Raw genomic sequence first — 51,326 nt, 5'->3', positions numbered from 1 at the left:
CTCATAATGAGTTGAACTTGCTCTAATGCCGAATGTTACTAAACCCGACACAGAGCAGGTCCCACACGTTTGTCTGCCTGATTGTTAAAGAGCGCCTCGGTGGGGTAGGACCCCGTCGAGAGAGGCGCCATTCTACAGAGCGGCCCCTCACTGTCAATTACTTTTTGAAGATTTTCTTCACCGGCGGAGCCCCCGAGGGGAGCCCGCCCGCAGCCACGCCCTTGCAGGCCCGGCCCAGACCCGATTCAGACCACCCGCACCCGGGCGATCTTCTTCTTGCCGGCCTGCACCACCCGGGTTTCACCCCGAGCCAATGTCATATCCGGCGCCGCCGGGGCGCCATCCACATAGACCACGCCTCGGCCCAACATATCCTTGGCCGCCTTGCCGCTCTGCGCTAGCCCTGCTTCGCGCAGCAGGTCCAATAGCCGCAGCCCGCCATCCTCCCCCGCATGCACCTCCACTTCCGGCAAGTTCTCAGGTATTACGCCCAAAGCAATCTGATTTCCTGCAGATGATGGCGCTGCGATGGCCGCGCCGCCATCATGGAAACGACTTATCAGTTCGGCAGCCAGCAGTCTTTTGGCATCCCTGATGTCAAAGACATTCTTAGCCTCTTCTTCCAAGAACGCAGCTCCGACAAGATGACCATCCTTGAAGCGCCGCCCGTCCGACATAAGGGAGCAGGCCCTACGGTAATCAAACTCGGTCCCGTGACCATGCGTCTCGCGGCTAAAGCAGCGCTCTCGCATACCCTCAATTTCGCTCATCGGCAGAAAACTCAAGAGCTCGAAGTACCGCCAAATCAAGCCATCCTGCAAGCCAATGATTTTCCTATACATTTCCCCGGGAGCATCGGTGACACCAATATAGTTACCCAGGGACTTGGACATCTTCTGGACGCCGTCCAGCCCCTCCAGGATAGGCACCGTGATGCACACCTGGGGCGCCTGCCCGTAATGCTTCTGCAGCGTACGCCCCATCAGGAGGTTGAACTTCTGGTCGGTGCCGCCAAACTCCACATCTGCCTGCAGCGCTACGGAGTCATAGCCCTGGATCAGGGGGTACAGGAACTCGTGGATGGCGATGGGCTGATTGGCCTTGTAGCGCTTGTCGAAGTCATCCCGCTCCAGCATGCGCGCCACTGTGTACTGGCCGGCCAGCTTGATCATTTCGGCCACGCCCAGCACGTCCATCCACTCCGAATTGAAGCGGACTTCGGTCTTGTCCGGGTCGAGGATCTTGAAGACCTGCTCTTTATAGGTCTCGGCATTGGCCTTCACGTCCTCCCGGGTGAGGGGCGGCCGGGTTGCGCTCTTGCCGCTGGGGTCGCCGATCATGCCGGTAAAGTCGCCGATCAGGAACACTACCTGATGGCCCATATCCTGGAACTGGCGCAGCTTGTTGATCAGTACCGTATGGCCGAAATGCAGGTCCGGGGCCGTGGGGTCGAAACCCGCCTTGATTCGCAGGGGGCGCCCCTCCTGCAGCTTGCGCCGCAAATCCTCTTCAAGGATGATCTCGTCTGTCCCGCGGCGAATCTCTGCGAGCGTCTGCTCAAGCGTCTGCTCAGGAAGCTCCTGACTGGCCATGCCAACCCCTGGGTGTGAAGAAAGGGGCGCTATTGTAGCACTTGAATGATCTGGCGAAAGGCGGTTATCTTCTGATCTACAGATTCCACGTTCCTCGACTTTTCCGGGGGTTACGTCCATTAATTAAGAATTCACTGCACATGAAACTGATATTGGCCCGCCTCACCCAGTTCGCGCGCTGCTTCCCCAAAGGCCATCTGATGGCCTGTGCGGCGCTGTTCGGCCTGCTGAGCGCCGCCGTCATCCTGCCCACATCTGGCGCCACGCCGGATGAGAAGCCTGCGGTACGCGCCCTGACATTGCCCGCCCCCAAAGCCCGGCCGGCCTCCGAACAGGCGACCGAAGCCCTTGCGGCAGCAGAACAAACACCCGATTTCCACTGGCGCGAAATTACCGTGTCTCCCGGCGACACCCTCTCACGTCTGCTGCAGGCGGAGGGCGTCAGCGCGGGCCAGGTACACCGGCTGGTCACTGCCGACAAACGGCTGGCCGCACTGACCAACATCCGCCCGGGCGATGTCATGCGCGTGGCGCTCGACGATGCGCAGCAACTCGTGGCGCTGGAACATCGCATCAGCCGGGTTGAATCACTGCACGCCGAATACAGTGACGAAAGCTGGACCGTGCGCGAAGAAAAACGGGATTACGAGCGTCAGGTGCGCTATGCCCAGGCCACTATCAGCGACTCTCTTTTCCTGTCCGCGCAACGCGCCGGCATGACCGACAACCTGATCATGCAGCTGGTGAACATCTTTGCCTGGGACGTGGATTTCGTGCTCGATATTCGCCAGGGCGACAGCCTGGAAGTGCTTTATGAAGAGCTGTATCTGGATGGTGAGCAGGTCGGCACCGGCAACATCCTGATGGCCAATTTCAATAATCGTGATCGTCGGTTGACCGCTTTCCGTTACGAAACACAGGAAGGCAATATCGAATTCCTGGACATTGCCGGCAACTCCTTGCGTCGCGAATTTATCCGCACGCCGGTGGAGTTCGCTCGCATCAGTTCGCGCTTCAATCCCAATCGCCGGCATCCGGTTCTCAATACTATTCGCGCCCATCGCGGCGTGGATTACGCGGCGCCCACAGGCACACCCATCCGCGCCACGGGCGACGGCCGGGTCGAGTTCGCTGGCGTGCGCGGCGGCTACGGCAACGTTGTTGTGATTCGCCACGGCCAGCAGTACAGCACCTTGTACGCGCACATGAATTCATTCGCGCGCGGCATTCGCGCCGGCGTGCGGGTGCGTCAGGGCCAGACCATCGGCACGGTGGGCATGACAGGCCTGGCCACCGGCCCGCACCTGCATTACGAATTTCTGGTCAATGGCACCCACCGTGATCCTCTGACGGTGCAACTGCCGAAAGCCCGTGGCGTCGCAGACGAAGAGCGCCGGGACTTTCTCGTGTATGCCAACCGGCTGCGCAACCAGATGGCCCTGCACGCCGAGGCATTTACTCTTGCCCAGAATTTCTGATGCAGACACCTCGCACAATGAAGGTCTGTTTATTGGTCTGATATCCGGCACCAGCGCCGATGCCATTGATGCGGCGCTGGTGCGCGTCACAGCGCAAGGCTGCCAGATGATCGCGCAGCACACGCCCCCGTATGATGACGCCCTGCACGATGCCGTGGTTGCGCTATGCAATCCGGGCGCTGACGAGATAACCCGACTCGGCGCGCTTGATCAACGGCTCGGCCATGACTTCGCCAATGCTGCACTGGCACTGATCGAGCAGGCCGGTTTCTCGCCGGAGGACATCACTGCCATCGGCAGCCACGGGCAGACCGTGCGGCATATGCCTGAACTCGCCTGCACCCTGCAAATCGGCAATGCCGATGTGATTGCCACCCGCACCGGTATTACCACGATCAGCGATTTTCGCAGCCGTGACATGGCACTGGGCGGACAAGGCGCACCGCTGGTGCCGCGCTTTCATCAGGCGTGCCTGTCACGCCCCGGCATGCGTCGGGCTGTTCTGAATCTGGGTGGCATTGCCAACGTGACACTGCTTGAAGGGGAAACACTGATCGGCGGCTTTGATACCGGACCCGCCAGCGTGCTGATGGATTACTGGTGCCGCAAACACACCGGTGAGCGCTTTGACCGCGATGGCGCCTGGGCGCAACGCGGCCAGGTCATCCCGGCGCTGCTGGATCATTGCCTGCGGACGCCCTATCTGGCGTTGCCGGCCCCGAAAAGCACCGGGCGCGAGCTGTTCAACGGCCCCTGGCTGGAAGCGCAGCTGACCCAGTGTCCGGCTGCTGCGGACGCCGCACCGGAGGACGTTCAGGCAACGCTCTTGCAGTTCACCGCACGCACCATCGCTGACGCCCTGCAATCCTTTGCGCCCAGCGAGCTGCTGGTTTGCGGCGGCGGCGCCGCCAACGGCCACCTGATGACGGCGCTGGGGATCGAGCTCCCCGGCGCCAACGTGTCAACCACCTCCGATCACGGCGTGCCCGCTGACATGGTCGAAGCCTGCGCCTTTGCCTGGCTGGCGTGGGCGCATCTCAATGGCGTGCCCGGCAATGCACCGCAGGTCACCGGCGCGTCCCGCGATGCCGTGCTGGGCGCCCTGTACCCGGCGTAACCGGATTTCATCCGACAAGCGTGATCAGGCACCCCCGTGAGGCACGATCAGTATCTTGCCGTGCCGTTCGCCCTGCGCCGCTGCCGCCACCGCTGCCTGAATATCCTCAATGCCATACGTCGCATGAATCGGCGCATGCAGTGTGCCGGACGACATCAGCCGGGTCAGATCACTGAACAACGCCATCTGCTCCGGCTGACTGGTGGTACGAAACCAGTGCGCCAGCCAGAAGCCGGTGAGCCTGATCTGATTGAAGATCAGGGCCATGGACGACAATTGGCAAGGCTCACCACTCATTCGTCCGTAGTTCACCAGCGTTGCGCCGGGCGCCAGGCAGGACGCCAGGCGATCTGTGGCCGCACCGGCCACCGCATCAATGCCCAATCGCACCTCGCCCTTGCCGATCAGGTCACGGACGCGCTTGCGCAGGTCCGGCCCATCCACCAGCACCACATCACCGCCCTGCTGGCGCACCCCTTCCACTGCGGATTCGCGGCGCACCACGTTGATCGTGCGGAAGCCGCGCACCTTGGCCAGCTGGATCAGGTAACTGCCAACCCCGGAGTTGGCCGCATTCTGTATTACCCAATCGCCGGCATGCAGGTCCACGAAATCGGTCAACAACAGCGACGCGGTGGGTGGATTGACGGTAATCATCGCCAGCTGTTTCGGATCCACATCGTTGGGTAGCGGGATCAGCGCCTTGGCCTCGGCCACCATGTGCGTGGTCCAGGTGCCGCTGCCAACGGGCAACAACACCACCTGCCCGATCGCCGGGTGCCGCACATCCGGCCCCAGCTCGATCACCCGACCCACGCCTTCGTTGCCGCCCACGGCGGGCAGCGGCGGCAACATGCCGTAGTCGCCAGTCAGGGTCAGCACATCAGACGGATTGATCGGCGCCGCCAGCACTTCCAGCAATACCTCACCGGCGCCGAGCTGTGGCCGCTCAAAGACCACCGGATGAATCACGTCCTGGGGGACAGGCCCGCGTATGTCATATTGTGCCTTGATCAGTTTCATTGCAGCGTCCTCGCTGTCGGAGACTTAGGGCGTTATCACAATCTTACCGCTGGAACGGCGCTCAAACAGCGCACGAAACGCCTCGCCGGCCTGTTCCATGGGATAAACGTGATCCGGTGCCGTTTTAAGCTTGCCTTCCTGCGTCCAGGCCACCAGTTGCTCAATCACGGGCGGCACCACGGCAGGATTGCCCATGACCTCACCCCCCCAGTTGACGCCGATGATCGAACAGCGTTTCAGCAGTGGCAGATTGAGCGGGATGGTGGCGATGCCGGTGACAAAACCCACCACCAGAAAACGCCCGCCCGGGGCCATCAGACGCAATGCCGGTTCTGCGGTATCGCCACTCACCGGGTCATAGACCACATCCACACCACCCGGCGCTGCCGCCTTCACCGCCTTGCGCCAGTTTTCGTCGGTGTAGTCCACCGCCACATCCGCGCCGGCATCCAGGCAAAGCTGACGCTTTTCTTCGGTGGAAGCACAGGCAATCACTTTGGCGCCCATGGCTTTTGCCAACTCTATCGCCGTGGAACCTGTAGTGCCGGAAGCCCCCAGCACCAGCACGGTTTCACCGGCCTGCAGCCTGCCGCACTCACGCAGACCGTAAAGCCCGGTTGCGTAAGCGATGAAATAATTTGCCGCATCCAGCAGCGGCACGTCTTTCGGCAGCGGGAAACAGGACATTGCTGGCAGCGTCACTTTCTCTGACATACCGCCCAACAACGCAAAACCCGCCACATGATCACCGACCTTGAGATGGGTGACGCCTTCGCCGGTCTGCTCGACCACACCGGAAATGGCGCTGCCCGGCACAAACGGCAGCGGCGGCTTGATCTGATACTCTCCCTTGACCAGCAAACCATCAAAATAGCCGACGCCAACGCCGGCCATTTTCAACATGATCTCGCCTTTCCCCGGAGCTCGCTCCGGCACCTCGGACACTTTCAGGGCAGACGGATCACCAAATGCTTCAACTTGTAGCGCGCGCATCAAAATAACCTCTTGGTTTTATAAAAAAGAAAATCAGGGCCTGTTACGGCCAAACTGGTCGTGGCTCGATACCCACTGATCCGACACGATCGCCGCGCTCAGGGACAGTTCACCACATAACACAACACCGGCGATGATCTCCGCCAGCCGGTACACCTTGCCACTCCCGTAGCAGTCCATCATTGCCAGGCATTCGCGCTGTGTCGGCAGGCCGGTGCCGCCACCATACGTCGCCACAATCAACGAGGGTATCGTGATCGAGAAATAGTAATCGCCGTTATCCTTGAGCTCGCCGTACACCATGCCGGCCGAGGATTCCGCCACGTTGGCCACATCCTGACCGCAGGCGATAAACACCGCGGTGATGCCGTTGGCAAAGTGCGAGCCATTATTGACGGAGCCCGACAACATAGCGCCCATATTGCTCAACTGCCGCTGCCGGTGCAGGGCCTCTGCTGTGGTGTGCATGATGTCGCGAATCATGGCAGCGGGCAGCGTCACTTCAGCCACCACACGCTTGCCGCGCGAGTGCAGATTATTGACGTGGGAATGCTTCTTGTCGGTGTCGAAATTGGCCGCCAGCGAAAAGTGTTCCAGCCCCGGCGGCTTCTGCGCCAGTATCCACTGGCAGGCATGGTGCGCCGCCTTGCTGACCATGTTCTGGCCCGCAGCATCGCCGGTGGTGAAATTGAACCGCAACCAACGCATCTTGCCCTGGGCGTATTGCTCTATGTCGCGCAGCTTGCCCACCGATGTTGTCGTTTCAGCCTCGCTGCGGATGGCATCAAAATTCGCGGTCACCCAGAGACCAAAATCCCGCGCATGGCGGGCATTTTCAAAGACGAAGATGGGCGCACGCTGCATGGCGTCATCAATTACCGTGGTGGTGATGCCACCGGCTTCCCGCGCCAGGCGCATGCCGCGGTTATAGCTGGCGACCAGCGTGCCCTCGGTGGTCGCCATGGGCACGAAGACCTCGCCCTGGACATGCTCGCCATTGAGCAACATCGGCCCGGCAAACCCCACAGGCACCTGGGCGACGCCAGCGAACTGTTCGATGTTGCCCGGCAGCAGCGCCGGATCAACAGAGTAATGCCCGAGATGTTCCAACGAGACACCGGCACGTTGCTCGACAAATTGACGGCGAGCCGCCGCCATATTGGCGGTGTAATCATTGTTTTTATCACGGGGTAATCGGGAATCCGTCATGGGCCTGCCTCAGGGTAGCGATAGCGCAGCCATAGGGTGGCCCAGCGGACGTTGGGGAGCAAGTCAGGGCCTGACAGAAAGCGTCAGACAGAAAAGGAAGACCCGCAACCGCAGGTGGAGGTGGCATTCGGATTCTGGACAACAAACCGAGAACCCATCAGGCCCTGATCGTAATCCACTTCTGACCCGGCCAGATACTGGATGCTCATGGCATCCACCAGCAAGGCCACGTCACCATTATCGACAATGGTGTCGTCCTCACGGGTATCTTCATCAAAGGTAAAGCCGTAAGAGAACCCGGAGCAGCCACCGCCGGTGATATACACCCGCAATTTCAGCGCCTGATTGCCCTCTTCCTCACGGAGCGCGCGCACCTTGGCGGCGGCGCGATCCGTCAGTGAAATACTTGTCTGTGTTGCATCAATGGAGTCAGTCATGTCCCGCACAGCGTTGTGGTAAGCCGCCATAGAGTCCAATACCCGACCATTATAGTCAAGTATTGGGCTGCTCGGCCGATGTGCTGGCCCCTGGCCGGCTGGTCTCGGCGCTTGCCGGCTTGCCCGCATCCGGCGCGGGCAGGTTCTTGCGCTCGCCCTGACGCACCAGCTTGCCGTTCACCTGAGCCCCGACCACCATTTCGATGAGGTTGTAGTAGACATTGCCTTCGATGACCGCCTTTTCGGCCAGCTCGAGCTGTTCCGTGGCGTGCACATCCCCTTCGACACGCCCGTTGATGACGATGCGCGGCACCCGGACCTCGCCCTTGACCACGCCGTTCTCGCCGATCACGAGACGTCCGCCCTGACCGGTGACACTGATATTGCCTTCCACGCGGCCCTGGACATGCAGCCCGCCGGAGAAACTGATATCGCCCTTGATCTCAGCCGTCGGTGCCACGAGGGTGTGGTTCCGGTAATCTTCACGTACTTTCTTGTCCCGCCCGAGCACTATGCTTCTCCTATAACTGCCAGCCAAATTGACGCTCCGTCCGCTGCCCACCACGACCCGAGGTCGCGGCTTCCACGGTGATGTTGCGCGGCAACACACCATCAGGCAGTTCCAGGCGGCCGGAAAGCTCCTGGAAATAGCGGAAGCGGAAGCTTGTTGTACTGTCATCCTGACTGATCAGGTCATTGCCGGACACGGTGATCCGGTTGCCGTCCTGCTGTCCGTCCAGGGTCATGGAAACCTCCCCGGCAACAAAGTTGCGGTTATCGCCCACCTGAGTCAACACCAGTCTGTAACTGAAGACCCCGGCGCGGTCGGTCGCCGCCACATCGAAACGCTCAATGCGCAAACCCTGCTCCACATCGCCCGGTGACATCACGTTCTTGTAGAACGCTACCGCCTCTTCCATCTCGGCGATCTGGTCGCGCAGGCCGCGCAACTCCTGGCGCACCTGCTCCTGCGCCTGATGACTGACTTCATTGCCGGTGCGATGCAGCGCCAGCTCACCCCGGGCCTCACGCAACTGCCCCTCAAGCTGGCTGACGCGATGCTTGAGGCGCTGCTGATCCAGGTTGGTCGCCCAGCCCTCACTGCCGCCGCTGGAATACCCGGCAACAAACGCCAACACCAGTCCCAGTGCCGTGCCCATTGCCAGCAGCGTGCGCAGCCATGCTCGCCGCCGCAGATCCACCGGCATGAGCGTCAGTTCACTGCTTTTCTTCTTTCGTCTCATGGGCATGTCATGGCAGCAATGCCGCTCCTTCAAGGCCGGCTCGCTCGGGTAGCCCGAGCATGATGTTCATATTCTGCACTGCCTGGCCGGACGCGCCTTTGACCAGGTTATCAATCACTGACAACACCACCACAGTATTTCTGCCCTGTGGCCGGTGCAGCGCGATACGACAGTGGTTGGCGCCTTTGACAAACCGGGTTTCCGGGTGGCTGCCCAACGGCATCACATCCACAAACGGCTCGTCGGCGAAGCGCTCCTCATACAGCGCCTGCATGTCCTCCAGCGACAGGCTGGTATCCCGCAACTGCCCGTAGAGCGTCGCATGGATGCCCCGGATCATGGGCACCAGGTGGGGCACAAAAGTGACCGAGACAGGATCGGCGGCCATATCCGAGAGGCCCTGCTCGATCTCCGGCAAATGCCGGTGCCCGGCGGCGCCATAGGCCTTGAAGCTCTCGGACGCCTCCGCCAGCAGCATCGGCACCTTGGCCTGACGCCCGGCGCCACTGACGCCGGAGCCCGCGCTGGCAATCAGGGGGCTGTTTTCTACCAGATTGTTTTCCAGCAGCGGCAGAAAACCCAGCTGAATGGCCGTGGGGTAGCACCCCGGGCACGCCACCAGCTGTGCCGAGGCGATGGCCTCCCGATTCCGCTCCGGCAGACCATAGACCGCCTGGGCCAGCAGTTCCGGGCAGCTGTGTGTCTCGCCGTACCACTGGGACCACAATTGCGCGTCCCGCAGCCGGAAGTCCGCCGACAGGTCCACCACCCGGACACCGGCTGCCATCAGCTCCGGCATCATGCGCATGGCGACATTATGTGGCGTCGCAAAGAACACCAGATCGAGCTGCGCCAGTTGCTTCACATCCGGGACGCTGAACGCCAGATCAAGGTGACCCCGCAGGCTGGGAAACATGTCATCAACCCGGGTGCCTTCCTCGCTACGCGAGGTAATGGCGGCGATCTCCACCTGCGGATGGTTAACCAGCAGGCGCAGCAGCTCGACGCCCGTGTAACCGGTGCCGCCGACAATGCCGACCCGAAAGGCCTTGGCTGGTGCGCTCATGAAATTCTCCGGGAACAGGGTAAAGACAAGGACAGAAAGGCTGCATGATAGGAAGCCCCGGACCGTCCGGCAACAGGCACGCCTCTCAGCTGTGTTGTCGCCCGCATTTCATCGTCACTGTTTCCCCGCTCTGCCACTGTTATCATGCGCCCTCGGACTGAATGCCACACAGGAATACATCATGCTCTGGGTCAAAGCCTTTCATATCATCGCCGTGGTCACCTGGTTCGCCGCGCTGTTCTATCTGCCGCGCCTGTTCGTCTACCACGCCATGGCCGAGGACGCCGTCAGCCGTGAACGCTTCAAGATCATGGAGCGCAAGCTGTACCGGGGCATCATGACGCCTTCAATGATCGCCACCCTGGTGCTGGGCTTCTGGCTCGTGTATCTCAATCCGGCGTGGATGAAGGGCGGCTGGATGCACGCCAAGCTGCTGCTGGTATTCCTGCTGGTGGGCTACCACCACGTCTGCCTGGCCTACATGAAAAAGTTTGCCGCCGACGCCAACACCCGCAGCCATGTGTTCTATCGCTGGTTCAACGAAGTGCCGGTGGTGCTGCTTATTGCGATTGTGGTGCTGGTCGTCGTGAAACCCTTCTGAGGCCGTTGCCATGAAACCCAACGTGCTCGTGATTGCCGGCCATGACCCTTCGGGCGGCGCCGGCATTCATGCCGATATCGAAGCCATCCACAGCCTGGGGGGCTTCGCGGCTACCCTGATCACCGGCCTGACGGTACAGAACAGCAGCAATGTGCAGGGCTTCGAGCTGGTCTCCGAGCAGCTGCTGCAGCGCCAGGCCGAGGCGCTGCTGGCCGACATGCGCTTTGATGCCGTAAAGATCGGCATGACCGGCAGCCCCGGCATCATTCATTTTATTGCCGACCTGCTGGACCGCCTGCCGGGTGTGCCGGTGGTGCTGGACCCGGTACTGGCTGCCGAAGCTGGTGGTCGCCTGGCCGCGGATTCCGTGCCCGATGCCATGCTGCGGGAACTGCTTCCCCGGGCCACGCTGGCGACGCCGAATTTGCCAGAGGCGCAGAAGCTGGCAGGCAATGAGGATCTGGCCACCTGCGGCACAGCCCTGTGCAACGCCGGTTGCCCAGCGGTGCTGATTACCGGCACCCATGACGATACGCCGCAAGTGCGCAACCATCTTTACACCGCTACGGGCGCGCAGCAGTGGGCCTGGCCACGCCTGCCAGGCAGCTACCACGGCTCCGGCTGCACGCTGGCCTCGGCCTGCGCCGCACTGCTGGCCGCCGGGCAGCCACTGGAACAGGCCGTCGAGCAGGCCCAGGCTTATGTGCATCAGGCCCTGCGCCATGCCTGGCAGGCCGGCCAGGGACAACTGATTCCGGACCGTCGTCGACATGACTGATGCCATGACGGGTGCCATCTCCAGCCTCAGCGCCGCGCAGTCCGCCATTCGCGGCCTGTACGGCATCACTGACCCGCTGCTGACGCCCGGTGATGCATTGTTGGACGCCTGCTCTGTCGCGCTGGCCGCCGGCCTGCGCCTGCTGCAGTATCGCAACAAGACCGCCGATGCCCACACACGGCTGCAACAGGCACAGGCGCTGCAGCGCTTGTGTGCGCAGCATGGCGCCACATTACTGATCAATGATGACCCGGCACTGGCCGCCCGGTGCGGTGCAGCCGGCGTGCACATCGGCCAGCAGGACGGCGCCGTCGCTGCTGCCAGAGCACAACTCGGGCCCGAGGCCATTATCGGTGTCACCTGCCACGGCGATCTGGCACTGGCACAGAAGGCGGTGGCCGATGGCGCAGACTATGTGGCCTTCGGGCGCTTTTTCGCATCACGCACCAAACCGGATGCCCGGAGTGCTGACGTCCAGGTGCTGAATCAGGCGCGCCAATCCCTGCCCGTACCCGTGGTGGCCATTGGCGGGGTGAATCCGGATAATGCGACGCTATTGATTGATGCCGGGGCACATGCCGTGGCGGCAATCCACGCATTGTTTGGCGCTCGTGACATCACGGCAGCCGTGCAGCAGTTCAACCGGCTTTTTCCGCAATAAGCACCTCTGGCGTGTCCGGCGTATACACGCCCCGCCCCTGAAATTCTGGAGTTCTGATAATGAGTCGCAAGCATTCCGAGCAGCTGTTCAACGATGCCCGCCACTACATCCCGGGCGGGGTCAACTCGCCGGTACGCGCCTTCAATGGCGTCGGCGGCACACCGGTGTTCTTTCACCGGGCGGAAGGCGCTTACGTCTACGACGAGGACGACAATCGCTATATCGACTACATCGGCTCCTGGGGCCCCATGATCCTGGGCCACTGCGATGCCGACGTGCGGGAAAAAGTACACGCGGCCATCGACGGCGGCATGAGCTTCGGCGCCCCCACCGCCATCGAAGTGGCGATGGCAAAAAAGGTCTGCGAACTGGTCCCGTCCATGGAGCAGGTGCGCATGGTCAGCTCCGGCACGGAAGCCACCATGAGCGCCATCCGCCTTGCCCGGGGCTTCACCGGGCGCGACCTGATCGTCAAATTCGAAGGCTGCTATCACGGGCATGTGGATAGCCTGCTGGTCAAAGCCGGCTCCGGCGCACTGACCCTCGGCGTACCCAGCTCACCGGGCATTCCCAAGGCGGTGACTGGAGATACGCTGACGCTGACCTACAACGACATCGCCAGCGTTGAAGCCTGCTTCGCCGAACACGGCGAGCGTATCGCCTGCGTCATCGTTGAACCGGTGGCCGGCAACATGAACTGCGTCCCCCCGGTCAAAGGCTTTCTGGAAGGCCTGCGCAAATGCTGCGACGACTACAACAGCGTGCTGATTTTCGATGAAGTCATGACCGGCTTTCGCATCGCGCTGGGCGGTGCCCAGGCGCATTACAACGTCAAACCCGACATGACCACGCTGGGCAAGATCATCGGTGGCGGCATGCCAGTCGGTGCCTTCGGCGGGCGCCGGGACATCATGCAGCATCTGGCGCCCACCGGGCCCGTCTATCAGGCCGGCACCCTGTCCGGCAATCCGGTGGCGATGGCGGCCGGTCTGATGACACTGGAAAAGATCAGCGCCCCCGGCTTCCACGACGCACTGTCAGCGAAAGCCAAACGGCTGGTGGACGGGTTGTCTGATGTGGCACGGGCACAAGGCGTGGCCATGACCACACATCAGGTCGGCGGCATGTTCGGTTTCTATTTTACCGACCAGACCCTGATCACCCGTTTCGAGCAGGTGATGGCCTGTGACCAGGACCGTTTCAAGCGTTTCTTCCACGGCATGCTGGATCGCGGGGTTTATCTCGCGCCCTCTGCCTTCGAAGCGGGCTTTATTTCCATTGCCCACAGCGATGCCGATATCGACTTCACGCTGGAGCAGGCCCGCGCCGCGTTAGCTCTGGGCTGACCCGGCGCAGGCTCGGGCCCAGCTCAGGGCAGCAAAGCCTCTGCCTCGATCTCGATCAGCCATTCGGGCAGGGACAGGCCCTTGACGATGACCCAGGAGCTGGGGGGCGGGTTGTCGGGGAAGTAATCCCGCAGCGCCTCGGCGATGGCGTCCTGTTCCTCGCTGGCTTCCTCGGCAATATAAATGCGCAGCATGATGACATGCGCCAATGTGCCTTCTGCAGCCGCAAGCACCCGCGCGACATTATCGAGTGCGGCGCGCGTCTGTGCTGCCAGGCCGCCCGTTACGGTCTGCTCTTCGGCGTCCACGCCCACCTGGCCGGAGAGCAGCACACGCCGCCCGACAGACGGCACGACCATCGCCTGACTGAAACCGTATTGCAGGCTGTTGAAAACGCTATCGGGGTTGAGTGTCTGGCGCATCAGGGCTCCTGCTGTAATCGCTCTGCATTATCACGCGCGGCATCCCGGCCGGCCTCGTCGCCCTGTCGATCGCGGGCTTCAGCCACCAGCGTCCACAGCTCCGCCTGCCATTGCGGGTGGTCCGGCGCCTCGCGCAGGGCGCGCAAAGCCAGGCCCTCGGCGGCGCGCGGCTTGTCTTCTTCCAGCCGCAGCTCAGCCAGTTTGCGGTACAGCACGGTAGCTTCACCGCTCTGACTGACGGACAGGGCGCGCTCGAGATAGCGGCCCGCAGCACTGTACTCATTGCGGGCGCGAGCGCTATCGGCCGCCGCCAGCAGACTGGCCGCCGGTGACGTATCTGCCACCTCCACCGGCGGCAGCGGCTCCGGCGGCATGACCGGCCGCACGCTACACGCGCCAAGCAGCAGCAACAGCCCGGCCAGCGCCGCGCGCATCGGCATCAGTTGAACATGCGCCTGAACCATCCTCGTACTCCTTCATCATTATCACGGCGCTCGCCACAGGACGTGCTCTCCTGCGGAATCGAGGCCGTCATCATCGGGTAGCGCCGTGCGTCGCGGCAGCCTTCGCCGCTGGTCCGCACGCCGTCTGCATCCATCCACACCCATTCGACTCCCGGGGGCGCTGTTTCGCGCAAGCTGCGCTGCGGCACGGACGCCATGACCTGGCCCCAGATCGGCAGTGCTGCATTGCTGCCAGTAACACCGGCAGACTGGTTATCATCACGGCCAACCCAGACTACCGCCAGGTGATTGCCGCTGAAGCCAGCAAACCAGGCGTCGCGGAAACCGTCGCTGGTGCCGGTCTTGCCCGCCACCACGATGTCCGCCGGCAGTACGCCCAGCAGGCCGCGACCGGTACCCTCGCGCATCACCTGGATCATGCTCCATTGGGTCAGGAAGGCCGCGTCCTGATCCAGAACCGGGTCCGCCGACACAGGGTAACGCGCCATGGGCTCGCCGCCGAGGTCCAGCACATCAGTAATGCTGCGCAGCGGTGTGCGAAAACCGCCGGTGGCCAGCGGCTGATACATGACCGCCACTTCAAACGGACTCAACTCAAGGCTGCCCAGCAGAATACTCGGATAGGCCGGTATACGCCGCTGCACGCCCAGACGCCGCAAGGTCGCGATGACCTTGTCCAGCCCGACCTCCATGCCCAGGCTCGCCATACCCTGGTTCCGGGAGTGAGCCAGCGCGTCCAGCATCGGAATCGCGCCCTGCGACTTGTCATCAAAATTCTTCGGTGCCCAGACCTGGCCATGCGCCAAGGGCACCTCAAACGGCTCGTCCATGACGTGCTGGGCCAGGTGATACCGCCGTGGCTGTTCCAGCGCCGCCTGCACCACCGCTGGCTTGGCCAGCGAGCCAATCGGCCGCACCGCATCCAGCGCCCGGTTGAAGCCTGTACTGCGGGCACGGCGGTCACCCACCACAGCCAGCACATCACCCTGATCCGGTGCCGTCATGACCACCGCACCGGTCAGCGCACTCGCGCCACCCGGGTCTCGGGTTTCCAGCGCCTTGGCCAGCGCATCTTCTGCCGCCAGCTGTGCCAGCACGTCCAGCGTCGAATGAATGATCAACCCGTCACTGGAGAGCACGGCAGGCGGATAATCACGCGCCAGCTGACGCCGCACCAGATCGATAAACGCCGGGAACGCATACAGGGCACCACCGGTCCGGGGCACGACCTCCAATGGCCGCGCCAGGGCGCGCTCAAGCGCCGCCTCGCTGATCACGCCTTCCGCATGGGAGGCGCGCAAGACCAGATCGCGGCGCGCCCTGGCCCGCTCCGGACGGCGGCGCGGGTCGTACAACCCGGGGCCTTTGAGCATGCCCACCAACAACGCGTAGTGATGCGCTTCAAGTTCCTCCAGCGGACGGCCGAAATAGAATTGCGCCGCCAGCCCCATGCCGTGGATGGCACGCGCACCATCCTGGCCGAGATATACCTCGTTGAGATAGGTTTCCAGAATCTGCGGCTTTTCGTAGTGCAGTTCCAACAGCAGCGCCATGGGGATTTCGAGCAGCTTGCGGCTGAGCGTGCGGTCCCGGGTCAGCCAGAAATTTTTCACCAACTGCTGCGTCAGCGTGCTGCCGCCCTGGCGCAGCCCACCTGCACGCAGGTTGGCTAGCGTGGCCCGCGCCAGGCCACGAAACGAAATGCCATGGTGTTCATAAAATTGCCGGTCTTCCACCGCCAGCAACATCTCCACCAACTCCGGCGGTGTCTGCGCCAGCCGCACCAGAATGCGGTCCTGACTGTGGCCGGGATGAATACTGCCGATCTGCATCGGTTCCAGGCGCGCGACCGGCACCGCAGCGCCGTCCGCGCTGGCCAGCCCGGCCACGCGACCATTGCTGATGCGCAACCGGATACGCCGGGGTGGCTCGCCACCGTCACTATCACGAAATCCTCGCGTGTGCAGGAGCACAGTATTGCCTTCGCGCGCCCACGAGCCTGGTGTGCTCGCCCCGGCTTCCTCGCGATAACGCATGAGCGCCACCAGCCGGTCGATGTGCGCCATATCCAGCACCCGACCGTTGTACAGCTCCACCGGACGCGCATAGACCCGCGCCGGTAACTGCCACTGATGGCTGTCGAAACGACTGCGGACCAGCGCGTCCAGCCACGCGAGCCCGACCAGCAGTAGCACCAGGAAAACCAGGGTCGCCTTGATCAGCAACCCGCGGGAGAAAAATGAGGACGATACGTTTTTTGGCATGGCGCGCAGTATAGATGAATTCCGTCAGCGATTTGGCAACAGACACCGGCAACCCCATAATGGTTCGCCTTTACCCCCTTCGGAGCCCTGTTCATGACCCAGCAGTATGACGTTTACGCCATCGGCAACGCCCTGGTCGATACCGAGATTGAAGTCAGCGATGCCTTCCTCGAGACCATGGATATCGGCAAGGGCATGATGACGCTGGTGGACAAGGAACGTCAGATGGCGTTACTGGACGCATTGCGCGAACAGGCCGACCCCCACAGCCAGACCTGCGGCGGCTCTGCGGCAAATACCATTATTGCCACCCGCTATTTCGGCGGCAGCACCTTTTATACCTGCCGCGTCGCCAATGACGACACCGGCGAGCTGTTCGTGCAGGCGCTGACCGCCGCCGGGGTCGACACCAACATGACCGGCGCGCGGCCCGAGGGCGTCAGCGGCACCTGTCTGGTCATGGTCACCCGCGATGCCGAGCGCACCATGAACACCTTCCTGGGCATTTCCGAAACCGTGTCCAGCGACGATATCGATGAAGCCGCGCTGCGCGCGTCCCGCTATGCCTATATCGAGGGTTACCTGGTCACCTCGCCCAGCGGCCGGGCCGCCACCATTCGTCTGCGCGAACTCGCCCGCCAGCACGGTGTTCAGGTGGCGATGACCTTCTCCGACCCTGCCATGGTGCGCTTCTTCCGGGACGGCCTGCTCGAAATGATCGGCGACGGTGTTGATCTGCTGTTCTGCAACGAAGACGAAGCCCGGGATTTCACCGACACCGACAGCGCTGACGCCGCACTGGCTGCCCTCAAGACCTACAGCCATAAAGTGGTTATGACGCGCGGCGCAGACGGCGCACTGGCCTGGGACGGCGAGACGCTGCACACCATCGCAGGCGTACCCGTGACCGCCGTGGACACCAACGGCGCGGGCGACATGTTTGCCGGCGCCTTCCTGTACGGCATCACTCAGGGGCACGACTTTGCCACCGCCGGCCGCCTGGCCAGCCATGCGGCAGCGCAGGTGGTCAGCGATTTCGGCCCGCGCCTGACACCGGAAGCCCATCTGGCGGTGCGCCGTCAGGTACTCGGACAGTAAGTCGGACAGTTAAGAGAGCCTCATGCATTTTCTTTGCACGCTGCAAGACGTCCCGGAGGGTGAATCCCGGGGCTTCGAGTTCGGCCCCAAGTCCGTCGTCGCCGTGATGCGCGACGGGCAGCTCTACACCTATCTCAACTGGTGCCCGCACCTGGGCATCGAGCTGAATTTCATGCCGGATGACTTTCTCGACATGGACCGCCAGTTCATCACCTGCGCCAACCATGGCGCACTGTTCGAGATCGAAACCGGCATGTGTCTCTCGGGCCCCTGCCAGGGCGAACCGCTGGCCGCCATCCGCCACGAACTGCGCGGCGATGAGGTCTGGGTGGAACTGCGAGACCCACCGACCTGACGCAATGGCTCATCAGGCGCCACGCCGCGCGACAGATGCCGTACACTGGTCGGCCTGCGCAAGCACGTCGCCATGAAGAGACAGCCCGATGACAGAGCACACGCAACATCCGTTTGAGGCACTGACGCCGGATCTGTTGCTGGATGCCGTGGAGAGTACCGGCGTGCTCAGTGACGGACGCATGCTGGCCCTCAACAGCTACGAAAACCGGGTCTATCAGGTCGGCATCGAAGGCGAAGCACCGATCATCGCCAAATTCTATCGCCCCGGGCGCTGGAGCGATGCGCAGATTCAGGAAGAACACGACCTCTGCCTGACACTGGCCGAGCACGAATTGCCGGTGGTGGCGCCACTGCGCAATGCCGCTGGCGAGACTCTGCATCACTTTCTGCATCCCCATGGCACCTTCCGCTTCAGCCTGTACCCGCGCAAGGGCGGGCATGCCCCTGAGCTGGACAATCTGGACAACCTGCTGATCATGGGCCGCTTCCTCGGGCGCTTGCATAACGTCGGGGCGATACGCCCGTTTGCACACCGACCCACCCTGACCAGCCAGGATTTCGGCCACGACGCCGTTGCCTTTGTCAGCGAGCACTTTGTCCCCGCAGAACTGAAAACCGCCTACGACAGCCTGACCCGCGACCTGCTGCAAGCCGTGGACGCGCAGATCAACAGTGTCACCAACGCCCAGCTGATCCGTGTGCACGGAGACTGCCACAGCGGCAACGTGCTCTGGCGTGACAATGCGCCTCACTTTATCGACCTGGACGACGCGCGCATGGCACCTGCCGTGCAGGACATCTGGATGCTGCTCTCCGGCGATCGCCACCGGCAGACACAACAACTGTCGGAAATTGTCGAAGGTTACAGCGAATTCCGCGACTTCAATCCGGCGGAGCTGCGCCTGATCGAACCCCTGCGCACCCTGCGCATGCTGCACTTCAGCGCCTGGATCGCACGCCGCTGGGACGACCCCGCCTTCCCGCGCGCCTTCCCCTGGTTCGACAGCCCCCGCTACTGGGGCGAGCGCATTCTCGATCTGCGCATGCAGATGGCCGAGCTGAACGAACCTCACCTGGCTATCTATTAACCACCCTTCATTGCCGCATGTTGATTTGTGCCAATTAAATATTGGCGTTTTGCATATTGCGCAAACACCGCTTCATCCGCAGAATAGAGTTGTGGTCAGGCACTCCGTACCCGGGCATTGCACAAGCCGTCACAGAGCGGCACGCCCGGCACGGCGATCTATCAGGGACGCCTGGCACCCGTTACGGGCTGGCCGTATCGGGGGGAACGACCAAGGAGCTGTTATGCACACTCTCTTCCGGCGCGATGCCGAAGGGCGCCACCAGACCCTGCGCCCGGTAACCGAAAAAGAATTGATCGAATACGCAAGCCACCTGCTTTGTGATGACCTGCTCGCCCGCCCCGCCGTCAATGGTGTCGACGACGCCACTGCGTTTCTGCGCATGCGGCTGTGTCACGAAGAACGGGAAATGTTTGGCGCACTGTTTCTCGACCACAAACATCGGGTCATCGGCTTTGAGGTACTGTTTATGGGCACCCTGAACTTTACCGCCGTACATCCTCGCGAGGTGGCGCGGCGCGCACTGGCGCTGAATGCCGGTGCCGTGATTCTGGCCCACAATCATCCCTCCGGCGATCCGGAACCCAGCGCCAACGACCGCAGCATGACCTCACGCCTGCGCGATGCACTGGCACTGGTGGATGTGCGCACACTGGATCACGTGATTCTGGGCCAGAACGGCAACGTCAGCCTGGCGGAGCGCGGCTGGCTTTAAGGAACCTCTGAAAGCCCTACAGCACCAGCGGCACCGGCGCGTCGAGCACGAAGGCCTCCGGACTGATGGCGGTGCGCCAGGCCATGACCTCTACCCCGGCACTGACCGCCTCGCGCAGCAGGTGGCCATAGGCCGGGTCGATGTCGTCGGCGGGCGCCACCTGCCGGGCGCCGGTGTGCTGCACGCAGAAGAACAGCACCGCCCGTCGCCCACTCGCCACAACGTCCATCAACGTGCGCAGATGCTTCTGCCCCCGCAGGGTCACCGCATCCGGAAAGCGAATCAGCCCGTGATCCGGCTCATCCTCGCCACCGCCAAGCGTGACGTTCTTGACCTCGACAAAGGTATCAGGCGCCTGGGCGTCTGCCCCCAGCGCGATATCAAAACGACTGTCACCGAACGTCACTTCACGGCGTAACCCCTCGGGGGTGAGCCCGTCGATACGCTGCGCCGCGATAGCTTCCGCCACCAGCGCATTGGTGCGCCCGGTGTTGATGCCCGCCCAATGACCATGGGCCACCTGCACCGCCTCCCAGGTATGTCGGTACTTGCGTTTGGGATTGCCACTGTCGGAAAACAGCACCGGCGCGTTATCCGGCGTGCAGTGCTTCATGGAACCGGTGTTCGGGCAGTGCAGGGTCAGCATGCGGCCATCTTCGGCAATGATGTCCGCCATGAAACGCTTGTAACGCCTCAGCAAACGACCGCGAGACAGGGGAGGATCAAACTTCATGCGCGTTCCAGAAAGCCGACGATACGCGTCAGCGCCTCATCCAGCCGCGCCAGATCACAGGTATAAGCCACCCGCAGATACTGTGCCGGGTTGTGGCCACTGCCAAAATCGACACCCGGCGTGAGCGCCACATGCGCCTGCTCCAGCAGCCGCTCGCAGAAACCGAAGCTGTCATCCGTCAGCGCTGACGCATCCAGGTACAGATAAAACGCCCCCGCCGGCTCGCCGACGACGTGCAGGCCCAGCGCCGGCAGGCGCGAGAGCAGCAGCGCCCGCCGCTCCGCCAGCTGCTGACGGCGACGCTCCAGCTCCGCCAGGGTGTCCGGGCTGAAGGCCGCCAACGCCGCATGCTGGGCCAGGGTGGACGGCGCCAGGAAGAAATTCTGCGCCATGCGCTCCAGATCCGGTACGCGCGAACGCGGCGCGACCAACCAGCCCAGACGCCAACCGGTCATGCCAAAGTATTTGCTGAAGCTGTTGATCACCAGCGTATCCGGGGCTACGGACAGCGCGGTAAAGGCCGGCGCGTCATACACCAGCCCCTGATAGATCTCGTCCATGATCAACGCCCCGCCGCGTTCGCGCACCACATCAGCCAGAGCGCCCACCTGTGATGGCGTCATGACATTACCGGTAGGATTGTCCGGCGAAGCCAGCAACGCCGCCCGCGTGCGGCTGTTCCAGGCCGCGGCAATCTGTTCCGGCGTCAGCGCCCAGCCGTTCGCCGGGTCGAGCAAGAGCGGGCGCGGCACGCCGTTGACCAGCTCGACAAAATGCCGGTTACAGGGATAGCCGGGGTCCGTGACCAGCACCTCATCACCCGGATCAACCAGCGAGGCCAGCAGCAACTGCAGGGCGCCAGACGCCCCCGGCGTCACAACCACGCACTCCGCCGGCACATGGACACCAAACCGGCTGGCATAGAAGCCGGCGATGGCCTCTCTGAGCGACGCCATGCCCGCCGCCGGGGTGTAGCGGGTCTGCCCGTCCGCCAGCGCCCGCTGGCCGGCCTCGATCACCGGCGCCGGGGTCGGGAAATCCGGCTCGCCCACGCCCAGATGAATGACATCATGGCCCGCCGCCGCCAGTGCCTGCGCCCGGGCCACCAGACTCATGACATGGAACGGGGCGATCCGCTCACAACGCGCCGCACGCGGCCCCGGCCCGGCCGGGCTTTCATGAACGGAATCAGCCGTGATGGGAGGCTTTGTCAAAAGGTGTCTCACTCTTCAGGACCCGCTTTCATGTTCGCGGACAATGGCTATAATCCCAGCGGCTACGGGGGTGACAAGCCCCCCGAGTCAGGGTTATCGTCGGGGATTGACTATTTATCGTGTCAGCATCGGGGCAACCGCAGACACCGTCTGAGTGCACACCAGCAAGGACGTGCCGAAGACGCTACAGCGCACTGACCAGGCACTGCCGGACAGTGTAGCAGAGCAAGGCACGACTCGGGCCCCAACTTACAGCGAGCAGTGAGTATGTTAAGGGAGTTGATCAGGATGGCCACACGCAAGAAAAAAGCGCCGGCGAAGCCAGCCTCGAAGCAAGCCACCAAAAAAACCGCGAAAGCGACAAGTGCCACTGCCAAAGCGGCCGCCCCGACGAAGAAACCGGCACCCGCCAAGAAGGCGCCCGCAAAAAATGCGCCTGTGAAAAAGAAGGTCGCTGCTAAAAAAGTCGCCGCCGGGAAAGCGGCAGCGAAGCCTGCCGCAAAAAAAGCTGCGGTGAAGAAAGCCCCGACCAAAACCGCAAAAGCTGCCGCGAGCAAGAAGCCGGCCACGACCACGGTCGCGGCTAAAAAAAGTGCGGCAAAAAAGGTAGCAAAGAAAGCGCCTGCGAAAAAGGCCACTGTCAAGGTCGCTGCCAAAAAGCTCGCTGCCAAGAAAGCTCCGGCCAAAAAAGTAGCGGTCAAAAAGGCCGCCACCAAAAAGCCGGCAGCCGCACCAGCCAAGGCAGCGGCCAAGCCCGCCCAAAAGGCGGCCCCGGCGAAGAAAGCAGCGCCCGCCAAAAAGACTGCGGCCAAAGCACCGGCCAAAAAGAAAGCCGCTGTAACGCGCACCCTGGCCAGCAAAGCGGAGAACACCCGCAAGACGGCCGCTGCGCCCGCACGCAAAACCAGCACTGGCGCCAAGGCAGCCAGCACACCGGCTACGCCTGCCAGCCCGAACAAGAAAACAGAAAGCAAGGCAGCCCCCAAGGCTGCCCGCGCCGCAACAGTGAAGAAAGCCGCCGCCAAGGCCAGTGCCGCCCGAACCGCCGCTGCAGCAGCGGGGGTCAAAAAACCGCTGCCGCCCAAACGGCCGGCACAATCCGCCTCGGCACAGGCAAATATCCATGCCAACGATCACGCCAGGAAGGCACGCGCGGCTCAGGGAAGCGCCAATGTCCCGTCAACCCCTTCTCAGGTATCGCAAAACGTGAAAGACCCGATGAACATAGCGGCGCCAAAGCCGGGCACCCTGATATACGGTTTAAAGCCCTATACCCCCGCCAAAGGCGAGGAATACATGAGCGAGGCGCAATACGCGCACTTCCGCAGCATCCTGCTCGCCTGGCGCCAGGAACTGATGGAAGAAGCAGACCGCACCATGCACCACTTGCAGGACGAAGCGGCCAATCTGCCTGACCCGGCAGACCGCGCCACCCAGGAAGAAGAATTTGCGCTCGAGCTGCGCACCCGGGATCGCGAGCGCAAGCTGCTCAAGAAGATCGAAAAAACCCTCGATAAAGTGGACACCGGCGACTACGGCTACTGCGAAGCGTGCGGCGTCGAAATCGGCATTCGCCGACTGGAAGCGCGCCCCACCGCCGAGCTGTGCATCGACTGCAAGGAGCTGGCCGAGATCAAGGAAAAGCAGCTCGCCAGCTGATGAGGCCCATGATCATCATCGCGCCAGAGCACACCGCACCAGACAACACCGCACCAACCAAACGCCGGGCTTGCCCGGCGTTTGTGTATCACGGATGCACCACATGACCTATCGGGGGCGATTTGCACCCACACCCTCCGGCGACCTGCACCGGGGTTCGCTGCTGACTGCCGTGGCCAGCTACCTTGATGCACGACAGGCGGACGGCGCCTGGCATCTGCGCATTGATGACATTGATCCGCCGAGAGAAGTCCCGGGCGCCGCCGACCGGATACAACAGCAACTGGCCGCCCACGCCCTGCACTGGGATGGCAGCGTGCAATACCAGAGCCAACGCCACGACGCCTACGCGGCAGCCGTCGACATGCTGCTGGCCAGCGGCCATGCGTTTTACTGTGCGCTGTCCCGGCGTCAGCTCGCTGATCTGGGGGGGCGACATCCCGGGCCGGCCGTTGCCGTCAGCCCTGCTTCCCACTCGGCCACCAACACCAACCCCAACCCCAACACGGACTGCGCCATTCGGCTCGCCGTGCCCGACACGCCCATATGCTTCACAGATCGTCTGCAAGGTCGCCAATGCCTGTCACTGGGTGAGGCCGACGGCGCTTTCGTCATTCGTCGACGGGACAAGCTCTATGCCTACCAACTCGCCTGCGCGCTGGACGATGCAGACCAGGGCATGACCCATATCCTGCGCGGCGCCGACCTGATGGATTCCACCCTCCGGCAAGTGCATGTGCTGGATTGCCTGGGGCGTACGCGGCCGGACTATGGCCACTTGCCGGTACTGACGGACAGCGACGGCAACAAGCTGTCCAAATCGGCCGGCGCCGCCGCGCTCAGCCCGGACACCTCCGCGAATCTGTATGGTGCGCTGCGGCTGCTGGCGCTGGACCCGCCTGCAGATCTGGCGGGCGCCCCCTGCGCTGAGCAACTGGCCTGGGCCATCCCGCAATGGCAGCCTGCCCGCCTGAACAACACACTGACCTTCGGGGTCGCGGACGCGCCCTGACACGACCTCACACCCCACACCCCACACCCCACGCCGACAGCTGTGGCGCAACCTGCTACTATCCTGCGATACCCGATTCCGGCAGTCTTGAACCATGTACACAGACCGATTACTGATCATTTTCATCGTCGGCGCCTACCTGCTTTCCCCCGTCATCATTGAATGGTGGAGCGAAGGCGGGCGCGCCTGGCATCGCCCGTACATGATGTGGCTGGTGCTGATCGCGCTGAGCTACTGGATTGGCCGGGGTCGCCCCGCGGATCGTCCGTGATGCGGTCACAGCCTGCGATGTATCGCCATGTTTAGTTTTACCCAGGTCTTCCTGGTCGCCGCCGGCTATTTGCTGTTCCTGTTTCTGGTCGCCTGGGTCACAGACCGTGGCTTTCTGCCCGCGCGGCTGGTGCGCCACCCGGCCGTCTATGTTTTTTCACTGGGCGTCTACGCCAGCGCCTGGGCCATCTATGGCAGCGTCGGCTACGCCTACCACTACGGCTACAACTTTCTGGCCTATTTCCTCGGCATTTCCGGCGTCTTCATGCTGGCACCGATTCTGCTGGCGCCGATATTACGGCTGACCAGCAGCTATCAGCTGAGCTCCATGGCAGACCTGTTTGCCTTCCGCTACCGCAGCCGCCTGGCTGGCGCGCTGACCACGCTGATGATGCTGGCCGGGATGCTGCCCCTGCTGGCATTGCAGGTAAAAGCCGTCGCCGAGTCCATCCAGATACTGACCGGCGAAGCCCACCCCGGCAGCCTGGCCTTCTGGTTCTGTCTGCTGATCACCCTGTTCGCCATCCTGTTCGGCGCCCGCCATGCCACCAACCGGGAAAAACATGAAGGCCTGGTGGTGGCGATTGCGGTGGAATCCCTGATCAAGATCGTCGCCTTTGTGCTGCTCACCGTGCTGGGGCTGTACAGCGTCTTCGACGGCCCGGCCGGGCTTACCGTGTGGCTGGACAACAACCCGGATGCCCTGGCGCGTCTCTACTACCCGCTGCAAGACGGCACCTGGCACTCGATGATCCTGGCGTTTTTCGTGTCCGCCGTGGTGATGCCACACATGTTTCATATGGCGTTCAGCGAAAACCTGAATCCACGCGCCCTGATGACCGCCAGTTGGGGCCTGCCCTTGCTGCTGCTGATCATGGCCTTGTGTATCCCGGTGATCCTGTGGACCGCCACGGCGGCAGAAGTCGACGGGCTGCCGGATTATTACGCACTGGCAGTGGGCAGCCTCAGCGGCAGCCATGGCGCCATGCTGGCCTATGTCGCCGGGCTGGCCGGCGCCAGCGGCATGCTTATCGTGGCCGCCCTGGCGCTGTCGTCCATGGCGCTGAATCACCTGGTGCTGCCGGCCCGCACGCAACGCCTCGACGAGAGCCTGTACCGTTGGCTGCTGTGGGCCCGGCGCCTGCTGATTGCTGGCGTGCTGGCGCTGTCCTACCTGTTTTATGCCATCGCGGGCGACCACCACACCCTGACCGAACTCGGCGTGCTGTCGTTTGTGGCCACCCTGCAGTTTGTTCCCGGGCTGATCGGCGCGCTGTTCTGGCCCGGCGCCAACCGCATGGGCCTGTTTGCCGGCCTGCTGACCGGCTTCGCCATATGGGTCGCGGCCCTGGTATTGCCCATCGTGATCCCGCACTGGCAACCTACCCTGCTGTTTGATCTGCTGGGCATTTCCCACCAGTCCACCGCCCACCAGTGGCACCATGTGGCCATCGCCTCGGTAGTCGCCAATGGCGTGGTGTTCGTGTTTTTCTCCCTGCTTACCCCGTCCAGCCGCGCGGAACGCAACGCCGCAGAAACCTGTGCCGTGGACAGCCTGCGGCGTACCTTCCGCTGGGAGCTGGAGGCGGACACGGTCGAGGATTTCATCACCTCCCTCAGTGAACCGCTGGGCCCCGTCACGGCGGAACGCGAAGTCACGCTGGCGCTGCGCGATCTGGGCCAGCCCCGCGCCGAAACCCGGCCTTACGCGTTGCGACGACTGCGCGACCAACTGGAAACCAACCTGTCCGGGTTGCTCGGACCATCGGTATCGCACCGCATCGTGGATCAGCATCTGCCCTACAAGCCCCAGGCAGAAAACGAATCCAGCGAAGATATCCAGTTTATCGAGTCACGCCTGGAGCTCTACCGCGACCGGCTTTCCGGCCTCGCCGCCGAGCTGGACAGCCTGCGCCGCTTCCACCGGCAAACGTTGCTGGAACTGCCCATGGGGGTCATCTCGCTGGGCGCCGACGGCGAGATCATCGGCTGGAACCTGGCCATGGAGCACCTCACCGGCGTCACCGCCCAACGCACCATCGGCGCCCGGCTCAATACCCTGCCACGCCCCTGGAACGTGGTGTTCCACGATTTTGCGCTGGGCGACACCCTGCGCATGCCCCAGGTAGAGGTGCGCCTGCGTGACCAGTCGCGCTGGCTGAGCCTGCACAAGTCCCAGGTGGTCGGCAACGTGCCCGGCGAACGCGCCGGCGGCCAGGTCATCGTGGTGGAAGACATTACCGATCTGCGCGCACTGGAAGCGCAACTGACACACAACGAACGGCTCGCCTCCGTGGGCCGCCTGGCCGCGGGTGTCGCCCACGAGATCGGCAACCCGGTCACCGCCATCGCCTGCCTGGCACAGAATCTGGACCAGGACGCCGACGGCGAAGAAGTGGCACAGGCCTCACAGCAGATCGTCGAGCAGACCCGCCGCATTTCACGCATCGTCGAATCCCTGGTCACATTCAGTCACAGCGGCGGCATCCAGCTGCCGGTGCAGGGGCCCGTCTCCCTGCGCGATACGGTCGACGAAGCCATCAGCCTGCTGCAGATGGACCCGGATCATCGCCAGCAACAGTTCCGCAATGATTGCCCCGCCGATCATCTGGTACGCGGCGACAGCCAACGACTGTTGCAGGTGTTCGTCAATCTGCTGTCCAATGCAGCGGACGCTACACATGATAATGATCCGATCACCATCCGCAGTGAGAGCCTGGAAGAACGGCTGGATGTGATGATCGAAGACCAGGGCCATGGCATTCCGGAAGAGCTGGCGTCGTCGCTGTTCGAACCGTTCGTCACCAGCAAGCCGCCCGGTCGCGGCACCGGTCTTGGTCTGGCACTGGTTTACAGTATTATTGAGGACCACTTCGGCAGCATTCGCGCAGAGAGCCCGATTGCTGACGGGCGCGGGACCCGATTTGTGATAACGCTGCCGCGTTACTCTGACGTAGCTTGATACGCTGCCGGGAAGGACCCGGGCTGCTCCGGGCTGGCCGTGCGCCTGATTCAGGCGGCCGGGCATTCCCGACAACGCATTCCCGACAAACGTTGTTTTCAGTCAGGTGGGTACCATGAGCCATATCATGATCGTTGAGGATGAGCCGGTAATCCGCGGCGCCCTGCGCAAGCTGCTGGAACGTCACGAGCACACGGTTGTGGAAGCCGCCTCGGCAGAACAGGCACTGGAACAACCGCTGCAGCACTTCGACCTGATCATCAGCGACCTGCGCCTGCCCGGCGCGGGCGGCACCGACCTGATCGCCAGCGCCAACCCCACGCCCGTGCTGATCATGACCAGCTACGCCAGCCTGCGCTCCGCCGTGGATGCCATGCGCCTGGGTGCCGTGGACTATGTGGCCAAACCCTTCGACCACGATGAGATGCTGCTGTCGGTGAATCGCATCCTCAAGGAAGGCAAGCTGCAACGGCACAATCAGGCACTGCGCGCGGATGTTGCACGCACCTATCCCACCGGCGCCATGCTCGGCGAATCTCCTGTCATGCAGGAGCTGTTCCGCCGCGTGGACAAGGTGGCGCCCACGGATACCAGCGTGCTGATCACCGGTGAAGCCGGCACCGGCAAGGAACTGCTGGCACGCCTGCTGCACGAACGCAGCCGCCGCGCCCAGGCACCGCTGGTGTCGCTGAATTGCGCCGCCATCTCGGGGCCGCAACTGGAAGCAGAGCTGTTTGGCCACGAGCGGGACGCCCTGCCCGGTGCCGAGGAGGCCAAACCCGGCCTGATCGAAGATGCCCACGGCGGCACCCTGTTTCTGGATGAGATCGGCGAGCTGCCCATGGAAACCCAGGCGCATCTGCTGCGCCTGTTGCACGACGGCGAGATCACCCGCATCGGCGGCGTCATGCCCCGCCGCGTGGACGTGCGCCTGATCGCAGCCTCACCCAAAGCGCTGGATGCCCAGGTGGCCGCCGGGCGTTTTCGCAAGGATCTGTTTTACCGCCTGAATATCCTGCAGCTGGCGCTGCCGCCCCTGCGCGAACGCGGCAGCGATATCCCTTTGCTCGCCCACGCCTTGCTCTCCCGTCTGTGCGAACGCCACAACAGCGCACCGCTCACCTTCAGCGCCAGCGCGCTGGAAGCCATGGCCCAACACAGCTGGCCGGGGAACGTGCGGGAGCTGGAGAATGCCATTGAACGTGCGGTGATTCTGGCCGACGGCCCGGAGATCACTCCCGAGGCGCTGGCCCTGAATGCCACAGCGGCAAGCAACCCGGGCACCACGGCCGGCAGCCGCCGGCCGCTGGAAGACCCCCAGGAAGACCTGTCGCTGGAGGACTATTTCACCCGCTTCGTGCTGGAAAACCAGGACGCCATGACCGAGACCGAGCTGGCACAGAAACTGGGTATCAGCCGCAAATGCCTGTGGGAACGCCGCCAGCGTCTGGGCATCCCGCGCCGCCGCAGTACGGCCGGCGCCTGACGGACACATCCGGGTTACGAAAGGCTTTACTCTGCGATCACAAACAGCATTGCCAGGCGAAACCGACCCGGGTGTTACCGTCCTACACAGCGCCGTAACACCAAAACTACACACTTAACCAGTGAACAAGCTGTTCACTCAGAAGATTCACGCCAACTCATTGATAGGTAAAGGTTTTTCAAATTGTTGCAATGAGGCGGGGGTGAATGCAGGATGAACACACGCCAGCAAACAACAAAAACAGCGGCGTAGAAGGCTCATAAAGAATAACAATTTCACGAGCCAATGCAGTGCTTGTCATGACCGGACTGTCGTGACTAAAAAGGCAGAAAACAAAACAAACAATAACAATAACAGAATCAGCGCAATTATAAGGGACCACAGCTTGCTGTGGTCCCTTTTTCATTTCTGCTCCCGTACCAGCCCCAGCCACCCGGGTCGCCCTGACTCCTGATACAGGTTAACATTGCGCGCTTTACGATCAATCACAGCCACACACACCACCGCCAACCGACAGGCTTACCTATAGTGCTACGCAAGATCCCGGCTTTTCTGACACGACTCATCGGGCGTGATAACGGTGCTCGCCGAACGCAGACGGAGCCCGTGATCATTCCCCGCGACCAGCACCCGATCTCGCGCAAGCAGATCAGCCGCGCGGCGCTCAACGTGCTGTACGGCCTGCATGAGGCTGGCTTTGACGCCTTTCTGGTGGGCGGCTGTCTGCGCGACATCCTCACCGGCATCCAGCCCAAGGATTTCGACGTTGTCACCAACGCGACCCCTGAAGAAGTGGAGTGCCTGTTCCGCCGCGCCCGCATCATTGGCCGTCGTTTCCGCCTGGTGCATGTCCGCTTCGGGCCCGAAGTCATCGAAGTGGCCACCTTCCGCGCCCTGGGCGAGCCCGGTGACAGCGACAGCAGCCACAGCCGCGAAGGCCAGATCCTGCGCGACAATGTCTACGGCAACATCGAAGAAGATGCCCTGCGCCGCGACTTCACCGTCAATGCGCTCTACTACAATATCGCCGACTTCGCGCTGTATGACTTTGCCGGCAGCATGCAGGACATCCAGAACAAGACCCTGCGCCTGATGGGCGACCCGGCCCAGCGTTACCGCGAAGATCCGGTCCGCATGATCCGCGCCGTGCGCTTTGCCGCGAAACTGGATTTCGACATTGATCCGGACACCGAGGCGCCGATCCACGAACTGGCGCCCCTGATGCAGCAAGTGCCGCCGGCACGCCTGTTCGACGAAATGCTGAAACTGTTCCTGGGGGGCCACGCGGCCTACACCCTGGAACTGCTGCAGGATTACGGGCTCTTCGATGCGCTGTTCCCGGCCACCGCAGAAACCCTGCAAGACAGCGACCAGCGACTGCTGGAAGCAGCCATGCACAACACCGACCGGCGCCTGGCCCAGGACAAACCGGTGACCCCGGCATTCCTGTTCGCCGTACTGCTGTGGGCGCCCATGCGCCATCTGCTGGAACGCTACCAGGACGACGGCATGCCGCCCTCGGTGGCCCTCAACAAGGCCTCTGGTCACGTCATCGCCGAACAGGTCAGCACCATTGCCATCCCGCGCCGCTTCTCTTCCGTGGTGCGCGAGATCTGGGACCTGCAGCCGCGCCTGCCCCGGCGCCACGGCAACCGTGCCGCCCAGCTGGTCAGCCACCCACGCTTCCGCGCCGCCTATGACTTCCTGTTGCTGCGCGAGGAAGCGGGCGAGATCCCGCCGGGGCTGGGCCAATGGTGGACCGATTACCAGGACGCCGACGAAGACACCCGCGAGGCCATGGCAGCCGCAGCGGCCAAAGGTGCCCCTGCCGGCAACAGCGGCACCGGGCGCAAGCGCCGGCGTCGCCGCCGCCGTGGCGGTGCCGAAGGCGGTGCGAGCGGTGGCAACAACGCATGATGCGTTGCCATATCGGCCTGGGCAGCAACCTGGCCGACCCGGCGCAGCAGTTGCGCCGGGCGCTTGACGGCCTGGCCCGACTGCCAGGCTCTCGTCTTGCCGGATGCTCCCCCTTCTACGGCACCACCCCGGTCGGCCCCGCCGATCAACCCGACTTCATCAACGCCGTCGCCGCCCTGGATACCGACCTGCCCCCCCTGACGCTGCTGGATGCCCTGCAGGCACTGGAGCGCGCCGCCGGGCGGGAACGCCTGCGTCACTGGGGCGAACGCACCCTGGATCTGGACCTGCTGCTGTACGGCGACCAGTACATCAACCATCCCCGCCTCACGGTGCCCCACCCACGCATGCTGGAACGCGCCTTTGTGCTGGTGCCCCTGGCTGCGCTGTCGCCGTCCCTGGTCCTGCCGGACGGCAGCACGCTGGCGAGCCACCGGCAGCAGTGCGATGATGCCGGAGTCTGGTACCATGAGGCCGCGCCGGATGTCGGACACGACGATATCAGACAACAGTAGCGGGGGCGGGTGATGCTGAACGAACGGGTGCAGGCGATGCGAGATGCCGGTGAACTGCCACGCTTTATCGCTGTGGAAGGGCCCATCGGTGTCGGCAAGACGACCCTGGCGCGACGCCTGGCAGAGACCTTCAACTACGAAGTGCTGCTGGAACAGGCCGAAGCCAATCCGTTCCTGGAACGCTTTTATCGCGCCCCCCGCCAGTACGCTCTGCAGACCGAGCTGTTCTTTCTGTTTCAGCGCGCCGAGCAACTGCGCGAACTCAAACAGAACAGCCTGTTCGAAGAAGTCCGGGTCAGCGATTTCCTGATCGACAAGAACGAACTGTTCGCGGAAGTCACGCTGGATGAAGACGAGTTTCGCCTGTACCAGAACGTGCACAAGCACCTGACTCTGGATGCGCCGCGCCCGGACCTGGTGATTTATCTGCAAGCGCCCACCAGTGTCTTGCTGCAACGCATCGGCAAGCGCGGGCTGGCCATCGAGCGCAGCATCGACAGCGATTATCTCGACCGCCTCAACAATGCCTATGCGCGTTTTTTCCATTTTTATGACGACGCGCCACTGCTGATCGTCAACGCCGCAGATATCGATTTTGCCGGGCACGACGAAGACTACCAGCAACTGGTGAGCTATCTGCTGGACATCGGCAAGGGCCGCCACTATTTTAATCCCCGCCCGCTGGCAGGCTGAGCCGCCACTTCAGGAACACGCCCATGTCAGGAATACGCCCATGAGTGTCACCATCCGCACATTGCAGCAATGCAAAGCAGAAGGCCGCAAATTCTCCGTGCTGACCGCCTATGACGCCTGCTTTGCGACGCAGGTCAGCAACGCCGGCATCGACGCCATTCTGGTGGGGGATTCGCTGGGCATGGTACTGCAAGGGCACGACAGCACCTTGCCGGTTACCGTGGCCGACATCGCCTACCACACCGCCTGTGTCGCCCGGGGCAACCAGGGCAGCCTGATCATGGCCGACATGCCGTTCATGGGCGCCGCCACCCTTGAGGGCGCCCTGGCGGCCAGCCAGGCGCTGATGCAGGCCGGCGCCCATATGGTCAAACTCGAGGGCGCAGGCTGGCTGGCAGACACCGTCACCACGCTGCGACGCAACGGCGTGCCCGTCTGTGTGCATCTGGGGCTCACCCCACAGTCGGTCAACGCCTTCGGGGGGTATCGGGTACAGGGCCGTGAGGACGACAGCGCACAACGCCTGATTGACGATGCCCTGGCACTGGAAGCCGCCGGGGCCGACGTGCTGCTGCTGGAATGCGTGCCCCGGGCCGTCACCCAGCGCCTGCTCGCCGCCGTCTCGGTGCCGGTGATCGGCATCGGCGCCGCGCCGGAATGCGACGGCCAGGTGCTGGTGCTGCACGACATGCTGGGCATCACCCCGGGCAAGCCGGCCCGCTTCGTGAAGAACTTCATGATCGAGGCCGGGGGCGATATCGCTGCGGCCCTGCGCGCCTACGACACCGCCGTCAAGAACGGCAGCTTCCCGGGGCCGGAGCACTGCTTCTCCTGACCTGAACCGCGCAGCCGCCGGAGATCACCCCATGCTGACCCTGCACACCATCGCAGACACCCGCGCGCAGGTGCGCGCCTGGCAAGCCAGCGGCCTGCGGGTCGGCTTCGTGCCGACCATGGGCAATCTGCACGCCGGGCATATCCGCCTGGTAACCGAGGCCCGCCGCCACGCGGACAAAGTGGTGGCCAGCATCTTCGTCAACCCGACGCAATTCGGCCCCGGCGAAGATTTTGATGCCTATCCACGCACCCTGGAGCGCGACCAGGCCCGTTTGGCAGACGCCGGCACCGACCTGCTGTTTGCCCCCGCCGTGGACGAAATGTACCCGCAACAGAACCTCAGCTGGGTGGATGTCGACCAGCTGGGCGAGCACCTGTGCGGCGCCAGCCGCCCGGGGCACTTCCGCGGCGTCAGTACCGTGGTGAGCAAGCTGTTCCACATCGTCACGCCCGATGTAGCCTGTTTTGGCGAGAAAGACTTCCAGCAACTGGCCGTGATCCGGCGCATGACCCGCGACCTGTGTTTCGGCATCGACATTGTCGGCGTCGCCACAGAGCGGGAAGCGGATGGCCTGGCCATGAGCTCCCGCAACGGCTACCTGAGCCCCGAAGAACGTGCCCTGGCGCCGCAAGTATATGCTCACTTGCAGCAAGCCCGCGCCGCCATCGAGGCTGGCGACACCGACTATCAGGGGCTCAGCCAACGCCTGACGGAAAGCCTTGAAAGCGCCGGTTTCCGTGTCGATTACCTGGATGTGGTGAACGCGGAAACGGTGGCGCCGGCAACGCCCGAAGACCGCGCCTTGCGGGTTGCGGTGGCCGCCAGACTGGGCAAAACCCGATTGATAGACAATATACCGGTCGCAATTGTGCGTGACTGATCGTTCAGGCATACTGGCGCGCCATTTTCGGCACTGATTCCCGGTCCGTTTAACGGTTGTATCCCGATGTGTGCGGTGCTAAAAAGGGCCCGCATTACAGCGCAGAGACATCCTTGTCGGGGTAGCGCAGAGAGGTAGAGTCATGCAGTGCACTATGCTGAAAGCCAAGCTGCACCAGGCGCGCGTCACGCACGCAGAGCTGGAGTACGAAGGTTCCTGTGCCATTGATGGCACATTGCTCGATATGGCGGGCATTCTGGAATACGAACAGATCCAGATTTACAACGTGGACAATGGCGAGCGCTTCACCACCTACGCCATTCGCGCCGAGGAAGGCTCACGAATGATTTCTGTCAACGGCGCCGCTGCGCATAAAGCACAGCCGGGTGACCGCGTGATTATTTGCGCTTACGCCAACTACAGCAGCGCAGAACTGATCAACTTCAAGCCACGTCTGATCTACTTGGCAGACGGCAACGCCGTAAAAGGCAGCAGCGACGCCATACCGGTACAGGTTGCCTGAGGCAACCCGCACCTGAAGCAAACCCGCTGTTTGCACGCTATAGAAAGCCCCGGATTTCGGGGCTTTTTTTTGCCCGCCCCTCACTGTCCGCCCCCCACCCCTGGCGCTGGCACGCCACATCGCTTTATACCAAAGTGGGCTTTACCCGGTGCCGCATTTCATCAATAGTGAACCTCTTGTATATGTCTTGTATGCGCTATATCTGAAGGAGGCCACAGATGTCGGAAGTGAAACGCTATCCGGTACCCGAAGCGTTTGCCCGTGATGCCCTGATGGACAAGGACCACTATGACGCGTGGTACCGCGCCTCCATCGAGACACCTGACACCTTCTGGGCCGAGCGTGCCCGCGAATTTCTCGACTGGTCCCGCCCCTGGGACAAGGTCAGTGAATGGGATTTCAGCACCGGCGACGCCAACTGGTTTGTCGGTGGCCAGCTCAATGTCTGCTACAACTGCGTAGACCGCCATCTGGCCACCCGTGGCGACCAGACCGCCATCATCTGGGAAGGCGATGAGCCCGATCAGAGCCGCCATATCAGCTACCGCGAACTGCACGAAGAAGTCTCGAAACTGGCCAATGTGCTGCGTCAGCGTGGCGTCGGCAAAGGCGACCGGGTCTGCATCTATATGCCGATGATTCCGGAAGCCACCTACGCCATGCTCGCCTGCGCCCGCATCGGCGCCGTGCACTCGGTCATCTTCGGTGGTTTTTCCCCGGAAGCGCTGAAAGACCGTATTCAGGACGCCCAGGCCTGCGCCGTCATCACCGCCGATGAAGGCGTGCGCGGCGGCAAGAATGTGCCCCTGAAAGACAACGCCGACAAGGCCATGGCCCAGTGCGACAGCGTGCACACCTGCCTGACTGTGCGCCGCACCGGCAATAAAGTGAACTGGCAGGCAGACCGGGACATCTGGTACCACGAGGCCGTGCCCGCCGCCAGCGGCGACTGCCCGCCAGAGCCCATGGACGCAGAAGATCCGTTGTTCATCCTCTACACCTCCGGCTCCACCGGCAAACCCAAGGGTGTGCAGCACACGACCGCCGGTTACCTGCTCGGCGCCGCCCTGACCCATCGCTATGTGTTCGACTACAAGGACGGTGATATCTACTGGTGCACCGCCGATGTCGGCTGGGTCACCGGCCACAGTTATATTGTCTACGGCCCACTGGCCAACGGTGCTACCACGCTGGTGTTCGAAGGCGTGCCCACCTACCCCGACGCCTCGCGCTTCTGGCAGGTGATCGACAAGCACCAGGTCACCATTTTCTACACCGCCCCCACTGCCATTCGGGCACTGATGGGCCTGGGGGATGAGCCGGTCAAACAGGCCCAACGCAGCAGCCTGCGCCTGCTCGGCACTGTCGGTGAACCGATCAACCCGGAAGCCTGGGAATGGTATTACCGCACCGTCGGCGACAGCCGCTGCCCGATTGTCGATACCTGGTGGCAGACTGAAACCGGCGCCATCATGATTGCGCCAATCCCCGGTGCCATCGACACCAAACCCGGCTCCGCGACGCTGCCGTTCTTCGGCGTGGAACCCGCACTGGTGGATGCCGACGGTAAGGAACTCGAAGGCGCGGCCTCCGGCAACCTGATCATCAAAAGCTCCTGGCCCAGCCAGATCCGCACTGTCTATGGCGATCATCAACGCATGATCGATACTTATTTCTCGACCTACGCCAACAGCTATTTCACCGGCGACGGCGCACGGCGTGATGAAGATGGTTACTACTGGATCACCGGCCGCGTCGACGACGTGCTGAATATTTCCGGGCACCGCCTGGGCACCGCCGAGATCGAATCAGCACTGGTACTGCACCCGGCCATTGCCGAAGCCGCCGTGGTGGGCTATCCCCATGACGTCAAAGGCCAGGGCATCTATGCCTACGTCAACCTGATGAAGGGCCACGAAGGCGACGACGAACTGGTGAAGACCCTGCGTGACTTCGTCGCCCAGGAAATCGGCGCCATCGCCAAACCGGATCTGATTCACTTTGCCCCCGGCTTGCCGAAAACCCGTTCGGGCAAGATCATGCGCCGCATCCTGCGCAAGATTGCCACCAACGAGCTGGATTCCCTGGGTGATACCTCAACGCTGGCAGACCCGTCTGTGGTGGATCAGTTGATCGAGACACGATTGCATCGATAACCCACTGCCAGAAGGCCCGGTAAATACCGGGCCTTCTGCTATACTTGTCGCGCCCGACTGCATAGCGAGCGCCTGTCATGGGTTCTACCCGAGAGCACACCACCCCGGAACAAGCCACCCTCAAACTCTCCATCGGTATGACGCTGGTCGTCGCCGGGCTGGGCATCGCGCTCGGGCTGCTGTCCGGGTCTCAATCAATTCTGTTCGACGGTATGTTCTCGACCATTGATGCCGCCATGTCGCTACTGGCCCTGTTTGTCTCACGGCTATTGATGCGCGAGGGCAGTCGTCGCTTCCAGTACGGCTACTGGCATATGGAGCCACTGGTCGCCGCGCTCAACGGCAGCATCCTGTTACTGCTGTGTGTGTATGCCTTCTTCAACGCGGTAGGTGGCCTGATCGACGGCGGGCGTGAACTGGCATTCGATATTGCCATTGGCTATGCCGTGGTGGTCAGCGTGGTGTGCTTCAGCATGTACCTGGTCGAAAAGCGGGTGAACCGCCGGGTCAACTCAGAGTTCCTGCGCATAGACACCCAGAGCTGGCTGATGGCAGGCCTGATCACCTTTTCATTGCTGATTGCCTTTATCGGCGCATTGTTCATGGCGGACACCCCCGCAGCGCCACTGATTCCCTATATTGATTCGTTGCTACTGGTACTGCTGACGCTGTGCTTCATGCCGGTGCCGATTGGCATCGTGCGTCGCGCCATGAGTGAAATCCTGATTGTTGCGCCGAACATGCTCGATCAGGAGGTCCGCAATGTCATGGCCAGGATCATGAAGCGCGACGGCCTGATCGACTACTACAGCCACGTTGCAAAGAGCGGCCGCATCTACTTCATCGAAATCCACATCGTCACGCGCGGCGATTTCGGCGTCGATCAGGGGGTGCAGGCGCTGGATATGGTGCGTGCCGAGATCACAGCCGGGCTGGAAAAACCCGACGAGAAGCGCTGGATCACCGTCGCCTTTACCGCCAATCCTGACTGGGCCTGACCGCCGCTGATCCACCGCCTCGCGGAACCCCGGAGGTCAGCGCCAGCACTCCTGGGCTGAGCCGCTGGTTACTCCCCGGGTGCCAGCATGGGTCAAGGTCAGATTGCCGCACTGGTTCTGCCCGGTCGCCAGAATGCGCGTTGCGGTAAGCAAAAACCCCTGATTACTGTTGGTGGGCGTCGCGGAGATCCGATACAGACCGCTCTCGGACTCATACGGCGCGATGCAGCCCGCATATTGCGCATTGGCCGTGAAGCAGCGCTCCATTCTCATCGCTGCCGCCATCAACTCCGTGCGCCCTTCAGATACACGACCCCTCTCCACCTGATTCTGGTAGCTTGGATACACGATGGCAGAAATAATGCCAATAATTGCCACAACCATCATCAGTTCTATGAGCGAAAAACCTTTCATCCTGATTCCCCGTTGTGCTAGTGAATCTGCCGCCATGACTGACGTCCGGCGGCATCATCGCCGCGCGTCTGCAACACCTCCACATCACCGGAGCTGCCTGGTGTATAGATCAGATCATACAAAGGTGCACCGATAACTGCTGGCGTCGGCAGCACCCCCACACCCGAGCGACGACCGCTGGCGGGTACTCTGATGGGTCGACCGTCAATAATCACTTCGATGAAATCATCCTCATCAAAAGTGCCGTCTTCATTGACGTCAAAGAAACCCGCCTCATCTCGGGAACCATCAGCGACCTCCATCGCCATCAGCCAGCTGTCCCCGCCCCGATCACAGGGATTTGCAGACGGTATCAGCGTAGTGAAGAGAACCCGGCCCGCGCGCACCAGGGGGCTGGCGACGACCATCTCACCGGTGCGCTGATTATTAACGATAAGATCCATGTACCAGCCTCGATGCGTTGCATCACGCTCGTTACTGCTGGTAATCCGGTACTCCTGCCCGTTGACGGTCGCTTCCGCCAGAATTTCCTGCTGCAGCAACTGCGCCTGGGTAATTGTCTCGCCCTTATCCACCAGACCGTAGAAACTTTGTCTGGGTGACGTAGAATCCACCAGTGCATCGTTCTCCTCCAGGTACTTCCCGGTACCGAAGAACACCATCAGATCACCCTTCGCAGAACGTGCAGCAGCTGGTTTGACGGTGATCGGCTGGCGGCGGCCATCACGCTCTGCCGTAAACATCGGCGTTGTGTTATTGCCAAAAGCAAACTTCCAGTTGCCACGCTGCGCAGGACTTCCCGTGGTCAGTGCGGTCTGGTTCAGCTTCCACATATTACCGTACAGGTCGCCGGCATAAATGGTGTCCGCACTGCGATCACCGTTGGTATCGGCAACCAGCACGGAAGCAATCCCGTTGGGGTTTGCCGCCGTACCAGGCCCCACTGTGAGCGGCGACCCGCCAACATGCTCGCCGGTCGCAAGATCGAGTACGATGATCGAAGCCTTGTTATCCGCGCTATACAGCCCGCTACCGAATACGGCCACCCAGCGCACATCATCCGGGTCGCCCCCCGTGCGCATCCGCACGACAGACACCTCGGTCACCCCTTCGCCCAGCAGGGTGTCGTCCGTGAATTCCCACAGCACATCATTGGCACTGAAGGCAGTCGGGTTCGTCACATCCAGCGCAAAGACACCTTTACCACCGGCACCCAGCGGGCTGACAAGCACAGTGCGCCAACCACCACCGAAGTGGGCATCGGCGACATTCGGCGTACCGTCAACAAAGTATCTGTGCTTGTAATCGGTCTGCGTCAGCTCATGCACATTGTCCATGACCATGGCTGGCATATAGGAGAATAACGGCGCGCCATTCTCCGCATTGAACGCGTGCAGCATCCCGTCATTGGCGCCGACGTAGACCACCGGTTCACGCTGCTTCTTGGCGTTCACATACGTCAGATAGGAGGTCCCTTCCTGGCTGATCAACGACTGGTATCCGAAGCTTTCGCCGCCGGAAAACGCGGGCGCCGAATTGATGATATCGCCGAGGCGGGTGGACCTGTCGCGGAAACTGCCGCCGTTCAGAACCTCATTGCTACGGTCGCCTCTCAGGTACATCAAGCGCTGCTGCGCCAGCGCAGGGTTGCCAGGCGCCAGTGCGTTTTGCTGAGCGGGCGAGAGATCATTATAGTTCAGCGCCACACCGGCCTGGGTGTCGGGCCGCCACGTAAATATCTGGCGGCTGGTGAGCGCCTGATCGTCCAGTCGCTCACTGGCACGCCAGACGATATCCCCCAGCCCGCCGTCGCTTGTGCGAATGCGATACGCCGTCAGATCACCACTCCAGTCACCGCTGTTGAACCTGGCCTGATAGACCACGCTGCCACTTTCCAGGCGCGTTGAGTTGGCCGCCAGCGAGGCGGCGGAGGCCGTCGCCCGACTGACCAGCGAGCGCAACATGGCTGACATCTCAGCCGCGAAAAGATCCGGTTCGGTAGCGCTGAAGAAGCCCCCCCGGGAATTGACGGCGGCGTGCAACAGGTCGTCAATCTTGCCTTCATCCGTAGCGACTGACGCCCAGGTCACCTCGGCGCCCGTCGCGATCGCATTAAAGGCGTCCTCCGGATTCACCGTGCCATGCACCCCGAGACCCACACCGAAGGTGACCATGTGCTGCCAGAACGCCGGATTAAGTGGCGAGGTCGGCACCCGATTGGCAAGATCATCCCGCAGATCCCGTTTCCAGTAATGCATGGCCACATCCGCCAATGTATCGGAAGTACTGTCAGCAAAAGGAGGGCCCGGTTGATATTGATACGTGGTGCCATCAGGCGCCGTGATCTCTGGCCCGGCCGTGTTGTCAGCATCACCGATCCCTTCAGGCGTCCCACCGCTGCGATAACCATCGGTCATCAGAATCGAGTAACTTTGCCGGCATTCAATATGCTCACTGGTTGGCTCAGTGCCAGCCCCCGGGGTTGCGCCCCACGGACCACGACTGTCCGTGCGGCTGAAATACTCGCCGGCGCCGCGCAGCGCATTACGCAGTGGCGTGCCCATCTTGGGGATTTCATGATTGTACAACCGGTCAAAAAATGCTTCCCGATCAGCACCTTTGAAGGGTCTTACGCCATCGATCACTGTGCTTGTCTGCACCCCATCAACACTATGCGCCGCAGTATTGATCGAGCCAAATCCGACCCGCAGTTGCTCCCCCTGCTCGGAGAAAGCCTTGCCAATACCTGCTTTTGCGGTCAGCGCCCGCGAGCGATAATAGGAGAACCAATTGGCAAAATTCTGGCGCTCCTCTGCAACGGTACGTGTGATCGTTTCGCCATTGGCGCCGGCCCACACGAACTCCGTGACAGTAGTATGGCTAGTTGAACCGGGCTGCTGACTTCGCCCCTGGTTGCCGCGAATCTGATACATGGTGTAGCTGCTGGCCTCTTCATCATCCCCAGTACCGTTATAGACATAGAAAGTGATTGGCCAGTAATTCCGCGACGTGTTGTTAGTTCCCACGCCATGGCGCCGCCAGCGGTTATGGGACTGCTCCACTGTCAGATTAATGTCACCCGCTACGGTACGGGAGGGATTCCAGGGCGCTGCAGTGGGATCAATATTGGGCATCAGGCTGCCGTCATGGCGGCTCCAGGGCTGATACTCCGCCGTGGGATCATAGAATATGGGATTCTTGTGTGCGGAACGAAGATAGACCCCCACATTATTATTGCGTGAAGCGGTATGAAACTCCTGAATCCGCTCATCGTATATCCCGTCACTGCTGTAGGTATTTGACGGCAGTGGAAACAGGTAATCCGTCGATGATCGGTTATCGTCGGGGATAATATCCCATTGCATGGAACCAGAATCATCAATAATGAACATGATATTCGGCTCAATGGCCTGCAGCAGGAAAAGCGGCGTTTGTGCCAACCGCCCGTCACTGGCCAGCGCATGCCCTGATGACAGGACGGATGCCGTCAAGACACCCAGCATGAAACACGTTTTTCTGATTATCTGCATGAGATTCCCCTGCACTCTCTTCACCGCCTGAAGGTGCTTTCAAGCACGACCTGAGTTTGCGGGCTGGCACCGAAGCCACGCACTGTAATGGTGTAAAGCTGCAATTCCATATCCGGCACACCTGCCTCCAGGGAACTCCCCGGCATCTGCAGGGGCGGCATTTCCTCGAGGAAATATTGCGGCCTGATCAGTACACCGTCGATATCGCCGCTGTACTCGATCGCCCCCGTACTGGCAGCGCCCGCATTGCGCCGCCGCCAGTCCGGGCGCTGATCAGCGTCATACAAGTAGAGGCCATTCGTGTTATTGAAGGTCGGCGCCACCGGGCCGCTAAGCAGTTCTTCGGCCTCGCGCAACGCGCTTTCTGCCGCCTCAAACGCCCTTAACTGATCTTGCAACCCACCGGCCATGCGCTCCTGCAACACCGTGCTTTGTGCCGCAGCAAGCACCAACAGTGTCATGGCCAGCAGCAGCACCAGGCTCATGACCAATGCCATGCCGCGCTGGCGCAAGCGCGCAGACCACTTGTCTGCAAGTGCCGATTCCTGTTTCATCCCGCCCTCCAAAAGCACTATCGCAATCTGTTTCGCAATGCGACCGTACTGGTAATGACATGCCGAAGCCGGCTGTCATCTGCTGTTATGGCTACGCCATCGAAGACATAGCTCTGATTGTTTTCCGCCAGGCCATCGCGGCTACTGCGAACAAGCAGCGATACTCGGGCACTCACGACCCGGTCCCAGTCCGCCACATCATTCGCCAACACATAGTTGTTGGCCACGCCATTGCCTGTGGTATCCACGCCATACCGCACACGCATACGCTCGACGTTTTCCACCAGTTCTTCCGCATTTGCCGCGCCGTTAACGGCCCGGAACAGCGACGGCCCCGCAGCGCCTGGTGCGATGTAGAAAGCCGTAGAAGACACCCGCGATATCTCGGAACCCTCGCCATAGGTGGCACCCAGATCCTTGGTCGCATTACCGGGATTGCCGGTGCCCTGATTCACGACAACGCGATCCGACGTGCCCGGATTGCCCGCTGTCTGAAACACGGTCGATGCCGTGCAATCCGAAATCAGCAGGATATCGCCCGTTTCTATGCCATGGTCCGGCCGCAAGAACACACCTGCCGCATTGCCGCTGGACAGTTCCTGGATATAAGGCGGCGCGAGACGCGCGGTACCACTGTCAACCCGGCGCACCAGCAACACATCGCTGGCGTTGTCGGCCCCCAGCCCCTGCAAGTCGGCGGGCAGGCCCGGCGCAAAGCCCGCGCCGGTGCCGCGAAAGCCCTCAACACCGCCACGCTCGAAATCGAACAGGAAGTCGCCCTGCCCGGCCGAGGGAGCGTTAAGGATATTGATCAGGGGCGCATTGCGAGAGCACCCCAGATAACCCGCCATGCGCAGCTCACGGGTCAGATAGAAGAAGCCGTACCGGCCACTTTCCTGCATCCGGGACACATCGTCTTGCAAGCGGTAACTGGTCTGGCTGGCAAGAAACACCTGCGTGACGCCCAGAACGAGGATCACGCCCATCAGCAGCGCCACCATGAGTTCAACAATGCTGAACCCGGCCTGCCGGCGAAGGCGTCCTGTCAGCCCGCACATCTGCTGCCCCCTCATATCTGCACCTCGATGAGGAACGAACGGACCTGTTCACCGCCTTCCCCGGACGCGCGGCCATCAAACCAGGCGACCTCAATCTCGATCATGTCGTCCGCCCGCTGCACGATGCGGCCGCCGGTAATGGCGCCCTGTTGGGGCAGTAGCCCCGGCGTCTCCGCATTCGGGCCACAGATGGCCGTCAGCCAGTCCCGAATATCCTCCGCCGCGACGCTATTGCCGCCCGGCATCTGGCAGCCAAAATCTGCGTTGTACTGCCCCGCCAGCGCCGCCTGCCGGTTGGCGCGCATACGGTCCGCCATGTCGTAGGCCAGGTAGGAGGCCTGGGACGCGATATAGGCACTGTGATTCATCTGGATGCTGCGGGTCTGCATGGCAGCCATGGCGATCAGGCCGATGGACAACAGCAGCAGCGCGATCAGGACTTCAATCAGGCTGAACCCCCGCGCTTTGCGTTTCGCGTTTACGCGCATACTCATGCTCATGCGCAAGCCTCCTGAACGATATGCGCGCGGCCCGTGGCCGTGATCACGACCCCACGCCGACCCTCATTGCCACAACCGGAACTGTGCTCGATCCGGATGGTGCCATTGCCGCTGCCACCGCCGAGCAATCCATTGGACGAGTAAGTGATGGTCGCCACCCCGCCGCTGGCCGTCAGCCCGGTGGCGCCCTCGGAGACACGCAGGACCTGCCTGTTGTTGCTGGCGTCAACGGAAAAGACCACCCACCCGGCCCCCCAGGCGCCATCGCAGGTCGCGCCATCGGAACTGCCGCAAACAGATACGTCCCCGCCCTGCCGAATCGCTTCAGACCGGGCGTATTGCAGCGCGCCCAGCAGACCATTGGCCTGGGCAGTAATCTGGTTGTTGCGGACCAACTGCGTGAAGCTGGGGATGCCGATGCCCGCCAGAACGGCGATCAGCAGCAGCATTACCAGCATCTCGATCAGAGTGAACCCGAAATTTATGCGTTTCATCTTGCTCCCCGGTCGCTCGACATTTCTTGTTCCAGCCTCGAGCGTTACATAACTTTACTCTGCCCCAGCGCTATGATGCGCTGCCCGCCGTCACAGGTTCCAATTATTTACGGCCGCTCATCTCCGAAAAATGACCGCTTGTCGGTTTTGGGCTTATCCGAGGCAAATCAACCTGATGCAGCGCAACCAGAAGGCACCGCAACCACTCGGGACGAAGGGGAACATCAGGAGGCGGGGGAGCTGTATTGCCCGCCCGACACACCGGCCGGCACCTGGCTCGTGATCATGACGGTTACAGGCCGCTCAATACTGCCGCAGCCACGCCCAGCAACATCAGAGCCGCCAGCCGATTGAGCCAGCGGCCGCCGGTGGCGCCCAGCACACGCCCGACGCGGGCAGCCAGGGCCGCATAGATCAGCTTGACGCTGCCCACTGCCACTAGCGCGACCAGCGACACCCACAGGGCATCCGCCCAGGAGAGCGCATCAAGATCGAGAAACGCGGGGAAGAAACCGAAGTAGAACAGCAGCGCCTTCTGATCACCCAGGGTGATGAACAGACCCGCGCTGAAGCTGGCCCAGAGCGACACGGTATCGGTGGGCCCGGATGCCACCGCGCCTCCGGCCGCGCGCCAGAGTGACCAGGCCAGCCAGGTCAGATACAGCGCACCCGCAATACGCACCAGCAACATCCATTCGCCCAACGTGCCGGCCAGTGCGGCCAGCCCGAAGATCGCCAGCATAATGAACAGGATATCGGCCAGTACGATGCCCAGCGCGGCAGCCGCGCCATGAAGGAAGCCATGACTGGCCGCGCGGGCCGTGACTGCCAGCACACTGACGCTCGGCAGCGCCGCCAGGATTACCATCGCGGCGGTCAGCGAGATCAGAGCACTCCATGGCAGGGCGTCAGTCATACGTTACTTGAAACGGGAATGGGCATACGGTTTATACCCCGACCCTCTCCCGCAAGGCAAAAAAACGCCGCCTCGTTGGGCGGCGTTTGTCCCGTGATGTCAGGTTGCTTCAGGTTCCGTCTCGAACAAGGGCCCGAACAGGCCCTCCAGGAATAGCAGCAGATTTTCCAGCATGTCCATACGGCCGGTGTCCGTCGCCACATAGCTGCGCTGCCCACCGTCAATCAGGTTGATCAGCAGGCCACTGTCGAGGGTGCCCGGGTGCAGCGTGGCCACCAGCAGGTCCTCCGCGTCGTACAGGTAACCAGTGAGGCCGCCCAGGGTGAAGGTGAGCGCCGTATCGGTGCTGTCCGGCTGGCTGATGTGCAGGCCCAGCGCATCGCTGCTGAAGCGATAATCCCGGGTGCCCGCGCTCGGGTCGAGAATACGCAGTTCCGCCGTGCCATCGCCCGCCAGCAGAGAGGTGTCGATGCCATCCAGGAGTGCTTCCAGATCAATGTCCGGCAATTCGCCTTCCTCGCCATCCAGCACGGCGGTGATGTAATCGCCCAGTGCGTTCAGCAGTGACGTATAGCCTTCCAGCGTGGCGCCGAGGCGCACTTCCATCGACGGCAGGCCGAGGCGCTCAGTGCCGTAGTTGATGGCAAGGCTGAACGGGTCATCGACGAACAGCGAGAAGCCCTGCTCACCCGACAGGGTGTAAAGCGTCTCTCCCGACGGCGTCTCGCGGCTGCCGCCATCCAGTGCCAGGATCATCAGTGGCGCCTCTTCATCCTGCGTCAACACGCGACGATTGAAGTGCAGCAGGCTGTCGAGGTTGCTGAAACTGTAGCTGCCCACGGCCGCATCAGTGCTGGCAATGCTGCCGCTACCAGACAAGGTGATCTCAATGGACAGGTCCGCCGCCAGATCCTCCAGCAGGGGATTCAGCAATGCTGCATCGCCGAACTGGGTATTGCTCAGGGCCTGGAAACCGCTCAGATCATTGTCGGTAATATCCAGATCCAGTCGGATATCCAGCGTGGTGAGCGCGGTGTCGCTGCTGAGCGTGCCTTCGATAGTGATGGGCATCTGGCCCTGGCGCAGCAGGTCTCGAATGTCTTTCGCACTGACGGCCAGATCCACCGCATGACCGTCGCGGCTGCCCTGCACCTGGAGATAACCGTCGAGCCAGAAGCCAAACGAGGATTGGGTACGGATCAACGTCGCGTAGGGCGGGTCCACATCACAGCTCGTGATGCCGTTCTTGCGCTCCGGCACACAGATGGCGGCATCGATGGCGAAACCCAGCACCTCGGCAAGCAGGCCCACCAGGGCCGCCGTATCATCGCGCGAGATGTCATCGCGGTACAGCCAACCCAGGCCCCGCAACTCGGCGTCGATGCCGTCTGCCGCCGCCTGTGCCAGCGCGCGGTAGTGATCGTAATCATCCAGCGGCACCAGGGCACTGTTGAGTGCTGCGCTATCGTAGCGCGCCTCCCCCGTCACACTGGTCACCAGCGCCGCGTTCCAGGGCAACAACAAATCCGGCAGGGCCGACGCCACGCTGGCGGGCACTACCTCGGTGCCCAGCGCGCCCGCCAGATCAACGGCCGCCGCCACCAGGCTTTCAAAGCCGGGCAAGGACAGGGTGACGTCATCCAGCTCGGCCAGCCATTCCGTCGGGTCCAGCCCGTAATCCGCCAGCTGGGCGGCCAGCGCATCGATGTCCGGTGCCACCGCCGGCACCAGCATTTGTCCGCCCAGCAGCGCGAACATCTGACCCGCACCGTCCAGCACCGCTGGCACGGGCAGGGATTCATCCGCCGCCAGGGCACTCAGAGCAGCGGCAAACAGTGCCTGCCGCAAGGCCTGCGGACTGGCCGCATCGGTCTGTGCGCTGTCACTCAGATCAATCGGTGCCTGAAACGCAAAATCGGCATCCAGATCCAGCAGCAACGCAACCCGTGCCAGCGCCAGTTCAGCCCCGACATTGCTGGCCCCACGCGGCATGCCCTGGGTCCAGAGGGCCGCCAGATGCGTCAGCGGCGTCACCGCCAGGGTGGTGTCTTCATCCAGCAGATCACCGGGGACAATAGCACTGAGCGTCAGCCCCTCCGGCAACGGCAGATCATCACCGAACAGGGTGCTCCCGCACCCGGCAGGCAACTCACAACGCAACGTCGAGCCGCTGTCGCCGCTGACCACGATGCGCACCGGCCCGGCCTGCGGCGGAATATTCAGTGCAAAATAGCCGTTGGCGTCAGTGCTGGTAAGCTCCAGCTGCACCCAATCGGCGCCGTTCCAGCCACTGATCGTCACCAGGCCATCACCGATCACCCCACCCGCCGCACGCGCCGTACCTGCAGGCTCCGGATCATCGCCGGGGCCACCGTCGCCCGGATCACCGTCATCCGGGTCGCCATCGCCAGGCGGTTCGTCCACCGGCGTGGAACCGCCCCCTCCGGAGCCGCCACCGCAGGCGGTCAGTACCAGAGCCAGGGAAATCAGAAGCAGGCGCAGCAGGGCGGTCATGGGATACTCCCGTCTTGTTCTTATGTGTGAATTCAGAGGTGCCAATAATCAGCAAGCCACGCATCATCGGCAGCCACTGACACAGCGACAACGCCTCGCCACGAAAAGACAAGGATTTGGCGGGAATCGGCAAAGGCCTCAGACAGGTGCCTGATACGCCCTGTGATGCGGTGCACGACACGGGCCGGTTGCGGCTCGCGCACCTGCCACGGATACTGCCTGCCACGGATACTGACAGGCATTCAGCACCGCCGACCGGCAGACCGCTTGTCCAGAACGGCCAGCGCGGTCCTCTTATCTATGGATACCGATCTATAGATACCGACGGCTGCCGCAGGGCGCCCTCACACGGGAAAAGCACGCATGAACAGAACGGCTTACCTGACCGCCCTCTGCGCGCTCTCTGCCCTGCTCGGGCTGGCAGCTTGCAGCACCCGGCCGACCGCCGTCCGGGCGACCTCAGAGATCACGCCAGCGAACACGTCAGCGCTGCCCGCTGAAACGGCACCCGCGCCAGCGACGGCCGCCATCCATGACAGCGTCCGCGAGCGCACGATATTCGGCGCGGACGACCGGCGCAGAACACCCTTCAGCCATGCTGATCGACTGACCGTCGGCAAACTGGAAGCCCCCAAGCCGGGCGACAGGGTGAGCGGCTGCACCGCAACATCCATCGGCGGCAACCATATACTGACGGCGGCCCATTGTGTCTACGACACCAGCAGCGGCATCCCGCGCCTGTACGACACCATCCATTTTTATCCTGCCGCTGGACATCACAACCAGATGCCCCACGGGCGTTTCCGCGTCACGCGCGTCCATCATCCCGAACACCTCAATGGGCTGGCGCCCGGACTGGAAAAATTGCACAACGACATCGCCGTGCTTGAAATCGGCGAGGACGACAGCGGCAATACGCTGCAACGCTTCATTGGCACCCGTGGAATATGGGGCAGAAGCGCACTCGAAGACGGGACCATGAGCACGCTGGGTTATCCGGGCGACAAAGAGAGCCGCGTTCAGTACCATCAGGAACATTGCCCCTATGAAATTTTCAGCCGCACCCTGCTGCGCACCTATTGCGATGTGTTCAGCGGGCAAAGCGGCTCACCCGTCCTGCTCTATTCAGAAAAACACGGGGAATCTCACATTCATGGCGTCATCAGCGCCGAGGCCGACCAGGCGAACTACGCCACACGCATCACCCCCGAACGGCAACGCATTATCCTGGCCATCGTCCAGGGCCGCTACGACATGCACACCAGCAGTGAAGAAGAACGCTGGACCTCTATCGACATGCCCACCGCCCAGCGCATCCACGTCATGCTGCACAACACCTGCCGGAAAACACTGCATGTGGCGCTGCAATATCGAGAAAACAACGGCAACTGGACAGAAAAAGGCTTTTTTGTCATCGAGCCCGGACACGCCACTGAGCTGGCCCAGACCCGCAACAGCATCTTCTATGTGCATGTGCGCGACATAGAAGGCAATGTTCTTGTGGATGGCGCGCACCAGGCCGCAGTGCATGGCTACACCTTCGGCTTCCGCCAACTCAATCACAGCCACTTCGGCGACACCGTCATTCGGCCCTGCAACTGATCAAACGGCTATCGACAAAACCGCAATCCCCGCGTGCCAAAATGAAAATGATTGGCATGCGGGGCGTTGTAATCCGGCCCCAGCACCGTACCGAAATAATCACACGCCGCCTCATGGGCCTCGCGCAGAAAACGTGACTCCCGACGATCACCGTCCCAACCCTCCAGCACCGTAATACGCCGACCATCGCGCAACTCGAACGCCGCCACATCCAGCGCGCTGGCGGTGGCGTGTTCACTGCGTCGCGCGTTTTCCCGGTGATAGATATTGCGGCAGGAGAACGCCCCCATATGCGTGACCGACACCACCGGCTGCCCCAGCCGCCGCTGCGCAATCGGCTGCAACGCCTGCTGCTCATACATCACCCAGGCCACCGCCAGCGGGCAATTCAACGTGACCGGCGCATTGAAGGCCACACTGGTGTGATGCAGCCGCACCACATTGGCCAACGGGCAGCCCGCCACCGGGGTGTAGTCCTCCAGCGGCAGGAAATGCAGTATGTCCTCCGGCACCTGCGCCAGAATGGCATGGCAATCCGCCGCCGGCGCGTTCTTCAGGCGCCGTAACTTGCCCCGCGTGACCGGCGTCATGGCATGCTCCACGGCCAACGGCGCCCAAGGATTCCAGGCCGGCGGCAACATCCGCCACGGGCGCATGGACAGCACGATGATGAGCACCAGCAACAACAGCAGAAAGACACCGACGATAAGGCGTTGAGGCCAGCTGAGGGGATGTCGGGAAGGTCTGGTCAAGGAGGCATCTCGAAGTGGGTCTCTATTCAGAGACCCCCGGCAAACGGTTCTGTTCCGGAGCAACCCGGGATTGATCGTAGGCCCGGCCAGGCTTTTCCCATAAAATGCCCAACGACCATCAGCTCAGGAGCAGGATTCATATGGGGCGCGCCTACCAGAACCGCAAAGATGCCATGGCCAAGACCTCGGACATGAAAGCCAAGGTATACAGCCGCTACGGCCGGGAAATCTATGTCTGTGCAAAAACCGGCGGCCCGGACCCCTCCGCCAACCTGACCCTGCGCGGGCTGATCGAGCGGGCCAAGAAGGACCAGGTGCCGGGGCATGTGATCGACAAGGCGCTTGAGAAAGCCAAGGGCGGCGCCGGAGAAGACTACTCGCCAGCACGTTACGAAGGCTACGGCCCGGGCGGCTGCATGGCACTGATCGAATGCCTGACGGATAATCCGAACCGCACCTTCGGCGATGTGCGCAACGCCTTCACCAAAGCCAAGTGCAAGATCGGCACGCAAGGCACCGTCAGCCATATGTTCGATCATGTAGCGATCTTCGTGTTCGCCCATGATGACGAAGACGCAGTACTTGAAGCCCTGCTGGAGGCGGAAGCCGATGTCACGGATATCGAGAACGAGAACGGCATTCTGACCGTCTTTGCGCCTCACACTGCCTATGCCAGCGCGCGACAAGCACTGGTCGATGCGGTGAGCGGGATTGATTTTCAGGTGGACGAGATTCAGTTCATCCCGCAAAGCACCACCACCATCAGCGCAGACGACCAGCTCTTGTTCGACAAATTCATGGCCATGCTGAACGACCTGGACGACGTGCAGAATGTTTACCACAACGTCGCCCCGGATTAAGCCGCACCGGATCAAGGCATCCGGCTTGCCTCAGGCTGCCGACTGAAGATCCCGACGATCGACGCACCATGGGCGCGCATGACAGGTTCGGTCTCACGGTGCAGGGCGTGGTAGCGGTAGAACGGCACCCGCCACACCGGCACCAGCGCCTCGAGGCAATAGATCGTGCGCTCTTTATGCGAAGCAGTGCCCCAGTGCCGGGTCACGAACATGCTGTTCTGCACCCGAATGCACTTCACCTGACCGCTCCGGTTGACCGGCCACTTCTATGCAAATAGTGGAATCTGTGAATAATAGTGGCAGCCGTGACGGCCCACATCAGC

General features: G+C 62.3%; 49 protein-coding genes. 25 read left to right on the top strand and 24 right to left on the bottom strand.

Annotated features, from left to right (window positions below):
- Positions 1-245 precede the first annotated feature (245 nt).
- A complete protein-coding gene (tyrS, locus tag K8B33_RS10170) occupies positions 246-1,592 on the bottom strand; it encodes a tyrosine--tRNA ligase (RefSeq protein ID WP_223426064.1) in 1,347 nt (448 codons plus the stop codon).
- 140 nt (positions 1,593-1,732) lie between these two features.
- On the opposite strand from tyrS, the gene K8B33_RS10165 reads away from it, so the two are divergent.
- Together K8B33_RS10165 and K8B33_RS10160 are read left to right on the top strand one after the other, a co-directional pair.
- Positions 1,733-3,070, top strand: a complete 1,338-nt coding sequence (locus tag K8B33_RS10165) for a peptidoglycan DD-metalloendopeptidase family protein (protein WP_223426062.1) — start codon at positions 1,733-1,735, stop codon at positions 3,068-3,070.
- Positions 3,054-4,187, top strand: a complete 1,134-nt coding sequence (locus K8B33_RS10160; RefSeq protein ID WP_223426061.1) for an anhydro-N-acetylmuramic acid kinase — start codon at positions 3,054-3,056, stop codon at positions 4,185-4,187. Before K8B33_RS10165 ends, K8B33_RS10160 begins: the two co-directional genes overlap by 17 nt.
- Before the next feature lie 24 nt (positions 4,188-4,211).
- On the opposite strand, the gene K8B33_RS10155 is transcribed toward K8B33_RS10160, so the two are convergent.
- The 7 genes from K8B33_RS10155 to argC all read right to left on the bottom strand — a co-directional run bounded on the left by K8B33_RS10155 (position 4,212) and on the right by argC (position 10,159).
- On the bottom strand, positions 4,212-5,210 hold the full coding sequence (locus K8B33_RS10155) for a zinc-dependent alcohol dehydrogenase family protein (RefSeq protein ID WP_223426060.1): 999 nt from the start codon (positions 5,208-5,210) through the stop codon (positions 4,212-4,214).
- A 24-nt stretch (positions 5,211-5,234) separates the two neighbouring features.
- On the bottom strand, positions 5,235-6,203 hold the full coding sequence (locus tag K8B33_RS10150) for an NADPH:quinone oxidoreductase family protein (protein ID WP_223426059.1): 969 nt from the start codon (positions 6,201-6,203) through the stop codon (positions 5,235-5,237).
- A 33-nt stretch (positions 6,204-6,236) separates the two neighbouring features.
- The gene (locus K8B33_RS10145) at positions 6,237-7,412 is read right to left on the bottom strand and encodes a hydroxymethylglutaryl-CoA reductase (protein WP_223426058.1); all 1,176 of its coding nucleotides are present in this window, start codon (positions 7,410-7,412) and stop codon (positions 6,237-6,239) included.
- 83 nt (positions 7,413-7,495) lie between these two features.
- Complete coding sequence (gene erpA / locus K8B33_RS10140; RefSeq protein ID WP_223426057.1) at positions 7,496-7,849, bottom strand: iron-sulfur cluster insertion protein ErpA; 354 nt, start codon at positions 7,847-7,849, stop codon at positions 7,496-7,498.
- Positions 7,850-7,904: 55 nt separating this feature from the next.
- Positions 7,905-8,360: a bactofilin family protein gene (locus K8B33_RS10135; protein ID WP_223426055.1), complete on the bottom strand. Its 456-nt coding sequence runs from the start codon at positions 8,358-8,360 to the stop codon at positions 7,905-7,907.
- Between the two features lie 10 nt (positions 8,361-8,370).
- Positions 8,371-9,093, bottom strand: a complete 723-nt coding sequence (locus tag K8B33_RS10130) for a DUF6776 family protein (RefSeq protein WP_223426053.1) — start codon at positions 9,091-9,093, stop codon at positions 8,371-8,373.
- A gap of 7 nt (positions 9,094-9,100) precedes the next feature.
- Entirely contained in the window at positions 9,101-10,159 is a 1,059-nt protein-coding gene (gene argC / locus K8B33_RS10125) for an N-acetyl-gamma-glutamyl-phosphate reductase (RefSeq protein ID WP_223426051.1), read from the bottom strand.
- Positions 10,160-10,340: 181 nt separating this feature from the next.
- Here argC and hemJ point away from each other — a divergent pair, with 181 nt between their 5' ends.
- From hemJ to hemL, 4 genes are read left to right on the top strand one after another with little or no spacing between them, the layout of a single operon-like run.
- On the top strand, positions 10,341-10,760 hold the full coding sequence (hemJ, locus tag K8B33_RS10120; RefSeq protein ID WP_223426048.1) for a protoporphyrinogen oxidase HemJ: 420 nt from the start codon (positions 10,341-10,343) through the stop codon (positions 10,758-10,760).
- A 10-nt stretch (positions 10,761-10,770) separates the two neighbouring features.
- Positions 10,771-11,538 (top strand): bifunctional hydroxymethylpyrimidine kinase/phosphomethylpyrimidine kinase, encoded by a 768-nt coding sequence (gene thiD / locus K8B33_RS10115; RefSeq protein WP_223426046.1) that lies wholly within the window; start codon positions 10,771-10,773, stop codon positions 11,536-11,538.
- On the top strand, positions 11,531-12,199 hold the full coding sequence (thiE, locus tag K8B33_RS10110) for a thiamine phosphate synthase (RefSeq protein ID WP_223426044.1): 669 nt from the start codon (positions 11,531-11,533) through the stop codon (positions 12,197-12,199). Before thiD ends, thiE begins: the two co-directional genes overlap by 8 nt.
- Positions 12,200-12,258: 59 nt before the next feature.
- Entirely contained in the window at positions 12,259-13,545 is a 1,287-nt protein-coding gene (gene hemL, locus K8B33_RS10105) for a glutamate-1-semialdehyde 2,1-aminomutase (protein ID WP_223426042.1), read from the top strand.
- A gap of 23 nt (positions 13,546-13,568) precedes the next feature.
- On the opposite strand, the gene K8B33_RS10100 is transcribed toward hemL, so the two are convergent.
- From K8B33_RS10100 to mrcB, 3 genes are read right to left on the bottom strand one after another with little or no spacing between them, the layout of a single operon-like run.
- Positions 13,569-13,967 (bottom strand): RidA family protein, encoded by a 399-nt coding sequence (locus K8B33_RS10100; RefSeq protein ID WP_223426040.1) that lies wholly within the window; start codon positions 13,965-13,967, stop codon positions 13,569-13,571.
- Positions 13,967-14,431, bottom strand: coding sequence for a hypothetical protein (locus tag K8B33_RS10095; RefSeq protein ID WP_223426038.1), 465 nt, complete (start codon positions 14,429-14,431; stop codon positions 13,967-13,969). The genes K8B33_RS10100 and K8B33_RS10095 overlap by 1 nt, the downstream gene beginning before the upstream one ends.
- A complete protein-coding gene (gene mrcB, locus K8B33_RS10090) occupies positions 14,407-16,695 on the bottom strand; it encodes a penicillin-binding protein 1B (RefSeq protein WP_223426036.1) in 2,289 nt (762 codons plus the stop codon). The genes K8B33_RS10095 and mrcB overlap by 25 nt, the downstream gene beginning before the upstream one ends.
- 93 nt (positions 16,696-16,788) lie before the next feature.
- On the opposite strand from mrcB, the gene K8B33_RS10085 reads away from it, so the two are divergent.
- From K8B33_RS10085 to K8B33_RS10070, 4 genes are all read left to right on the top strand, one after another.
- Positions 16,789-17,793, top strand: a complete 1,005-nt coding sequence (locus K8B33_RS10085; protein WP_223426034.1) for an adenosine kinase — start codon at positions 16,789-16,791, stop codon at positions 17,791-17,793.
- Between the two features lie 22 nt (positions 17,794-17,815).
- Positions 17,816-18,148, top strand: coding sequence for a Rieske (2Fe-2S) protein (locus K8B33_RS10080; RefSeq protein ID WP_223426032.1), 333 nt, complete (start codon positions 17,816-17,818; stop codon positions 18,146-18,148).
- Positions 18,149-18,236: 88 nt separating this feature from the next.
- On the top strand, positions 18,237-19,238 hold the full coding sequence (locus K8B33_RS10075; RefSeq protein ID WP_223426030.1) for a serine/threonine protein kinase: 1,002 nt from the start codon (positions 18,237-18,239) through the stop codon (positions 19,236-19,238).
- A gap of 223 nt (positions 19,239-19,461) precedes the next feature.
- Positions 19,462-19,953, top strand: a complete 492-nt coding sequence (locus K8B33_RS10070; RefSeq protein WP_223426028.1) for a JAB domain-containing protein — start codon at positions 19,462-19,464, stop codon at positions 19,951-19,953.
- A 16-nt stretch (positions 19,954-19,969) separates the two neighbouring features.
- Here K8B33_RS10070 and sfsA read toward each other — a convergent pair whose 3' ends face one another.
- Both sfsA and K8B33_RS10060 read right to left on the bottom strand, forming a co-directional pair.
- Positions 19,970-20,686: a DNA/RNA nuclease SfsA gene (gene sfsA, locus K8B33_RS10065; protein ID WP_223426026.1), complete on the bottom strand. Its 717-nt coding sequence runs from the start codon at positions 20,684-20,686 to the stop codon at positions 19,970-19,972.
- Entirely contained in the window at positions 20,683-21,801 is a 1,119-nt protein-coding gene (locus K8B33_RS10060) for an aminotransferase class I/II-fold pyridoxal phosphate-dependent enzyme (protein WP_223426097.1), read from the bottom strand. Before K8B33_RS10060 ends, sfsA begins: the two co-directional genes overlap by 4 nt.
- A 1,317-nt stretch (positions 21,802-23,118) precedes the next feature.
- Here K8B33_RS10060 and dksA point away from each other — a divergent pair.
- The 5 genes from dksA to K8B33_RS10035 all read left to right on the top strand — a co-directional run bounded on the left by dksA (position 23,119) and on the right by K8B33_RS10035 (position 29,289).
- Positions 23,119-23,559 carry an RNA polymerase-binding protein DksA gene (gene dksA / locus K8B33_RS10055; RefSeq protein WP_223426096.1) on the top strand — a complete coding sequence of 147 codons (441 nt, stop codon included), beginning with the start codon at positions 23,119-23,121 and terminating at the stop codon, positions 23,557-23,559.
- Positions 23,560-23,662: 103 nt separating this feature from the next.
- Positions 23,663-24,571 carry a tRNA glutamyl-Q(34) synthetase GluQRS gene (gluQRS, locus tag K8B33_RS10050; RefSeq protein WP_263284591.1) on the top strand — a complete coding sequence of 303 codons (909 nt, stop codon included), beginning with the start codon at positions 23,663-23,665 and terminating at the stop codon, positions 24,569-24,571.
- Between the two features lie 94 nt (positions 24,572-24,665).
- Positions 24,666-24,842, top strand: coding sequence for a hypothetical protein (locus K8B33_RS10045; RefSeq protein ID WP_223426021.1), 177 nt, complete (start codon positions 24,666-24,668; stop codon positions 24,840-24,842).
- 27 nt (positions 24,843-24,869) lie between these two features.
- Positions 24,870-27,803: a sensor histidine kinase gene (locus K8B33_RS10040; RefSeq protein WP_223426019.1), complete on the top strand. Its 2,934-nt coding sequence runs from the start codon at positions 24,870-24,872 to the stop codon at positions 27,801-27,803.
- Positions 27,804-27,918: 115 nt separating this feature from the next.
- Positions 27,919-29,289, top strand: coding sequence for a sigma-54-dependent transcriptional regulator (locus tag K8B33_RS10035; protein WP_223426017.1), 1,371 nt, complete (start codon positions 27,919-27,921; stop codon positions 29,287-29,289).
- 178 nt (positions 29,290-29,467) lie between these two features.
- Here the strand turns inward: K8B33_RS10035 and K8B33_RS10030 are convergent, their stop codons facing one another.
- Positions 29,468-29,695 carry a hypothetical protein gene (locus tag K8B33_RS10030; protein WP_223426014.1) on the bottom strand — a complete coding sequence of 76 codons (228 nt, stop codon included), beginning with the start codon at positions 29,693-29,695 and terminating at the stop codon, positions 29,468-29,470.
- 203 nt (positions 29,696-29,898) lie between these two features.
- Here K8B33_RS10030 and pcnB point away from each other — a divergent pair, with 203 nt between their 5' ends.
- The 8 genes from pcnB to K8B33_RS09990 all read left to right on the top strand — a co-directional run bounded on the left by pcnB (position 29,899) and on the right by K8B33_RS09990 (position 37,809).
- Positions 29,899-31,206 (top strand): polynucleotide adenylyltransferase PcnB, encoded by a 1,308-nt coding sequence (pcnB, locus tag K8B33_RS10025; RefSeq protein WP_317846218.1) that lies wholly within the window; start codon positions 29,899-29,901, stop codon positions 31,204-31,206.
- A complete protein-coding gene (folK, locus tag K8B33_RS10020) occupies positions 31,203-31,721 on the top strand; it encodes a 2-amino-4-hydroxy-6-hydroxymethyldihydropteridine diphosphokinase (protein WP_223426012.1) in 519 nt (172 codons plus the stop codon). The genes pcnB and folK overlap by 4 nt, the downstream gene beginning before the upstream one ends.
- Before the next feature lie 12 nt (positions 31,722-31,733).
- The gene (locus K8B33_RS10015) at positions 31,734-32,414 is read left to right on the top strand and encodes a deoxynucleoside kinase (protein WP_223426010.1); all 681 of its coding nucleotides are present in this window, start codon (positions 31,734-31,736) and stop codon (positions 32,412-32,414) included.
- Positions 32,415-32,454: 40 nt separating this feature from the next.
- The gene (gene panB / locus K8B33_RS10010) at positions 32,455-33,249 is read left to right on the top strand and encodes a 3-methyl-2-oxobutanoate hydroxymethyltransferase (RefSeq protein ID WP_223426008.1); all 795 of its coding nucleotides are present in this window, start codon (positions 32,455-32,457) and stop codon (positions 33,247-33,249) included.
- A 31-nt stretch (positions 33,250-33,280) separates the two neighbouring features.
- On the top strand, positions 33,281-34,132 hold the full coding sequence (gene panC, locus K8B33_RS10005) for a pantoate--beta-alanine ligase (RefSeq protein ID WP_223426006.1): 852 nt from the start codon (positions 33,281-33,283) through the stop codon (positions 34,130-34,132).
- A gap of 142 nt (positions 34,133-34,274) precedes the next feature.
- Positions 34,275-34,655, top strand: coding sequence for an aspartate 1-decarboxylase (gene panD, locus K8B33_RS10000; RefSeq protein WP_223426004.1), 381 nt, complete (start codon positions 34,275-34,277; stop codon positions 34,653-34,655).
- 218 nt (positions 34,656-34,873) lie between these two features.
- The gene (gene acs / locus K8B33_RS09995; protein WP_223426002.1) at positions 34,874-36,811 is read left to right on the top strand and encodes an acetate--CoA ligase; all 1,938 of its coding nucleotides are present in this window, start codon (positions 34,874-34,876) and stop codon (positions 36,809-36,811) included.
- 77 nt (positions 36,812-36,888) lie between these two features.
- Positions 36,889-37,809, top strand: a complete 921-nt coding sequence (locus tag K8B33_RS09990; protein ID WP_223426001.1) for a cation diffusion facilitator family transporter — start codon at positions 36,889-36,891, stop codon at positions 37,807-37,809.
- 36 nt (positions 37,810-37,845) lie between these two features.
- Here K8B33_RS09990 and K8B33_RS09985 read toward each other — a convergent pair whose 3' ends face one another.
- The 8 genes from K8B33_RS09985 to K8B33_RS09945 form a co-directional block, all read right to left on the bottom strand.
- Complete coding sequence (locus K8B33_RS09985; protein WP_263284590.1) at positions 37,846-38,223, bottom strand: type IV pilin protein; 378 nt, start codon at positions 38,221-38,223, stop codon at positions 37,846-37,848.
- Positions 38,224-38,240: 17 nt separating this feature from the next.
- Positions 38,241-41,753: a pilus assembly protein gene (locus tag K8B33_RS09975; protein ID WP_223426000.1), complete on the bottom strand. Its 3,513-nt coding sequence runs from the start codon at positions 41,751-41,753 to the stop codon at positions 38,241-38,243.
- A 20-nt stretch (positions 41,754-41,773) separates the two neighbouring features.
- Positions 41,774-42,307, bottom strand: a complete 534-nt coding sequence (locus K8B33_RS09970) for a pilus assembly PilX family protein (protein ID WP_223425999.1) — start codon at positions 42,305-42,307, stop codon at positions 41,774-41,776.
- 17 nt (positions 42,308-42,324) lie between these two features.
- On the bottom strand, positions 42,325-43,365 hold the full coding sequence (locus tag K8B33_RS09965) for a PilW family protein (protein WP_223425998.1): 1,041 nt from the start codon (positions 43,363-43,365) through the stop codon (positions 42,325-42,327).
- Between the two features lie 11 nt (positions 43,366-43,376).
- Positions 43,377-43,865 (bottom strand): type IV pilus modification protein PilV, encoded by a 489-nt coding sequence (gene pilV / locus K8B33_RS09960; protein WP_223425997.1) that lies wholly within the window; start codon positions 43,863-43,865, stop codon positions 43,377-43,379.
- Positions 43,862-44,359 carry a GspH/FimT family pseudopilin gene (locus K8B33_RS09955; RefSeq protein ID WP_223425995.1) on the bottom strand — a complete coding sequence of 166 codons (498 nt, stop codon included), beginning with the start codon at positions 44,357-44,359 and terminating at the stop codon, positions 43,862-43,864. The genes pilV and K8B33_RS09955 overlap by 4 nt, the downstream gene beginning before the upstream one ends.
- Positions 44,360-44,651: 292 nt before the next feature.
- The gene (locus K8B33_RS09950) at positions 44,652-45,275 is read right to left on the bottom strand and encodes a LysE family translocator (protein ID WP_223425994.1); all 624 of its coding nucleotides are present in this window, start codon (positions 45,273-45,275) and stop codon (positions 44,652-44,654) included.
- A gap of 99 nt (positions 45,276-45,374) precedes the next feature.
- Positions 45,375-47,789, bottom strand: coding sequence for a hypothetical protein (locus K8B33_RS09945; protein ID WP_223425993.1), 2,415 nt, complete (start codon positions 47,787-47,789; stop codon positions 45,375-45,377).
- A 363-nt stretch (positions 47,790-48,152) separates the two neighbouring features.
- Between K8B33_RS09945 and K8B33_RS09940 the strand changes: the two genes are divergently transcribed.
- Complete coding sequence (locus K8B33_RS09940; RefSeq protein ID WP_223425992.1) at positions 48,153-49,391, top strand: trypsin-like serine peptidase; 1,239 nt, start codon at positions 48,153-48,155, stop codon at positions 49,389-49,391.
- Positions 49,392-49,399: 8 nt separating this feature from the next.
- Here K8B33_RS09940 and K8B33_RS09935 read toward each other — a convergent pair whose 3' ends face one another.
- On the bottom strand, positions 49,400-50,143 hold the full coding sequence (locus K8B33_RS09935; RefSeq protein ID WP_223425991.1) for an extensin-like domain-containing protein: 744 nt from the start codon (positions 50,141-50,143) through the stop codon (positions 49,400-49,402).
- Between the two features lie 140 nt (positions 50,144-50,283).
- Here K8B33_RS09935 and K8B33_RS09930 point away from each other — a divergent pair, with 140 nt between their 5' ends.
- Positions 50,284-51,003: a YebC/PmpR family DNA-binding transcriptional regulator gene (locus K8B33_RS09930; protein WP_223425990.1), complete on the top strand. Its 720-nt coding sequence runs from the start codon at positions 50,284-50,286 to the stop codon at positions 51,001-51,003.
- Between the two features lie 11 nt (positions 51,004-51,014).
- Here K8B33_RS09930 and K8B33_RS09925 read toward each other — a convergent pair whose 3' ends face one another.
- Positions 51,015-51,242: a hypothetical protein gene (locus K8B33_RS09925; RefSeq protein ID WP_223425989.1), complete on the bottom strand. Its 228-nt coding sequence runs from the start codon at positions 51,240-51,242 to the stop codon at positions 51,015-51,017.
- Positions 51,243-51,326: the final 84 nt, after the last annotated feature.

The sequence above is a fragment of the Alcanivorax limicola genome (genome assembly GCF_019931215.1).
Classification (GTDB): domain Bacteria; phylum Pseudomonadota; class Gammaproteobacteria; order Pseudomonadales; family Alcanivoracaceae; genus Isoalcanivorax; species Isoalcanivorax limicola.
The sequence above is the reverse complement of the archived record's forward strand: the minus strand, read 5'-3'. Positions and strand labels throughout refer to the sequence as shown.

What these genes read in the sequence shown, in the direction of transcription:
- tyrS (WP_223426064.1), bottom strand. Translation starts at nt 1,592, where the DNA reads ATGGCCAGTCAGGAGCTTCCTGAGCAGACGCTTGAGCAGACGCTCGCA.
- K8B33_RS10165 (WP_223426062.1), top strand. Translation starts at nt 1,733, where the DNA reads ATGAAACTGATATTGGCCCGCCTCACCCAGTTCGCGCGCTGCTTCCCC.
- K8B33_RS10155 (WP_223426060.1), bottom strand. Translation starts at nt 5,210, where the DNA reads ATGAAACTGATCAAGGCACAATATGACATACGCGGGCCTGTCCCCCAG.
- K8B33_RS10150 (WP_223426059.1), bottom strand. Translation starts at nt 6,203, where the DNA reads ATGCGCGCGCTACAAGTTGAAGCATTTGGTGATCCGTCTGCCCTGAAA.
- K8B33_RS10145 (WP_223426058.1), bottom strand. Translation starts at nt 7,412, where the DNA reads ATGACGGATTCCCGATTACCCCGTGATAAAAACAATGATTACACCGCC.
- erpA (WP_223426057.1), bottom strand. Translation starts at nt 7,849, where the DNA reads ATGACTGACTCCATTGATGCAACACAGACAAGTATTTCACTGACGGAT.
- K8B33_RS10130 (WP_223426053.1), bottom strand. Translation starts at nt 9,093, where the DNA reads ATGAGACGAAAGAAGAAAAGCAGTGAACTGACGCTCATGCCGGTGGAT.
- argC (WP_223426051.1), bottom strand. Translation starts at nt 10,159, where the DNA reads ATGAGCGCACCAGCCAAGGCCTTTCGGGTCGGCATTGTCGGCGGCACC.
- hemJ (WP_223426048.1), top strand. Translation starts at nt 10,341, where the DNA reads ATGCTCTGGGTCAAAGCCTTTCATATCATCGCCGTGGTCACCTGGTTC.
- thiD (WP_223426046.1), top strand. Translation starts at nt 10,771, where the DNA reads ATGAAACCCAACGTGCTCGTGATTGCCGGCCATGACCCTTCGGGCGGC.
- thiE (WP_223426044.1), top strand. Translation starts at nt 11,531, where the DNA reads ATGACTGATGCCATGACGGGTGCCATCTCCAGCCTCAGCGCCGCGCAG.
- hemL (WP_223426042.1), top strand. Translation starts at nt 12,259, where the DNA reads ATGAGTCGCAAGCATTCCGAGCAGCTGTTCAACGATGCCCGCCACTAC.
- K8B33_RS10100 (WP_223426040.1), bottom strand. Translation starts at nt 13,967, where the DNA reads ATGCGCCAGACACTCAACCCCGATAGCGTTTTCAACAGCCTGCAATAC.
- K8B33_RS10095 (WP_223426038.1), bottom strand. Translation starts at nt 14,431, where the DNA reads ATGGTTCAGGCGCATGTTCAACTGATGCCGATGCGCGCGGCGCTGGCC.
- mrcB (WP_223426036.1), bottom strand. Translation starts at nt 16,695, where the DNA reads ATGCCAAAAAACGTATCGTCCTCATTTTTCTCCCGCGGGTTGCTGATC.
- K8B33_RS10085 (WP_223426034.1), top strand. Translation starts at nt 16,789, where the DNA reads ATGACCCAGCAGTATGACGTTTACGCCATCGGCAACGCCCTGGTCGAT.
- K8B33_RS10080 (WP_223426032.1), top strand. Translation starts at nt 17,816, where the DNA reads ATGCATTTTCTTTGCACGCTGCAAGACGTCCCGGAGGGTGAATCCCGG.
- K8B33_RS10075 (WP_223426030.1), top strand. Translation starts at nt 18,237, where the DNA reads ATGACAGAGCACACGCAACATCCGTTTGAGGCACTGACGCCGGATCTG.
- K8B33_RS10070 (WP_223426028.1), top strand. Translation starts at nt 19,462, where the DNA reads ATGCACACTCTCTTCCGGCGCGATGCCGAAGGGCGCCACCAGACCCTG.
- sfsA (WP_223426026.1), bottom strand. Translation starts at nt 20,686, where the DNA reads ATGAAGTTTGATCCTCCCCTGTCTCGCGGTCGTTTGCTGAGGCGTTAC.
- K8B33_RS10060 (WP_223426097.1), bottom strand. Translation starts at nt 21,801, where the DNA reads ATGAGTCTGGTGGCCCGGGCGCAGGCACTGGCGGCGGCGGGCCATGAT.
- dksA (WP_223426096.1), top strand. Translation starts at nt 23,119, where the DNA reads ATGAACATAGCGGCGCCAAAGCCGGGCACCCTGATATACGGTTTAAAG.
- gluQRS (WP_263284591.1), top strand. Translation starts at nt 23,663, where the DNA reads ATGACCTATCGGGGGCGATTTGCACCCACACCCTCCGGCGACCTGCAC.
- K8B33_RS10045 (WP_223426021.1), top strand. Translation starts at nt 24,666, where the DNA reads ATGTACACAGACCGATTACTGATCATTTTCATCGTCGGCGCCTACCTG.
- K8B33_RS10040 (WP_223426019.1), top strand. Translation starts at nt 24,870, where the DNA reads ATGTTTAGTTTTACCCAGGTCTTCCTGGTCGCCGCCGGCTATTTGCTG.
- K8B33_RS10035 (WP_223426017.1), top strand. Translation starts at nt 27,919, where the DNA reads ATGAGCCATATCATGATCGTTGAGGATGAGCCGGTAATCCGCGGCGCC.
- K8B33_RS10030 (WP_223426014.1), bottom strand. Translation starts at nt 29,695, where the DNA reads ATGAAAAAGGGACCACAGCAAGCTGTGGTCCCTTATAATTGCGCTGAT.
- folK (WP_223426012.1), top strand. Translation starts at nt 31,203, where the DNA reads ATGATGCGTTGCCATATCGGCCTGGGCAGCAACCTGGCCGACCCGGCG.
- K8B33_RS10015 (WP_223426010.1), top strand. Translation starts at nt 31,734, where the DNA reads ATGCTGAACGAACGGGTGCAGGCGATGCGAGATGCCGGTGAACTGCCA.
- panB (WP_223426008.1), top strand. Translation starts at nt 32,455, where the DNA reads ATGAGTGTCACCATCCGCACATTGCAGCAATGCAAAGCAGAAGGCCGC.
- panC (WP_223426006.1), top strand. Translation starts at nt 33,281, where the DNA reads ATGCTGACCCTGCACACCATCGCAGACACCCGCGCGCAGGTGCGCGCC.
- panD (WP_223426004.1), top strand. Translation starts at nt 34,275, where the DNA reads ATGCAGTGCACTATGCTGAAAGCCAAGCTGCACCAGGCGCGCGTCACG.
- acs (WP_223426002.1), top strand. Translation starts at nt 34,874, where the DNA reads ATGTCGGAAGTGAAACGCTATCCGGTACCCGAAGCGTTTGCCCGTGAT.
- K8B33_RS09990 (WP_223426001.1), top strand. Translation starts at nt 36,889, where the DNA reads ATGGGTTCTACCCGAGAGCACACCACCCCGGAACAAGCCACCCTCAAA.
- K8B33_RS09985 (WP_263284590.1), bottom strand. Translation starts at nt 38,223, where the DNA reads ATGAAAGGTTTTTCGCTCATAGAACTGATGATGGTTGTGGCAATTATT.
- K8B33_RS09975 (WP_223426000.1), bottom strand. Translation starts at nt 41,753, where the DNA reads ATGCAGATAATCAGAAAAACGTGTTTCATGCTGGGTGTCTTGACGGCA.
- K8B33_RS09970 (WP_223425999.1), bottom strand. Translation starts at nt 42,307, where the DNA reads ATGAAACAGGAATCGGCACTTGCAGACAAGTGGTCTGCGCGCTTGCGC.
- K8B33_RS09965 (WP_223425998.1), bottom strand. Translation starts at nt 43,365, where the DNA reads ATGTGCGGGCTGACAGGACGCCTTCGCCGGCAGGCCGGGTTCAGCATT.
- pilV (WP_223425997.1), bottom strand. Translation starts at nt 43,865, where the DNA reads ATGAGCATGAGTATGCGCGTAAACGCGAAACGCAAAGCGCGGGGGTTC.
- K8B33_RS09955 (WP_223425995.1), bottom strand. Translation starts at nt 44,359, where the DNA reads ATGAAACGCATAAATTTCGGGTTCACTCTGATCGAGATGCTGGTAATG.
- K8B33_RS09950 (WP_223425994.1), bottom strand. Translation starts at nt 45,275, where the DNA reads ATGACTGACGCCCTGCCATGGAGTGCTCTGATCTCGCTGACCGCCGCG.
- K8B33_RS09945 (WP_223425993.1), bottom strand. Translation starts at nt 47,789, where the DNA reads ATGACCGCCCTGCTGCGCCTGCTTCTGATTTCCCTGGCTCTGGTACTG.
- K8B33_RS09940 (WP_223425992.1), top strand. Translation starts at nt 48,153, where the DNA reads ATGAACAGAACGGCTTACCTGACCGCCCTCTGCGCGCTCTCTGCCCTG.
- K8B33_RS09930 (WP_223425990.1), top strand. Translation starts at nt 50,284, where the DNA reads ATGGGGCGCGCCTACCAGAACCGCAAAGATGCCATGGCCAAGACCTCG.